41 protein-coding genes and 3 tRNA genes are annotated in these 45,773 nt (G+C 49.5%); 31 read left to right on the top strand and 13 right to left on the bottom strand.

Going from position 1 to position 45,773, the window contains the following annotated elements:
• Positions 1–34 precede the first annotated feature (34 nt).
• Both tpx and NW212_RS11325 read right to left on the bottom strand, forming a co-directional pair.
• The gene (gene tpx / locus NW212_RS11330) at positions 35–538 is read right to left on the bottom strand and encodes a thiol peroxidase (RefSeq protein ID WP_258338751.1); all 504 of its coding nucleotides are present in this window, start codon (positions 536–538) and stop codon (positions 35–37) included.
• Between the two features lie 101 nt (positions 539–639).
• Positions 640–2,379 (bottom strand): glutamine--tRNA ligase/YqeY domain fusion protein, encoded by a 1,740-nt coding sequence (locus tag NW212_RS11325; RefSeq protein WP_258338750.1) that lies wholly within the window; start codon positions 2,377–2,379, stop codon positions 640–642.
• Positions 2,380–3,190: 811 nt separating this feature from the next.
• Between NW212_RS11325 and NW212_RS11320 the strand changes: the two genes are divergently transcribed.
• The 4 genes from NW212_RS11320 to NW212_RS11305 all read left to right on the top strand — a co-directional run bounded on the left by NW212_RS11320 (position 3,191) and on the right by NW212_RS11305 (position 6,432).
• Positions 3,191–4,465, top strand: a complete 1,275-nt coding sequence (locus tag NW212_RS11320) for a replication-associated recombination protein A (protein WP_258338749.1) — start codon at positions 3,191–3,193, stop codon at positions 4,463–4,465.
• 198 nt (positions 4,466–4,663) lie between these two features.
• A complete protein-coding gene (locus NW212_RS11315; protein WP_258338748.1) occupies positions 4,664–5,623 on the top strand; it encodes a D-2-hydroxyacid dehydrogenase in 960 nt (319 codons plus the stop codon).
• Between the two features lie 13 nt (positions 5,624–5,636).
• Positions 5,637–6,104: a C-GCAxxG-C-C family protein gene (locus NW212_RS11310; RefSeq protein ID WP_258338747.1), complete on the top strand. Its 468-nt coding sequence runs from the start codon at positions 5,637–5,639 to the stop codon at positions 6,102–6,104.
• Between the two features lie 124 nt (positions 6,105–6,228).
• Positions 6,229–6,432, top strand: a complete 204-nt coding sequence (locus NW212_RS11305) for a winged helix-turn-helix domain-containing protein (RefSeq protein ID WP_258338746.1) — start codon at positions 6,229–6,231, stop codon at positions 6,430–6,432.
• Between the two features lie 82 nt (positions 6,433–6,514).
• Here NW212_RS11305 and NW212_RS11300 read toward each other — a convergent pair whose 3' ends face one another.
• The gene (locus NW212_RS11300) at positions 6,515–7,435 is read right to left on the bottom strand and encodes a cation diffusion facilitator family transporter (RefSeq protein WP_258338745.1); all 921 of its coding nucleotides are present in this window, start codon (positions 7,433–7,435) and stop codon (positions 6,515–6,517) included.
• 171 nt (positions 7,436–7,606) lie between these two features.
• Here NW212_RS11300 and NW212_RS11295 point away from each other — a divergent pair, with 171 nt between their 5' ends.
• From NW212_RS11295 to NW212_RS11285, 3 genes are all read left to right on the top strand, one after another.
• Positions 7,607–7,813, top strand: coding sequence for a hypothetical protein (locus tag NW212_RS11295; protein WP_258338744.1), 207 nt, complete (start codon positions 7,607–7,609; stop codon positions 7,811–7,813).
• 197 nt (positions 7,814–8,010) lie between these two features.
• Positions 8,011–8,475 (top strand): MaoC family dehydratase, encoded by a 465-nt coding sequence (locus tag NW212_RS11290; RefSeq protein ID WP_258338743.1) that lies wholly within the window; start codon positions 8,011–8,013, stop codon positions 8,473–8,475.
• Positions 8,475–9,185, top strand: coding sequence for a TIGR02757 family protein (locus NW212_RS11285; RefSeq protein WP_258338742.1), 711 nt, complete (start codon positions 8,475–8,477; stop codon positions 9,183–9,185). Before NW212_RS11290 ends, NW212_RS11285 begins: the two co-directional genes overlap by 1 nt.
• Here NW212_RS11285 and NW212_RS11280 read toward each other — a convergent pair.
• From NW212_RS11280 to NW212_RS11260, 5 genes are all read right to left on the bottom strand, one after another.
• Entirely contained in the window at positions 9,182–9,703 is a 522-nt protein-coding gene (locus NW212_RS11280; RefSeq protein WP_375337985.1) for a phosphatase PAP2 family protein, read from the bottom strand. The two genes, NW212_RS11285 and NW212_RS11280, sit on opposite strands and share 4 nt — an antisense overlap.
• Before the next feature lie 41 nt (positions 9,704–9,744).
• On the bottom strand, positions 9,745–10,113 hold the full coding sequence (locus tag NW212_RS11275) for a diacylglycerol kinase (protein WP_258338740.1): 369 nt from the start codon (positions 10,111–10,113) through the stop codon (positions 9,745–9,747).
• Between the two features lie 3 nt (positions 10,114–10,116).
• Positions 10,117–10,875 (bottom strand): exodeoxyribonuclease III, encoded by a 759-nt coding sequence (locus tag NW212_RS11270; protein ID WP_258338739.1) that lies wholly within the window; start codon positions 10,873–10,875, stop codon positions 10,117–10,119.
• 82 nt (positions 10,876–10,957) lie between these two features.
• Positions 10,958–11,659, bottom strand: coding sequence for a porin family protein (locus NW212_RS11265; protein ID WP_258338738.1), 702 nt, complete (start codon positions 11,657–11,659; stop codon positions 10,958–10,960).
• Between the two features lie 5 nt (positions 11,660–11,664).
• Positions 11,665–13,458, bottom strand: a complete 1,794-nt coding sequence (locus NW212_RS11260) for a LysM peptidoglycan-binding domain-containing protein (protein WP_258338737.1) — start codon at positions 13,456–13,458, stop codon at positions 11,665–11,667.
• A 392-nt stretch (positions 13,459–13,850) separates the two neighbouring features.
• On the opposite strand from NW212_RS11260, the gene uvrA reads away from it, so the two are divergent.
• Genes uvrA through NW212_RS11240 form a run of 4 tightly spaced genes read left to right on the top strand, consistent with a single transcriptional unit; the run spans position 13,851 to position 19,558 of the window.
• The gene (gene uvrA / locus NW212_RS11255) at positions 13,851–16,688 is read left to right on the top strand and encodes an excinuclease ABC subunit UvrA (RefSeq protein ID WP_258338736.1); all 2,838 of its coding nucleotides are present in this window, start codon (positions 13,851–13,853) and stop codon (positions 16,686–16,688) included.
• A gap of 14 nt (positions 16,689–16,702) precedes the next feature.
• Positions 16,703–17,194, top strand: a complete 492-nt coding sequence (ybaK, locus tag NW212_RS11250) for a Cys-tRNA(Pro) deacylase (RefSeq protein ID WP_258338735.1) — start codon at positions 16,703–16,705, stop codon at positions 17,192–17,194.
• A gap of 24 nt (positions 17,195–17,218) precedes the next feature.
• Complete coding sequence (locus NW212_RS11245; protein ID WP_258338734.1) at positions 17,219–17,992, top strand: TerB family tellurite resistance protein; 774 nt, start codon at positions 17,219–17,221, stop codon at positions 17,990–17,992.
• Between the two features lie 15 nt (positions 17,993–18,007).
• Entirely contained in the window at positions 18,008–19,558 is a 1,551-nt protein-coding gene (locus NW212_RS11240; RefSeq protein ID WP_258338733.1) for a carbon-nitrogen hydrolase family protein, read from the top strand.
• 88 nt (positions 19,559–19,646) lie between these two features.
• Here the strand turns inward: NW212_RS11240 and NW212_RS11235 are convergent, their stop codons facing one another.
• Complete coding sequence (locus tag NW212_RS11235) at positions 19,647–20,795, bottom strand: DUF362 domain-containing protein (RefSeq protein ID WP_258338732.1); 1,149 nt, start codon at positions 20,793–20,795, stop codon at positions 19,647–19,649.
• A 129-nt stretch (positions 20,796–20,924) separates the two neighbouring features.
• On the opposite strand from NW212_RS11235, the gene NW212_RS11230 reads away from it, so the two are divergent.
• From NW212_RS11230 to NW212_RS11210, 5 genes are all read left to right on the top strand, one after another.
• Positions 20,925–21,278 (top strand): hypothetical protein, encoded by a 354-nt coding sequence (locus tag NW212_RS11230; RefSeq protein WP_258338731.1) that lies wholly within the window; start codon positions 20,925–20,927, stop codon positions 21,276–21,278.
• 13 nt (positions 21,279–21,291) lie between these two features.
• Positions 21,292–22,416: a glutathionylspermidine synthase family protein gene (locus NW212_RS11225; RefSeq protein WP_258338730.1), complete on the top strand. Its 1,125-nt coding sequence runs from the start codon at positions 21,292–21,294 to the stop codon at positions 22,414–22,416.
• A 174-nt stretch (positions 22,417–22,590) separates the two neighbouring features.
• A tRNA-Cys gene (locus NW212_RS11220) sits at positions 22,591–22,662 on the top strand.
• Positions 22,663–22,691: 29 nt separating this feature from the next.
• A tRNA-Cys gene (locus NW212_RS11215) sits at positions 22,692–22,763 on the top strand.
• 6 nt (positions 22,764–22,769) lie between these two features.
• Positions 22,770–22,842: transfer RNA gene (locus NW212_RS11210), tRNA-Lys, on the top strand.
• Positions 22,843–22,916: 74 nt separating this feature from the next.
• On the opposite strand, the gene NW212_RS11205 is transcribed toward NW212_RS11210, so the two are convergent.
• Positions 22,917–23,432, bottom strand: coding sequence for a PH domain-containing protein (locus NW212_RS11205; protein WP_258338729.1), 516 nt, complete (start codon positions 23,430–23,432; stop codon positions 22,917–22,919).
• A gap of 212 nt (positions 23,433–23,644) precedes the next feature.
• Here NW212_RS11205 and NW212_RS11200 point away from each other — a divergent pair, with 212 nt between their 5' ends.
• Positions 23,645–24,490, top strand: coding sequence for a DUF3737 family protein (locus NW212_RS11200; RefSeq protein WP_258338728.1), 846 nt, complete (start codon positions 23,645–23,647; stop codon positions 24,488–24,490).
• A gap of 44 nt (positions 24,491–24,534) precedes the next feature.
• On the opposite strand, the gene NW212_RS11195 is transcribed toward NW212_RS11200, so the two are convergent.
• Complete coding sequence (locus tag NW212_RS11195; RefSeq protein WP_375337984.1) at positions 24,535–24,984, bottom strand: DUF4186 domain-containing protein; 450 nt, start codon at positions 24,982–24,984, stop codon at positions 24,535–24,537.
• 377 nt (positions 24,985–25,361) lie between these two features.
• Here NW212_RS11195 and ileS point away from each other — a divergent pair, with 377 nt between their 5' ends.
• The 5 genes from ileS to NW212_RS11170 all read left to right on the top strand — a co-directional run bounded on the left by ileS (position 25,362) and on the right by NW212_RS11170 (position 31,247).
• The gene (gene ileS, locus NW212_RS11190) at positions 25,362–28,850 is read left to right on the top strand and encodes an isoleucine--tRNA ligase (RefSeq protein WP_258338727.1); all 3,489 of its coding nucleotides are present in this window, start codon (positions 25,362–25,364) and stop codon (positions 28,848–28,850) included.
• A 65-nt stretch (positions 28,851–28,915) separates the two neighbouring features.
• Positions 28,916–29,296 (top strand): TraR/DksA C4-type zinc finger protein, encoded by a 381-nt coding sequence (locus tag NW212_RS11185; RefSeq protein WP_258338726.1) that lies wholly within the window; start codon positions 28,916–28,918, stop codon positions 29,294–29,296.
• Between the two features lie 103 nt (positions 29,297–29,399).
• Entirely contained in the window at positions 29,400–30,047 is a 648-nt protein-coding gene (locus NW212_RS11180; protein ID WP_258338725.1) for a lipoprotein signal peptidase, read from the top strand.
• Positions 30,048–30,054: 7 nt separating this feature from the next.
• Positions 30,055–30,894 carry a DUF4296 domain-containing protein gene (locus NW212_RS11175; protein ID WP_258338724.1) on the top strand — a complete coding sequence of 280 codons (840 nt, stop codon included), beginning with the start codon at positions 30,055–30,057 and terminating at the stop codon, positions 30,892–30,894.
• An 11-nt stretch (positions 30,895–30,905) separates the two neighbouring features.
• On the top strand, positions 30,906–31,247 hold the full coding sequence (locus NW212_RS11170) for a hypothetical protein (RefSeq protein WP_258338723.1): 342 nt from the start codon (positions 30,906–30,908) through the stop codon (positions 31,245–31,247).
• Here NW212_RS11170 and NW212_RS11165 read toward each other — a convergent pair.
• The gene (locus NW212_RS11165) at positions 31,242–31,997 is read right to left on the bottom strand and encodes an RNA methyltransferase (protein ID WP_258338722.1); all 756 of its coding nucleotides are present in this window, start codon (positions 31,995–31,997) and stop codon (positions 31,242–31,244) included. The genes NW212_RS11170 and NW212_RS11165 overlap by 6 nt on opposite strands.
• A 222-nt stretch (positions 31,998–32,219) precedes the next feature.
• On the opposite strand from NW212_RS11165, the gene NW212_RS11160 reads away from it, so the two are divergent.
• The 4 genes from NW212_RS11160 to NW212_RS11145 all read left to right on the top strand — a co-directional run bounded on the left by NW212_RS11160 (position 32,220) and on the right by NW212_RS11145 (position 37,616).
• Positions 32,220–34,529 carry a BamA/TamA family outer membrane protein gene (locus NW212_RS11160; RefSeq protein ID WP_258338721.1) on the top strand — a complete coding sequence of 770 codons (2,310 nt, stop codon included), beginning with the start codon at positions 32,220–32,222 and terminating at the stop codon, positions 34,527–34,529.
• An 11-nt stretch (positions 34,530–34,540) separates the two neighbouring features.
• Positions 34,541–34,792 (top strand): DUF6965 family protein, encoded by a 252-nt coding sequence (locus tag NW212_RS11155; protein WP_258338720.1) that lies wholly within the window; start codon positions 34,541–34,543, stop codon positions 34,790–34,792.
• A 94-nt stretch (positions 34,793–34,886) separates the two neighbouring features.
• Positions 34,887–36,527 (top strand): diphosphate--fructose-6-phosphate 1-phosphotransferase, encoded by a 1,641-nt coding sequence (locus NW212_RS11150; RefSeq protein ID WP_258338719.1) that lies wholly within the window; start codon positions 34,887–34,889, stop codon positions 36,525–36,527.
• 135 nt (positions 36,528–36,662) lie between these two features.
• Positions 36,663–37,616, top strand: a complete 954-nt coding sequence (locus NW212_RS11145; protein ID WP_258338718.1) for a glycoside hydrolase family 25 protein — start codon at positions 36,663–36,665, stop codon at positions 37,614–37,616.
• Positions 37,617–37,659: 43 nt separating this feature from the next.
• Here NW212_RS11145 and clpB read toward each other — a convergent pair whose 3' ends face one another.
• Entirely contained in the window at positions 37,660–40,248 is a 2,589-nt protein-coding gene (gene clpB / locus NW212_RS11140) for an ATP-dependent chaperone ClpB (protein WP_258338717.1), read from the bottom strand.
• Positions 40,249–41,524: 1,276 nt separating this feature from the next.
• Between clpB and NW212_RS11135 the strand changes: the two genes are divergently transcribed.
• The 5 genes from NW212_RS11135 to NW212_RS11115 all read left to right on the top strand — a co-directional run.
• Positions 41,525–41,728 (top strand): helix-turn-helix transcriptional regulator, encoded by a 204-nt coding sequence (locus NW212_RS11135; RefSeq protein ID WP_258338716.1) that lies wholly within the window; start codon positions 41,525–41,527, stop codon positions 41,726–41,728.
• Positions 41,725–42,501, top strand: a complete 777-nt coding sequence (locus NW212_RS11130; protein ID WP_258338715.1) for a DUF2971 domain-containing protein — start codon at positions 41,725–41,727, stop codon at positions 42,499–42,501. The genes NW212_RS11135 and NW212_RS11130 overlap by 4 nt, the downstream gene beginning before the upstream one ends.
• A gap of 5 nt (positions 42,502–42,506) precedes the next feature.
• Positions 42,507–44,096 carry a type I restriction-modification system subunit M gene (locus NW212_RS11125; RefSeq protein WP_258338714.1) on the top strand — a complete coding sequence of 530 codons (1,590 nt, stop codon included), beginning with the start codon at positions 42,507–42,509 and terminating at the stop codon, positions 44,094–44,096.
• Positions 44,083–45,129, top strand: a complete 1,047-nt coding sequence (locus NW212_RS11120) for a YhcG family protein (RefSeq protein WP_258338713.1) — start codon at positions 44,083–44,085, stop codon at positions 45,127–45,129. Before NW212_RS11125 ends, NW212_RS11120 begins: the two co-directional genes overlap by 14 nt.
• Position 45,130: 1 nt before the next feature.
• Positions 45,131–45,773: restriction endonuclease subunit S (locus NW212_RS11115; protein WP_258338712.1), on the top strand; the 643-nt coding region annotated here is incomplete at its 3' end.

The following is a 45,773-nucleotide window of genomic DNA, read 5'->3' as shown; positions in this document are numbered from 1 at the left end:
CGTTGGCTAATTTTATACTATTTCTTGAATATCCCTATTTGATGGCAGCTAATGCCGCTTCATAGTCCGGCTCTTCGGTGATTTCGGGAACCAGTTGCGTGTAGACAATCTGTCCTTCCGGGCTGATTACAACAACGGCGCGGGCCAGCAGTCCGCAGAGCGGTCCGTCAGTCATCAGCACGCCGTATTTTTCTCCGAAGTCGGAAGTGTAGCGGTAATCCGACAGAGGGATTACGTTTTCGATGCCCTCGGTGGTGCAGAAGCGTCCCTGTGCAAACGGCAGGTCTTTTGAGATAGCCAGCACGACAGTGTTCGGCATTTCAGCAGCCAGCTTGTTGAATTTCCGTACAGAGGTGGCGCATACGCCGGTGTCCATGCTGGGAAAAATGTTCAGCAGCGCATACTTTCCTTTTATATCTTCCAGGGTGAAGTTTCCCAAATCTCCTTTTACCAGAGAGAACGCGGGGGCGGCAGCCCCTTTTTCTACAAATTTACCCGCCAGTGTGACAGGGTTTCCTTTAAAAGCAGTCTTCGACATAGTTTTATGTATTAGTGATAAATTGATATATACGCAAAGATAAGAAAAAAGCGCACAAGGCGAAATGTTATTTTCAGCCTGTGCGCTTTTTTTAAGTTTCCTTATTTATTCAGCTTGCTCCACGTGTCTTTCAGTGAAACGGTCCGGTTGAAAATCAGGTGTTCCGGTGTGGAATCCTTGTCTGCCGTAAAGTATCCGATCCGCTGGAACTGGAGATAGTCAAGCGGCTTGACGTCGGCCAGGTATTTTTCTACATAGCATTCGGTCAGCACTTTGAGCGATTCCGGATTGATCATCTCCTTCATCGCCTCCAGCGGGGAGCAGTTCTTTGCCTCGCGGATAGCGGCCATTTCGTCGCGCGGATTCTCCACCTTCCAGAGCCTGTCGTAGAGTCTTACTTCCGCTTTCAGGCAATGCCTGCAGCTTACCCAATGGAGCGTGCCTTTCACCTTGCGGTTTGCTTCGGGCATGCCGCTCTTGGTGTTCGGGTCATATTCTGCATAGACTTCCGTGATGTTTCCGTTCTCGTCTTTCTTGCAGCCTGTACATTTTACGATATATGCATTTTTCAGTCTTACTTCCTGACCCGGGGTCATGCGGAAATACTTTTTGGGAGCAATTTCCATGAAGTCCTCGCGTTCGATCCACAGCTCGCGCGAAAACTCGATCGTGTGCGTCGGGGAGTCCGGGTCTTCCGGATTGTTGACAGCCTCCATCGCTTCCACCTTGTCTTCCGGGTAGTTGGTCAGAACCAGCTTTACGGGATTGATGACCGCCGAAACGCGTGTGGCTCGTGCGTTCAGGTCTTCACGCACGGCGCTTTCCAGCAGCGCGAAGTCGTTCAGCGCATCGTAGGTGGTATAGCCGATCTTGTTGACGAAATTCCGGATGGATTCCGGCGAATATCCTCTCCTGCGGAATCCGCAGATGGTAGGCATACGGGGGTCGTCCCATCCGTCCACAAGTCCTTCCTTGACCAGAATAAGCAGGTTGCGCTTGCTCATCAGCGTATAGTTCAGGTTCAGCTTGTTGAACTCGTACTGGTGGGGGCGGTTGTCGTCAAGGTCTTTTCCTTCTTTCACCCAATCGACAAACAAATCGTAAAGCGGCCGGTGAACCACGAATTCCAGCGTGCAGAGCGAGTGGGTTACTCCCTCGAAATAGTCGCTTTGTCCGTGCGCAAAGTCATACATCGGATATGCCTTCCATTTGTCGCCTGTGCGGTGATGCGGAGTTTTCACCACGCGGTAGATAATCGGGTCGCGGAAGTGCATGTTCGGATTGGCCATGTCAATCTTGGCGCGCAGAACCATCTTCCCTTCTTCGATTTCTCCGCTGTTCATCTTCTGGAACAGTTCGAGGCTTTCTTCTATGGGGCGGTTGCGGTATGGGCTTTCCGTTCCCGGCTGGGTAGGAGTGCCTTTCTGTGCCGCAATTTCTTCAGAAGTCTGTTCATCGACGTAAGCTTTGCCTTCCTTTATCAGACGGATGGCAAAGTCCCACAACTGCTGGAAATAGTCGGAGGCGTAATACTCGTGCCCCCATTGGAATCCGAGCCACTGGATGTCTTCCTTGATGGCTTCCACGTATTCCATGTCTTCTTTGGTGGGGTTTGTGTCATCGAAACGCAGGTTGCATACGCCTCCGTATTTCTGCGCGATGCCGAAGTCGAGGCAGATGGCCTTGGCGTGCCCGATGTGCAGGTATCCGTTCGGTTCAGGCGGAAAACGTGTCTGCACTTTTCCTCCGTTCTTTCCTTCCTGCAAGTCTTTTTCTACAATCTGTTCGATGAAATTCAGGCTCTTTTTCTCTGAATTTTCTGTTGCGTTTATTTCTGTCATAGCTGTTGTAGGTTGTCGTTTAATCATAATACAAAGGTAATATAAAAATGTGACATATCCGGAAAATCCGGAGAGCTTTTTGATTTGCGGAGTTTATGCGGGAGCGGCGGGGCCTTGTCCGGGATGCGGGGCCTTCTGCCTGGCACGAAGCCGGCGGGCGTTATCTGAAAAAGAGAGGACTGCGGGGAGATTTCTTCCGGGCGGCCGTTGGAAAAATGGATGAATTGCGTGAAAAGCTGTATCTCCAGTTTGGAGGTGTATGTTTTCAGTCTGGAGATGAACTTTCCGGAGGCTTCGGATGGCTTTTGTGCGGAAAGAATGCTTTTTCGGAGCAGCGGAAACCGTATTTCTGTCGGCCGTCCGGGTCGGAGTTTTGTGGATTCTGGCATGGATTTTATGAAAAATGTTAAAACGTCTGTCGGCTTGCGCTGAAAGAAAGTGCGGAAGAAACTTTGCCTGCATGCCGGATATTTTGCCCAACTTTTTTCGGCGCCTGCTGTCTGTTTTAATAAAAATTGATTATTTTTGCTGGACTAATCGGATGCGGTAGTTAAAAACTCCAATCAAAGAAAAACGAAAGAAAAATACAAAATGTGTTTTATGACATGTTTTTTTATTTGGTCAGGTGAAAAAAACACCGCATCTTTGTGACGTTATCCTGAAAACAATCTTTTTACCTTAAGAAAAAAAAACTAATACCTATTGAAAACTTTAAAAAAAGGCTCTTTGTGAAAAGCGCCTTTTTTTTATGTCTATACGCAAACTTCCGAAACTTTCCGTATCTTTGAACATTGTTTAAATGACACTTGTTATGGCGCAACCATTAGCAGAACGAATGCGTCCGAAGACGCTGGATGATTATATAGGCCAGAAACATCTGGTAGGTGAAGGGGCGGTTTTACGGAAAATGATTGATGCCGGCCGCATTTCTTCTTTCATATTGTGGGGTCCTCCGGGGGTGGGCAAAACCACTTTGGCGCAGATCATTGCCAACAGGCTGGAAGTTCCTTTTTTCACGTTGAGTGCGGTCACTTCGGGTGTGAAGGATGTGCGGGACGTGATTGAAAAGGCACGCAACGGGCGTTTCTTTTCGCAGCAGAGCCCGATTCTGTTCATCGACGAAATCCACCGTTTCAGCAAATCGCAGCAGGATTCGCTGCTGGGAGCGGTTGAAACGGGTGTGGTGACGCTGATAGGAGCCACCACGGAAAACCCTTCTTTCGAGGTGATCCGTCCGCTGCTTTCGCGCTGCCAGCTTTATGTGCTGAAACCATTGGAGAAAGACGACCTGCTGGAGCTGGTCGATCATGCGTTGAAGCGTGATGCAGTGCTCAAGGAAAAGCACGTGGAGGTGAAGGAGAGCGACGCGATGCTCCGCTATTCGGGCGGAGATGCCAGAAAGTTGCTGAACATTCTGGAGCTGGTGGTGGAAGCCGATGGAGGCGACCCGATTGTCATCACCGACGAGAAAGTGGTCAGCCGTCTGCAGCAGAACCCTTTGGCCTACGATAAGGACGGCGAAATGCATTATGACATCATCTCTGCCTTCATCAAGTCGATTCGTGGAAGTGATCCGGATGCGGCCCTTTACTGGCTGGCCCGGATGGTTGAAGGAGGCGAGGATCCGGCTTTCATTGCCCGCCGGCTGGTTATTTCCGCTTCGGAAGACATCGGTCTGGCCAATCCTAACGCCCTGCTGCTGGCCAATGCTGCTTTTGACGCCGTGATGAAGATCGGCTGGCCGGAAGGGAGGATTCCGCTGGCTGAAGCTACGGTCTACCTGGCCACGAGTCCGAAAAGCAATTCGGCCTATATGGGCATCGGCTCGGCTCTGGAACTGGTCAGGCAAACGGGCAACCTCCCGGTTCCCTTGCATCTGCGCAATGCTCCTACCAAGCTGATGAAACAGTTGGGCTATGGAAAAAGCTATAAATACGCCCACGACTATCAAGGGCATTTTGTAGAGCAGCAATTCTTGCCGGATGAAGTGAAGCAGGCCCGCCTTTGGCATGCGCAGGACAATCCGGCGGAAGCCAAGCTCAATGACCGTATGGTTGCTTTATGGGGCGAACGGTATAAGAAATGAACACTTGTTTTAATTGGAGTTTTATAAGTAGATGTTGAGAATTAGTTTATGCAAAACCTGTTTGTTCAGAAATGCAGATTAATGCGGATTCTCGCTGGTGATTGCGCTGATTGTCTGCTTTTAACCTGCGAAAATCTGTGTTTCTGACAATATCATTCAATTTTGCACACTTACTTAAATTAGATAAAGAATTAGTTTATGAAGATTGTAGTATTGGACGGATATACTTTGAATCCGGGCGACTTGTCATGGGACGCTTTGAAAGAGCTGGGTGATGTGACTATTTACGACCGTACAGCCCCCGGCGAATTGATGGAACGTGCGAAAGGGGCAGAGGTGCTTCTGACGAACAAAGTGGTTTTGGATGCGGAAACACTCCGTTCGTTGCCGGAACTGAAATACATCGGAGTCTTGGCTACCGGATACAACGTGGTGGATGTTGAGGCTGCCCGTGAAGCTGGAATTGTGGTGACCAACATTCCGGCATACAGCACCGATTCGGTTGCTCAGATGGCTTTTTCGCATATCCTTAATATCGTGCAGCGTGTGGATGTCTATGCGGATGAGGCCAGGGAAGGCAAATGGAGGAGCCGGAAAGATTTCTGTTATTGGAATGCTCCTTTGCATGAACTGGCCGGAAAGAAAATGGGAATCATAGGCTTCGGCCATACAGGAAGTGCAACGGCGCGCATCGCTGCGGCTTTCGGTATGGATGTGCATGTATATACCCGCAAGTCTGCCATGCAGCTGCCGCACGACGTGCATAAATGTCCTTCGCTTGATGAGGTGTTCCGCAAGTGCGACATCGTAAGCCTGCATTGTCCGCTTTCGGAAAAGACAAGGGAAATGGTCAATGCCGAGCGTCTGAAAATGATGAAGCCTACGGCGATACTGATCAATACCGGCAGGGGGGGCCTGATAAACGAGAAGGATTTGGCCGAAGCGCTGGCTGGCGGAACAATTGCAGCGGCTGGCCTTGATGTGCTCGTATCGGAGCCGCCTCACGCAGACAATCCGCTTCTCCGGCTGAAGAACTGTTTTATCACTCCTCATATAGCGTGGGCCACTTATGAAGCCCGCGTACGGCTGATGGACCTGGCGGTGAACAATTTGAAGGCATTTATTGGAGGAAAGCCTGAAAATAATGTTGCCATATAAATAGCGGATGACGATGACAAAGGAAGAACGTATACAGAAAGCGGTCGCCTTGTTTAAGGAGGGGTATAACTGTTCTCAGTCGGTTGTGGCTGCCTATGCCGACATGTACGGTTTTACCCGTGAGCAGGCACTGCATATGGCTGCCTCTTTTGGGGGAGGCATTGGGCGCATGCGTGAAACCTGCGGGGCGGCCTGCGGCATGTTTCTGCTGGCGGGGCTGGAGCGTTGCGCCGTTGAGGGAGCAGACAGGGCGGGCAAGGCCGCCAATTATGCGTTGGTTCAGGAACTGGCGGCGCAGTTCAAGTCCGAATGCGGCTCGATGCGTTGCGCCGATTTGCTCGGGCTCTCGAAAAAAGAGCCGGTTGTTCCGACTCCCGAAGCAAGAACTCCCGCATATTATGCTAAGCGGCCATGTCCGAAAATGATAGAAACAGCAGCCCGGATATGGGGCGATTTCCTTGAAAAGGAAGGAAAATTGTAACATAATCTGGCCAAATCGCACGTTTTTATTAAATTTTTTTTGTTTTCAGAAACAAAGACCGCTTTTTTTAGCTATTTTTGCCGGGACACAAAATAATTGTTGTAATATATAAAAGCAAAAAATTATGTTGAAAGAAAAAGCAGGTGTTATTGCCGGACAGATCTGGGAAGCACTGAATGGTACTGAAGGTAAAACTCAGAAACAGCTGAAGAAAGAAGCCAAACTGAAAGCGGACAAGGATTTGTTCCTGGGTTTGGGCTGGTTGCTGAGAGAAGACAAGATTGAAACAAGCGAAGTGGACGGTGAATTGGTTGTAAAGTTGAAATAAAGAAGCTTGCATAAAAAAGGAGGTGCGTTGGAAACGGATGACAGTCCGTTTTGCAGCGCACCTCCTTTTTGTGTCCGTCCTGTCAGTTCTCGAAGCAGCCGTTTTCTTTGTCACAGCACGGGCAGCCTTGAAACTCAAACTCAATGGTCGAATGGCTGATCCCTTTTACGGCCAGCGCGTGTTTGATCTGTTGTTTGATGTCGTTCATTTGTGACACGTCTTTGATGACGACATGCACGGTTGCCGCGTTTTCTGTTGTGCTTACAGCCCATACATGGAGGTGATGCCAGTTTTCAATCCCTGATATGCCTGTTATGGCATTTCCTATTTCGTCGAGGTTTACGGAGTCGGGCACAGCGTCAAGCGACAGATAGAGGCTTTCTTTCAACAGTTTCCACGTTGATGCGAGGATGATGCAGGCTATGGCAAGGCTTATCAGTGTGTCGATGATGACAAATCCCGTGAGAAGAATGACAATGCCTGAAATAACCACCCCCAATGAAACCAGCGTGTCCATCGCCATGTGCAGGAAAGCGCCTTTTACATTCAGGTCGTGTCCTTGGTTCCGCATGAGGAGCAGCGTTGTGATTCCGTTGATGAGGATGCCTGCCCCTGCTGTCCATGAGATGGCGGCTCCGGACACTTGTTCGGGGTTGCGGAGCTTGTAGATGCTTTCTATCAGGATACATCCCACGGCTATGAGCAGGATGATGGCGTTGGCCAGCGAAGCGAGCACGGTGCTTTTCTTGTATCCGTAGGTGAAATGTTTGTTGCCGTGGCGTTTCGCCATCTGGATGGCAAACAGCGAAAGCAGCAGGCTGAATACGTCGCTCAGGTTGTGTCCGGCATCCGAAAGCAGTCCCAGTGAGTTGTATCCGAAACCCACTCCTGCTTCGATGAGGACGAACAGAAGATTCAGTATGATGCACAGGATGAACACTGTGCTGAGTGAGGCGGGAGCATGGTGGTGATGCTCGTGCAGATGATGGTTTTCGTGTGACATATCGACGGTTCTTTTTTGTTTTCTGATGCAAAGGTAGGAATTTTGTCATCATCCTGTCCGCGTCGGACCGCAATAACAACCGGGTTGCATTTGTACGCTTTTAATTTCGTCGGATGGTTGCGGTTGTGCGGATTTTCCTTAATTTTGCAGCCTTGTTTTTAATTTGTCAATATGAAGAAGAAGCTTTGTCCGCAATGTAAGATCCCGTCGGTCTATGTCAAGAATGAAAAGGGTGAGCGCCGTTTGGTGTATGTAACTTCAGACGGGACGGTTGTTCCGAAAAATCCGGAAGAAACTCTTGATGGGTATGACCTTTCAGAAGTGTTCTGTCTGGGATGCTCGTGGCACGGATCGCCTTCCCGTATGGCGAGGTGGTAAGTCCTTGTTCCTGTCGGGGCTGCTCAATCTTTGTTTTTTCTGTTTTCTGCACTCTTTACTTTTATTTTATGAAGAGAAAATACGAAAAATATTCAAAGAATAAGGAAAAATAAGATATTTTATTTAGAAATTATCCGTTACAATAAGGATAGATTTGATTATCTTTGTCTTGAAATTGTGACTAAAAATAAGATTATATGGAGAAAGTGGTTGTAAATTCGTACGAAGAGTTTGAGCAATTGCTGGGTAAACAAATCGGAATTTCTGATTGGCTGGAGATACCCCAGGAGCGTATTAATCAGTTTGCTGACGCTACATTGGATCACCAGTGGATTCATGTGGATGTGGAACGCGCGGAGAAGGAAAGCCCTTACAAGAGCACGATTGTGCACGGGTATCTGACGCTTTCACTGCTTCCTTATCTGTGGAATCAGATTATCGAGGTGAATAACCTGAAGATGATGGTTAATTATGGAATGGACAAGATGAGGTTCGGGCAGGCTGTGCTTTCCGGACAGAGTGTGCGTTTGGTAGCCGAACTGCATTCGTTGGTTAACCTGCGCGGTGTGGCAAAAGCAGAAATCAAGTTCTCTATTGAAATCAAGGATCAGAAAAAGAAGGCGCTGGAAGGAATCGCCACTTTCCTCTATTATTTCAATTGATGGATAATGATACGGAGAAAAAACTGAAAGAATGGGCGCGGCAATATCATCAGGCCGCGTTCATTGTTTCTGATCCGGTGCAGTTTCCTCACCGGTATTCGCGGAAAGAGGATATTGAAATCAGCGGATTGCTTACGGCTGTGCTGAGTTTCGGCAATCGCAGGCAGATTCTGAGGGTATCCGAGCGGCTGGACGGGATGATGGGGCATAGTCCGTTGGAATATGTGCTGTCGGGAAGGTGGAGAGATGATTTCAGGGGTTCCGATCCGCGAAGCTTTTACCGGATGATTTCTTATGCTGGATTCCGTCTTTATTTTGAGAAGCTCTATGAAGTGTATGCGTCGGGAAGGACGCTGGAGGATGCTCTGTCGGATTTCACCGGAAATCCGATGCAGAAACTTTGTGCCTTTCTTGAAGTTTCCGACCGCAGTCCGCAGAAAAAGCTCAATATGTTTCTCCGCTGGATGATCCGGAGGAACTCGGACGTGGATTTCGGCATCTGGAAAACGCTGTCGCCTTCCGAGCTGGTCATTCCGCTTGATACGCACGTATGCCGTGTGGCTTTTCTGTTGGGGCTGACAGAAAAGCAGGTCTTTTCATTGAACAATGCGCGGAAGATAACGGAAGCCTTGTCGGAAATATTTCCCGGTGATCCGTGTTTGGGCGACTTTGCGCTTTTCGGGTATGGAGTGGACCACCCTGAGGGCTAGAACTTGAGTGAAGCGTAGATGCCGCAATGACCGTCACCTGCTACGGGACTGATGGTAAGGTCGTGCTTCTTGGCGAAGGGGCGTGTGAATATGTAGGAACTGCCTGCGCCGATTACAGCACCGGCGGCTACATCCCACCAGTCATGTTTCTTTCCGTACACGCGGCTCCATCCCACGTAGGTTGATACGACATAGGCTGGGATTCCCCATTTCCATCCGTACCGGCGCTGGATGAACGACGCGGCGGCGAATGATACAGACGTGTGCATGGAGGGAAATGAATGCATGTCGCTGCGGTCCGGGCGCTCTTTTTTGACGGCGTATTTCAGCGCATAAGTAACTCCTAGCGTTGTTATTCCGGCAAAGGCTCCCTGCTTCAGCCCTTCCCAGTCTTTATTGATCAGTATGGCGGTGAGGCCTGCCACCGGGAGCAGCACGGCTCCCACATCTCCCGATGTACGCACAGCCTTCCGGCTTCCGGTCACTTCAATTTTTTGTCCGAACATGGAAACTGCCATGCAAAGGGCAGCCACGAATAAAAGCAGATGTTTCATTTTCTTTAGAATAGTTTGGGGATAAAGATAATCAGTCCGATAACAGCCGAGGCGATAGCCAGAAGCAGTACTGCTCCGGCTGCCAGGTCTTTTGTGCGCTTGATCGCTTCGTTATAGTCGGGCGAAACCGCATCCGCCAGTGCTTCGATTGCGGAGTTGAAAGCTTCTGCCGCCAGAACCATGCCGATAGCCATTGCGATGGCAATCCATTCGGTTGCTGACAGTTTCACGATACAGCCGGTGATGATTACACATGCTGCTATGAAGCAGTGAATCCAGGCGTTGTGCTCGCAGGTTACGAGCAGCCGGATTCCGTTGAATGCGAATCTGAAGCTTCTCAGCCGTTTGCGCAGAGTGAAACCGTTGTTCTTCATGGCTCAGATATTGACAGTCACTTCTACGGGGCAGTGGTCAGAGCCAAAGATTTCGGTATGAATCTTGGCTCCTTCCAGCTTGTCGGCCAGTCGTGCAGAAGCCAGAAAGTAGTCGATGCGCCACCCTGCATTCTTTTCGCGTGCCTTGAACCGGTACGACCACCATGAATAGATGCCGGTCTGTTCGGGATAGAAATGACGGAATGTATCAATGAATCCGGCGTCGAGCAATGTCTGGAACTTTTCGCGCTCCTGGTCTGTAAATCCGGCGTTCATACGGTTTGTTTTCGGGTTTTTCAGGTCTATTTCCTTGTGCGCCACATTCAGGTCCCCGCATACAAGCACAGGCTTCTGTTCATCAAGTCGTTTCAGATAAGCCCTGAACTCATCTTCCCAGGTCATGCGGTAGTCCAGGCGTTTCAGTCCGTCCTGCGAGTTGGGAGTATATACGGTGACAAGGAAAAAGTCTTCCATTTCAAGTGTGATGACACGCCCTTCGCGGTCATGTTCGTCGATGCCCAGTCCATAAGTTACGCTTAACGGGCTTTTCCGGGTGAAAATTGCAGTGCCCGAATATCCCTTTTTCTCGGCATAGTTCCAGTATGAGGCATATCCTTCAAATTCCAGATCCAGTTGTCCTGCCTGCATTTTGGTTTCCTGCAGGCAGAAAAAGTCAGCGTCGAGCTGTTTGAACGCTTCACGGAATCCTTTGTCGCAGCAGGCGCGAAGTCCGTTTACATTCCAAGATATCAGTTTAATCATAATGAAAACTTGTTTTGCTGTAGAATAAATATGAATTGACAAATCCTCTCTTCTTGTGCGGGAGAGGGAAATCCGCTTGCGTTTATTTTTTCAGATCGAAAAGGTACGTAAGTCTTCCGCCGATGTAAGAATGTCCCGAACGTCCGAAATAATCTTTTTTAGAGTTGTTGTAGAAGTCGCTCAGGCCATAGTAATAGCGTGCTTCAAGGATGAAGTGACCGATTCCCGTGCGCACTTCAAGACCTCCGCCTCCGATAATTCCATAGTCGAACTTCTTGTCGGCCGGCTTGTCATACTGTTCGTTTGTTCCTTGCGGTCGGTTAGATGGATTCCACGAAGCGCTTTTGATTTCTTTTTCGCTGATGAGAAACCCTATCTGCGGACCCAGATTCAGGACAAAGCGCACGCCGTTTCCCTTGTCTTTTCCGAAGGCCAGGTGAGCGAGCAGGGGAATCTCCACGTAGTTCATGTTGCGGTGGTAGGTATCTCCCGTCCCGTCTTCAATCACCTCCTTCCATCCTCTTTGCGAAAAGTTCACTTCGGCCTGTATGCCGCAGATCATCTTGAAGTATTTTTCAGAGATGTAGCGTGCGGTAACGCCGAATTCCGGGCCGATGAGCTTGCTCTGCTTGATGCTTGGCTGGAAACTGACCGAGCTTACGTTGACGCCTCCATTGATTCCGATAGAAAAGTTGTGTCGTTCGTCTTGCAGCTGGGCTTTCGCCGGCAGAATCCAAGCACACCCTATTGCTGTGAGAAAGAGCAGGAGTATATGTCTTTTCATTGCAGTCATTCAAAATCCAGTTTAATCAGTTCGAAATCTTTGGTGATGTGTACGAAAAAGACTTTCCGGTTGATGAACCCTCCCCAGTTGTTTACACGTTCAAACTTGAACCCGGTCTGTATGGGGACAACCTTTACTTTGCTCAGGTTATTCTCCAGTCCGTCCCCTTCCTGCGCCAGTCCCTTCAGAAAGAAATAGCCGGTGTCAAATCCCAGCATTCCGAATTTTGGATAGCTGTTGGCCATGTCTTTGCTGTACCACCTGCGGTAGCTTTGGGTGAAGCGTACAGCTTCGGGGAAGAGGTTGTTGGTGTAGAAAGAAGAATAGAAGTATGTGTCCAGCTCGTAGAATGATGCCAGATGCTCCTGCGTGTATGTCTGCCATTCGGGATAGCCGAACAAGTGCATGTCAAAGCCGGGATGTTCGCGGCGGACAAGCGTAAGATGGGGAAGCAGGCGGGTGAGAGCCGAGCTGCGTCCCGACGTAGGGATAAAGATGTTTGTCCGGGTTGTGTCCATTGCCCCGATAACCTTGTCGGGATCGATTGCGCTGCCGAGCTGGATTTGCTTGAATGTCACCTGACTGTTCCGAAGTTCGTTTTTCAGCCCGGTGATGAAGTCGGCCTTTTCCTTGTCGCCGTTTGCCGGATCAAGGAAAATCACGTTGCACCGGCTGAACTGGCGTATGAAATGTTCGTATACTTCCGAATACAGGTATGACTGGGGCGTGTTGACCTGGTATATCTGCGGTGTGCTGAACACCTGGTCTACTTTGGGCTCGAACGGGATGACCAGCCGGATGTCGTTCTTCTTTGCAAACTCGGTGGCGACAGGGATGTTTTCGGGGGCTACGGGACCGAAGATGATGTCCATTGTCTTCATCACCGGCTTGTTTAGTATGGAAGTCATCACCTGCTTGCTTCCCTGCGTGTTGTAGGTGTACAGGTCGAAAGATATTCCCTGGCGTTTCAGGCTGTCTACGGCAAGCAGCAGCCCTTCGTAATACTCGGTCATTCGGGGATTGCTTTTGTCTGTCCCGTTCTCTTTGACGGTGAACGGAAGCAGGACAGCCGCTTTAACCACATTCATCTTTTGGGCGACCGGCTGGCTTTCTCTGAAAAGTTCCTCGTTGGTGGGTTCCGGTCCCGCCGCCTGCAGGTTTCCGTTCTTATTCTTTTCCGATTCGGGGTAGGGGATGAACAGGAATGTGCCTCTCCTCAGTTTCCCGTTTTTGAGGTCGGGATTGAGAGCGATCAGCGCGTCCTGGGTGATTCCGTATTTCTGGCAGATGCTGAAGATGGTTTCCTTGCGTTCCACCTTGTGCATCTCTTTCCATTCCTGCTCTTCCGCTTTCCGCTGAGGGGCGGTTTCCTTCGCCGTCGGGACCGATGCGCTTTCTTGTGCCGGAATGCATACAACCTGTCCTGTCCGGAAGTTGCTTGCGCTCAGTCCGGGATTTGCTTCGCAGATGGCTTGCGCCGTCACGTTGTATTTTACGGTAAGCTGGTAGAGAGTTTCTCCCGACTGGATGGTATGGAATACCACTTTTCCGGCATTTGAGCCGTTTCCCGACTGCGGAATCTTCAGTGTTTCCCCTGCGCGGATTTGTTTGTCGCTCCCGGGATTCAGGCGCACGATATCGTCCACGCTGATGTGATACGTGTTGGCAATCGAGTAAAGACTTTGTCCTTTGGCCACGGTGTGCAGGAAATATCCGTTTCCGGTTTGGGCTTTTATCGTTCCGCCGATACTTCCTGCTGTGAGAGAAAGCGAAAGGCACAGTATATGTATAAACTTCATTTTCAGTTGTAATGGTTTGTCATGGGGCAAAAGTACAAAAAAGTTCTTTATCTTGACAAGAAAACCTGATATATCCGGGGAAATAGCATTAAAAAAACGATAAAATCAATCGGGGGAGATGGCAGCGGACTTGTGCCGCATACGGCCCGGTTTCTATGGTCCAGCAGGTGAACCGTACGGTTCAGCCATATGGTCCGTATAGTCCAGCACTTGGACCGTACGGTTCACGCGCTGGACTGTAAAATATGTGCTGGCATTTGGCGGAAAATTCCGGAGAGGAGAAGAAAACGGACAAAAGCAAATGCGGAACGATAAAAAAACACCGGACTTTTTGATACGGGTGCTCTGAAATATCTCTATCTTTGCACGGATATAAAAGACAGACTGAGGATATGATTGAAGGAACGGAAACGATAGACGTGCAAGGGGCACGCGTACATAATCTGAAGAACATTGATGTGGCCATACCCCGTAACAGCCTGACGGTTATTACGGGATTGAGCGGAAGCGGCAAGTCGTCGCTGGCTTTCGATACGATTTTCGCGGAAGGGCAGCGGCGCTATATCGAAACGTTTTCTGCTTATGCGCGGAATTTTCTGGGAGGTATGGAACGTCCGGATGTGGACAAGATTACCGGGCTGAGTCCGGTGATTTCCATCGACCAGAAAACAACAAACAAGAACCCCCGCTCTACCGTAGGAACAACCACCGAAATCTATGACTATCTGCGTCTGTTGTTTGCCCGTGCCGGAACGGCTTATTCATACCTGTCGGGCGAAAAAATGGTGAAATATACCGAAGAGCAGATTCTTGATCTGATACACCGCGACTATAAGGGACGGAAAATCTTCATTCTGGCTCCGCTGGTCCGTACGCGCAAGGGACACTATAAGGAGCTTTTCGAGCAGGTGCGGAAGAAAGGGTATCTTTATGTGCGTGTGGACGGAGAGGTGAAAGAAATCGTTCACGGGATGAAGCTCGACCGCTACAAGAACCATGACATCGAAGTGGTGATAGACAAGATGGCGGTGAACGGACAGGATGAAACGCGCCTGAAGCAGAGCGTGGCAACTGCCATGCAGCAGGGGGACGGACTGCTGATGATTTTGGATGCGCAGACCGAAAGTGTGCGGCACTACAGCAAACGCCTGATGTGTCCGGTGACGGGGCTTTCGTATCGCGAGCCTGCTCCGCATAACTTTTCGTTCAATTCGCCTCAAGGTGCGTGCCCGCGCTGCAAGGGGCTGGGCTATGTGAATCTGATTGATGTGGACAAGGTGATACCCGACCGTTCGCTTTCGGTGTACGAAGGAGCCGTCGCGCCTTTGGGAAAGTACAAGAATACGATGATTTTCTGGCAGATCGAGGCTCTGCTGGAGCGTTATGAGGCTACGCTGAAGACTCCTGTGAGCGAGTTGCCTGAGGATGTCGTCAATGAAATACTGTATGGCTGTGATGAGCGTCTGAAAATCAAAAGTTCGCTTGTCCATACCACTTCCGACTATTTTGTCCTTTACGAAGGAATCGTGAAGTATATCCAGATGATGCAGGACAAGGATGCTTCGGCTACCGCGCAGAAATGGGCCGACCAGTTTGCCAAGACGGCTGTATGTCCGGAATGCCGCGGGGCGCGTCTGAATAAGGAAGCGCTTCATTTCCGCATCCATGACAAGAATATTTATGAGCTGGCTTCGATGGATGTCAGCGACCTTTATGAATGGGTTTGCCATGTCGGAGAATTTCTCGACAACAAGCAGCGGATCATCGCTTCCGAGATTCTGAAGGAGATACGCACGCGCTTGAAATTCTTGCTTGACGTGGGGCTGGACTACCTGTCGCTCAACCGCTCTTCCGTCAGCCTTTCGGGAGGAGAGAGCCAGCGCATCCGCCTTGCCACGCAGATCGGATCGCAGCTCGTGAATGTGCTGTATATCCTCGACGAACCGAGCATCGGTCTGCACCAGCGCGACAATATCCGTCTTATCAATTCGCTGAAGGAGCTTCGCGACTTGGGAAATACGGTTATTGTCGTAGAGCATGACAAGGACATGATGCTGGCGGCCGACTATGTGGTGGACATGGGCCCGAAAGCCGGACGTCTGGGAGGTGAAGTGGTGTTTGCCGGAACGCCCCGGGAGATGCTGGAGAAGGACACGCTGACTTCGCAATACTTGAACGGGAAGATGAAGATTGAGGTTCCCGCCCAGCGGCGGAAAGGCAACGGCAAGTCCGTTTGGCTGAGAGGGGCGAAAGGCAATAACCTGAAAGGTGTGGACGTGGAGTTTCCTCTGGGAAAGCTGGTCTGCGTGACCGGGGTGTCGGGCAGCGGAAAGTCTACGCTGGTCAACGATACGTTGCAGCCCATTTTGTCGCAGCATTTTTATCGCTCGTTGCAGGATCCCTTGCCGTATGATGCCGTCGAGGGGCTGGAATATGTTGACAAGGTGGTTAATGTCGACCAGTCGCCGCTGGGGCGTACCCCCCGTTCGAATCCGGCCACTTATACCGGTGTGTTTTCTGACATCCGCAACTTGTTTGTCGGTCTGCCCGAAGCTAAAATCCGCGGTTATAAGGCGGGACGTTTTTCTTTCAATGTGTCGGGAGGCCGGTGTGAGGCTTGTGGCGGAAACGGGTACAAGACGATTGAGATGAACTTTCTTCCCGACGTGTTTGTGCCTTGTGAAGTATGCCATGGCAAGCGCTATAACCGCGAAACGCTGGAAGTGCGTTACAAAGGAAAGTCAATCGCCGATGTGCTTGACATGACCATCAACCGCGCCGTTGAGTTCTTCGAAAACGTTCCTCAGATACTCAATAAGATAAAGGTGCTTCAGGAAGTCGGGCTGGGCTACATCAGGCTGGGGCAGCCTTCCACTACATTGTCGGGAGGGGAGAGCCAGCGCGTGAAACTGGCCACAGAGCTTTCAAAGCGTGATACGGGAAAAACGGTGTATATTCTTGACGAACCTACAACCGGACTGCACTTCGAGGATATCCGTGTGCTGATGAGCGTGCTTGACCGTCTGGTCGACAAGGGCAATACGGTGATTGTCATAGAGCATAACCTGGATGTCATCAAAATGGCAGACTATGTTATCGATATGGGTCCGGAAGGCGGAAAAGGCGGAGGACAGCTGCTTGTTTGCGGCACTCCGGAAGAAGTGGCCGCATCGGGGAAGGGATATACTTCCCAGTTCCTGAAGGAAGAGCTCGAATGGTCAAAGAAATAAAAAACAGAAGAACGATGTCAAAAGAAAAGATTGCAAAGACAAATGCTGCCCGGTTGCTGGACAGGGACAAAATAAAGTATGAGCTGGTGCCGTATGAAGTGGACGAAAATGATTTGAGCTGCATCCACGTGGCAGCCACGCTGGGGGAAAACATCGAACAGGTGTTCAAGACGTTGGTGCTTCATGGCGACAAGTCTGGCTATTTCGTTTGTGTAATTCCCGGAGAGCATGAAATTGATTTGAAGCTGGCGGCCAAAGTGTCCGGCAATAAGAAATGTGATCTGATTCCGGTGAAAGAGCTGCTGCCGCTTACGGGATACATTCGCGGAGGCTGTTCTCCCATCGGCATGAAGAAACATTTCCCTACTTATATTCATCATACGTGCAACGACTATCCTTATATATATGTAAGTGCAGGCATGCGCGGGCTGCAGGTGAAGCTGGCTCCGGCCGATTTGGTCAAGGTGAGCCAGGCTCAGGTATGCACGCTGTTTGGAGTGGAATGAAACGGATATCTAAATAAACAGGTTATGAAATACGGAAAATGGATTGGCGGTATCATGGGATTCATGACGATGGGACCGCTTGGGGCTTTGGCCGGATTTGCCATCGGCTCCTTGTTTGACAAGGCCGGAGATGCGCAGGCTGCGCAGGACGGTTATTCACAGGATAATGTATACATGGGGCAGCGGAACAGTTTTCTGTTTTCCATGCTTGTCATGTCTTCATACATTATCCGTGCGGACGGACGTATCATGCACAGCGAAATGGAATATGTGCGCCAGTTCCTCCGCATGAATTTCGGAGAAGCTGCCGTTGACGAAGGGGAGCGCATCCTGCTGAATCTGTTCGAGCAGCGCAAGCAGATGGAGCGTACAGACCCGTTGGCTTTTAAAAATACCATCCGTGACTGTGGAGCGCAGATCGCGGCTAATCTTACTTACGAACAAAGACTGCAACTGCTTGACTTTCTGGTTAAAGTCGCTCAGGCGGACGGCAATGTATGCGTGCAGGAAGTAGATGCCCTGAAGGAAGTGGCCATGTATATGAGGCTCAATATGCAGGATGTGGACTCGATGCTCAGCCTGGGCGGAAACTCGCTTGACGAAGCCTATAAAGTGCTGGAGGTATCCCCTTCGGCAACTGACGATGAAGTGCGTTCCGCCTACCGCAAGCTGGTGCTGAAGCATCATCCGGACAAGGTGGCTGCCTTGGGGGACGACATCCGTAAGGCTGCCGAAGAGAAGATGCAGGCTATCAACGAGGCAAAGGAACGTATTTTCAAGGCAAGGGGAATGAAGTAATTGTCAGATATACAAATGGAAAATAAAATTACGAAAATCAACAAAGTAGAGGTCCGCAACCTTCAGATGGACGACTATGCCCAGCTGGCCCAGTCGTTCACCCGTGTCTATGCGGACAAAGACGTGTTCTGGACACGTGAACAGATCCAGAAACTGATCGATATCTTTCCGGAAGGGCAGATTGTGACCGTTGTCGACGGTAAGATCGTTGGCTGTGCGCTGTCTATCATCGTCGACTACGACATGGTGAAAGGCGATCATACCTATGCGAAAGTGACAGGAAACGAAACCTTCAACACGCATAACCCGAAGGGGAATATCCTTTACGGCATCGAAGTGTTCATTCATCCCGAGTACCGCGGCCTGCGTCTGGCCCGCCGTATGTATGAATATCGCAAGGAGTTGTGCGAAACGCTGAATCTGAAGGCAATCATGTTCGGCGGGCGTATCCCCAATTATTACAAGTATGCCGACAAGATGCGTCCGAAAGAATACATCGAGAAAGTACGCTCGCGCGAGATTTATGATCCGGTGCTGACTTTCCAGCTTTCAAACGATTTTCATGTCCGCCGGGTGATGCGCAACTATTTGCCTAATGATGAAGAGTCAAAGCATTGCGCCACGCTGCTTCAGTGGGACAACATCTATTATCAGCCTCCCACTGATTCGTATGTGGACAAGAAGACGACGGTGCGTGTCGGACTGGTTCAATGGCAGATGCGTTCATACCAGACGCTTGACGATGTGTTCGAGCAGGTTGAATTCTTCATTGATGCGGTTTCGGGCTATAAGAGCGATTTCGTGCTTTTCCCCGAATATTTCAACGCTCCGCTGATGGCCAAGTTCAACAACCTGGGCGAAGCGCAGTCTATACGCGGACTGGCTCAGTACACGGAGGAAGTGCGCGACCGTTTTGTCACGCTGGCCATCAAGCACAATATCAATATCATTACCGGAAGCATGCCGTATGTGAAGGAGGATAACGGGCTTTATAATGTTGGTTTCCTTTGCCGCCGCGACGGAACATACGAGATGTACGAGAAGATTCACGTCACTCCCGACGAAGTGAAGAGCTGGGGCCTGAGCGGAGGCAAGCGTGTGCAGACTTTTGATACGGACTGCGCGAAGATTGGCGTGCTTATCTGTTATGATGTGGAGTTCCCCGAACTTTCTCGTCTGATGGCCGACCAGGGCATGCAGATTCTGTTTGTTCCTTTCCTTACCGATACACAGAACGGATATTCGCGTGTGCGTGTCTGCGCTCAGGCCCGCGCCATCGAGAACGAATGCTTTGTCGTGATTGCCGGCAGCGTGGGCAATTTGCCGCGCGTGCACAACATGGACATCCAATATGCCCAGTCGGGTGTGTTTACACCGTGTGACTTTGCTTTCCCTACCGACGGAAAGCGTGCCGAAGCGACTCCGAACACGGAAATGATTCTTGTGTCGGATGTTGACCTTGATTTGCTGAGCGAGCTGCATACCTACGGAAGCGTGCGTAATTTGCGCGACCGCCGCAGCGACCTTTATGAGCTTAAAATGAAAAAAGCGGCAACGGAGGACTGACATTGCCGGACTGCTTCGAACGAAGATAAAAGGCGCAGAGCATAAGCGGCGTTTGATGATGCCGGCGATGCTCTGCGCCTTTGCTGTTTTATTTTACGTTTATCAGCTCGTATTTCCTGTTTCCGAGTCCGATTTTTTCTGCATGAGCCAGGCAGGTCTGGTATTCGGTGTTCGGATTGGTGTTGCAGAAATGGTCGTGCCGGTCATGGAAATGCGGAGCCGCCATTTCATCCGTGAGCTGGCTTCCGGGCAGGGGTGTCTGTTTGAGGCAGGCATCCACGCATGCCTGGTCAAGAGCCAGCGGGTCGAATGAGGCGAACATACCTACGTCCGGTATGATAGGCGTGTCGTTTCCCGAGTGACAGTCGCATGTCGGTGAAACATCGCATACCAGTGATATGTGGAAATTCGGCCGGCCGTCGACCACGGCTTTGGTGTATTCGGCCATCCGGCAGTTCAGTTCCTTGATGGCGGCGTTTTGCGCAAAGTCGATGGCATCGAAATTGCAGGCGCCGATGCATCGTCCGCATCCTACACAGTTCTCTGCATTCACGGACATTTTCTTTCTCTCTTCATCGAAAACAAGTCCGTTGTTTGCACATTCGCGCATACATCTCTTGCATCCCCGGCAAAGTTCGTCGTTTATGATGGGTTTGCCGTTGCAGTGCTGGTCTTTTTTCCCGGCTCTTGATCCGCATCCCATTCCTATATTCTTTATTGCTCCGCCGAATCCGGTCATTTCGTGTCCTTTGAAGTGCGTCAGCGAAATGAAGATGTCTGCATCCATAATGGCACGGCCGATCTTGGCTTCTTTCACATATTCTCCGCCGGCTACGGGAACTGCGATGTCGTCTGTTCCTTTCAGTCCGTCGCCGATAATCACAGGGCATCCTGCAGCAAGCGGAGTGAATCCGTTCTCCCATGCGCAATACAAGTGCTCGATGGCGTTTTTCCGGCTTCCCGGATAAAGGGTGTTGCAGTCGGTGAGGAACGGTTTGCCGCCTTGTTGTTTCACCATGTCTACAACGGCGCGTGCGTAGTTGGGCCGGAGAAAGCTCAAATTGCCCAGCTCGCCGAAGTGCATCTTGATGGCAGCGAATTTTCCGTCCATGTCTATCCGGTCGAATCCTGCTGCCTTTATCAGTCTTTTCAGCTTGTCGGCCGGGCCTTCGTCCGGTTTGCAGCGGAAGCTTGTGAAAAAGACCTTCGACAAATTAGATGTGCTGTTTTCTGTCATAGTCTTCTGTGGTTTAGAGTTAGTTACTGTTCGTTATTGCAAAAATACGGAAATTTATGATGTTATGGTTGCCGGTGTGTGTCTTCTTTCGCTTTTTTGTGCTATATTTGGCGGCAAAGAACAAAGTATATGGACAAGCGACATTTTTTGATAGCGGCGATGTGCCTCATGGCACTGGCAGGCTGCACGCAGAAGACCGAACTTCCTGAGAATCCGGAGGATAAGGAAGAATACCGTGATTCGCAGGGCAACAGCTGGATTTATAATGCAATGCTTATGCGCTGGGCGCTGATGCCTTCGGCGATGAACGGACTGACGAGCACACATTATTATTATCCCCAGTCCGGATCGTGGACTGATGCCAGCGGTACGAGAGTGAACCCTCCTTCGAATGTCAAGGTGGCCCCTTCGTCATCGGCCAAGTCAAAGTCGAGCGGACGTGTGTTTGGAACGAGCCGCCGTTCTTCGGGTATTCATGCATAAGGGGAGGGAGTGAATGGAACGTGTTTTTGTAGCACCCCGACCGGGATACCGGGAAAAGATCGAAGCGCTGGGCTTTGACTTTCATGGTGACTATTGGCGCGAGGAAGCCTGTTATCGCCTGTCCTCAAACGAAGTGGAGATGCTGGAAACGGCTACGGCGGAAGCCTATCGTATGTATTGCGATGCGGTGGAGTATATCTTGAACGACCAGCCTGAGTTTATGGAGCGCATCTTGCAGCTCCCGCCGGAAATCTGTGAGCGGATCCGCCGTTCGTGGGATGAAGACGAGCTGAGCCTGTACGGCCGGTTTGACTTCCTTGTCGACAAGTCGGGCGTTCCCCGGATCCTTGAATTCAATGCCGACACGCCGACATCCTTGCTTGAAGCATCCGTTATCCAGTGGCAATGGAAGGAAGATTTGTTTCCTGCAAGCGATCAGTACAATGGCATACACGAGGGCCTGGTGCAGTCGTGGAAAGACATGTTTCCTGCGGGAAGCGAGATTCATTTTGCAGGCGCGCTGGATGACCATGAAGATACAGGCACGCTGCAATATCTGGCGAGCACGGCCATGGAAGCCGGATTCTCTACACGGGTGCTTGACATGAATTCGCTTGACTTGCGCGACGGGTGTTTCTATGATCCGAGCGGCGAGCGGGTGAAACGCTGCTTCAAGCTCTATCCGTGGGAGTGGATGGTTGATGAGAGTGCCGACGGCTGCCTGGCCGATGTGCAGTGGGTGGAGCCGGTATGGAAGCTGCTGATGTCGAACAAAGCCATACTGAAAGTGCTTTCCGATTTGTTTCCGGATTCGCCTTACGTCCTTCCTTGCTATCTTTCGCGTCCTGAAAGCGGTCTGTTCTGCAAGAAGCCCGTGTATTCGCGCGAAGGGCATAATGTGAGTGTGCTTGAAATCAGAAATTGGGAAGAGCGGGTACGTCTGGCCGAAACGGAAGGCGACTACAATAAGGGAGCGTATGTTTATCAGGAGTATGTGGAGCCGACGGCTTATTCCGGCCGTTATCCGGTCATCGGATCGTGGGTTGTGGGCGGAGAGCCTGCCGGAATCGGGATTCGCGAGAACCGTACGGAAATAACCGGCAATCTTTCGGAGTTTGTTCCCCATATCATCGGATAAGAACGTTTCGGGCTGCATCGCGCATCGGAAAATGCGGTATGAGAGGGCCTGTTTCCGTAAGAATGATGCTGAAAAGCGGAGAAATGAACGAAAAACTTTCATGAAGTATTGCGGAATTAAAAAATAGTTGTACCTTTGCAACGCGTTTGAGAAAAACGATATGCGAGAATATCCGGTTCCTTGGATGAGTGGCTTAGTCAGCGGTCTGCAAAACCGTGCACGGCGGTTCGAATCCGCCAGGAACCTCTCTCAAATGGCGAAGTGAAACATAGTCCGGTTCCTTGGATGAGTGGCTTAGTCAGCGGTCTGCAAAACCGTGCACGGCGGTTCGAATCCGCCAGGAACCTCTCAATGCACTCTTAGCTCAGTTGGTAGAGCAACTGACTCTTAATCAGTGGGTCCAGGGTTCGAATCCCTGAGGGTGTACATAAGAAAGGAGGCCGGTGCGCCTCCTTTCTTGTTTGTGTCCGCATTCGTTGGCGCAGGATGCCGGCGGACGTTCATCGCTTTGCCAGCCTCCTTTTTATCTCTTCTGCAACACGGTCTGCATTGTTGCAGCTCAGGAGGTATTTCTTTCCTTTTCCGGTGCGGATGAAAAAGGCCTGGGAGTAGTCGCCTACATACGATGTGTAGTAGCCGATGTCGCGGTTGTAATAGCGTCCCACATAGCCGTATATCCCGCCGATGCCGAATATGCGGATATTGCCCGTGCTGCGCGGGTCGTATCTCTGCACTTCCTCGATGTCTGCCAGCTTGATGCGCAGCTTCCCTTTTCCTCTTGCAAGTGTGAGGGCCGAGTCGTCGAGCGTGATTTCTTTCGGCGCATACAGCATGATGGAGCACAGCGACAGGAGCACGATGAGGATGACGAAGCCGCAGAGCGCCTGTGCGGTAGGATTCGTGGCGTGCATGAAATCGCGGATGGGAATCAGCAGGCCGAAAATGACGATGATCGGGATGACAATCCAGGTGATGAGTCTGACGGTCTGGCTCAGTGAAACTTTTTCTTTAATCATGGTGAGAATGGTTTTGCTTGTGAAAACTTCCGCAAGTTACTCAAAATATTCCGGCTGTGCAAGAGCAGAGAGATGTTGTGCGGCCGTTCCGTAATCGAGGTAACATCTTCTGTAATTTGTTTACATTTGAATTGGAAGAAACGTTGTAATTTTGTCACGTAGATAAAAATAGACGTATTATCTCTTTTTTTAATTATCAATAGGGAATGACTATGCAACTCATTAAAGACAAAGAATTCGGAGGCGAACGCCCGCTGTTCGCTTCGCACAATCTGCATCTGGATAATGTAACCATACTTGCCGGTGAATCGGCCATCAAGGAATGCAGCAATATCGTGGCAACCAACTGCCGTTTTGAAGGGAACTATCCGTTTTGGCATGTATACGGATTTACTATCGACAATTGCTATTTTGCCGTAGGAGGACGTTCGGCTTTGTGGTATTCCGACCATTTGACTATGAAGGATACGGTGGTTGACGCACCCAAAATGTTTCGCGAGATGAACGACATCAACATAGAGAATGTCGTGATGAATGATGCCGACGAAGTGTTTTGGCGTTGCAGCCGTATCCGCGTGAAAAATCTGAAGCTTCATGACGGCACTTATCCGTTTATGTTCAGCAGCGACATTTATGTAGACGGCCTGGAAAGCGACAGCAAGTATGTTTTCCAGTATGTGAAGAATGTGGAAATTCATAACGCAAAGATCACCACGAAGGACGCGTTCTGGGAAGTGGAAAACGTAACCATCTATGATTCGGAACTCGACGGCGAGTACCTGGGCTGGCATTCAAGGAATCTCCGGCTGGTGAACTGCCATATCTCGGGCGAGCAGCCTTTGTGCTATGCGCACGATCTGATTCTGGAGAACTGTACCTTCGACCCTGCATGCGACCGCGCTTTCGAATATTCGACGCTGAACGCTGATATCCGCGGTGCTATTACAAACATTAAAAACCCGACTTCGGGGCGCATTGTGGCAGACTCTATCGGTTCGGTCACGCTCGACGAGAATATCAAGGCTCCGGCCAACTGCGTGATAGAAACAAGAAAGTAAGCAGGCCGGCCGGGAAAAGAGCCGGCAGAGCGGAAGCGGTACCTTCATTTCCGCCTGCCGGCTTTTCCGTCGAGCTGCCTGCGTATCCATTCCATGAGCACTTCCACTGCATACCGCTGTTCGTCGGGGGTGAGTTCTCTGCCCGCCGGAATGTGATGCCATTTGGCGAAGCAGCCTCTGCAGCAGCACCCCGTGGCGTGTTGGGCGATGAATACGGGATGCCCTCGCATCGGCGTCTGCTTTCCGTCGTTCGGTATGAAGGCCGGGGCGAGCCGTTTTCTTACAAAGTCCTCGGCATGGCGGCGGATGGTGTCCATTCCCTTTCTGCTGATGTACTCTTTGTCTGCCGGCTTCAGCATGAACCTGCTTCTGAAGTCGGACTGGGACAGACGCTCGAACAGGTCTGACAGGTCGTATCCGGTATGAAGTTCGGGCGGTGTGCCGCTTTCCGTGCCTGCGGTTTCATCGAATAATTCAGGAAAAAGGCTGTTCATGATTCTCTTTTTTATGTTGGCGGAGTCAAAGATACAAACTTCCTGGTTTTCAGGGAACAATCAGACCGTAAAAAATGACCCGTCATCTTGATTAAAAGACCGCGGTCTTTCACTTAAAATGAGCCGTTATCTTCATCAAGATAAGCCGTCATCTTTTTCGGGGGTGGAGTCTGCCGAAGGAGCGGGCCGGGGCGGGTGTGACGGCGGACGTTCTTCCGCCGTTTTTCCGTTTGCGTCCGGCGGCTTTCCTTTGTCCGCAAAAACGGAAGATTTCATTTACAATCTCTTTCATATAACTTTTTTTTCATATAAATTTGCAGCCTAAATTGGGAAAGATATATCCTGATATTGTTTTGGATACGAATAAAACTGATTATATGAGCAAGAAATTTACTGAATATTCCCAGCTCAGCCTTTCGGACGTGAACAAGGAAGTGCTGAAGAAATGGGATGAAAACGATGTGTTCTCGAAAAGTATGACGGAACGCGAAGGGTGTCCTTCGTTCGTGTTTTATGAAGGGCCTCCTTCGGCAAACGGTATGCCGGGCATCCATCACGTGATGGCGCGCACGATCAAGGATACGTTCTGCCGCTACAAGACCATGAAAGGGTTTCAGGTGAAGCGCAAGGCAGGATGGGATACGCACGGGCTTCCGGTGGAACTGGGCGTTGAAAAGGCGCTCGGCATTACGAAAGAGGACATCGGCAAGACGATTTCTGTGGCCGACTATAACAGGCATTGCCGTACGGATGTGATGAAGTTTACGAAGGAATGGACCGACCTGACTCATAAGATGGGCTACTGGGTGGATCTCGACAATCCGTACATCACGTATGACAACCGCTACATCGAAACCCTCTGGTGGCTGTTGCAGCAGCTTTACAAGAAAGGGCTGCTGTATAAAGGATATACCATCCAGCCTTATTCGCCGGCAGCGGGAACGGGGCTCAGCTCGCACGAACTGAACCAGCCGGGCTGTTACCGCGACGTGAAGGACCTGACCGTGGTGGCTCAGTTCAGAATGAAGAACCCGAAGCCGGAAATGGCGGAGTGGGGGACGCCTTACTTTATCGCGTGGACAACCACGCCGTGGACATTGCCTTCGAATACGGCTCTGTGCGTAGGTCCGAAAATCGACTACGTGGCCGTGCAGACCTACAACGGCTATACCGGCGAAAAGATGACCGTGGTGCTGGCCAAGGATCTGCTCTATACGCATTTCAACAAGAAGGCCGAAGGCATGGCTCTCGAGGACTACAAGCCGGGCGACAAGCTGATTCCGTTTAAGGTGGTAGGCGAATACAAGGGGCCGGATCTGGTTGGAATGGAATACGAACAGCTGCTTCCGTGGGTGAAGCCGGTGGAGCTTGACGAAAACGGCAACTGGCACGACGCAGCCTCAAAAGCGTTCCGCGTGATCCCCGGCGATTACGTCACAACCGAAGACGGTACGGGTATCGTTCACATCGCTCCGACATTCGGTGCGGACGACGCTTTCGTTGCGAAGGCGGCAGGCATCCCTTCGCTGTTCATGATCAACAAGAAGGGCGAAACCCGTCCGATGGTCGATCTGACCGGCAAGTTCTATTTGCTGGACGAACTTGACGGGAAGTTTGTGGACGAATGTGTGAATGTTGACAAATATAAGGAATATCAGGGCCGCTGGGTGAAGAATGCGTATGACCCCCAATTTACGGTTGACGGGAAATATGACGAGAAGGCGGCTCAGGCAGCAGAGTCACTCGACTTCTTTATCTGTATGCAGATGAAGCAGGACAGCCAGGCGTTCAAGATAGAGAAGCATGTGCACAATTATCCGCATTGCTGGCGCACGGACAAGCCGGTGCTCTACTATCCGCTCGACAGCTGGTTTATCCGTTCGACTGCCTGCAAGGAGCGGATGATCGAACTGAACAAAACCATCAACTGGAAGCCGGAATCTACCGGAACAGGACGCTTCGGAAAGTGGCTTGAAAACCTGAACGACTGGAACCTGAGCCGTTCGCGCTACTGGGGAACTCCTCTTCCCGTCTGGCGCAGCGAGGATGGCGAGGAAATATGTATCGGTTCGGTCGAGGAACTGTATAATGAAATAGAAAAGTCGGTGGCGGCAGGTTTCATGAAGGAGAACCCTTACAAGAAGCTTGGATTTGTCCCCGGAGATTATGCCAAGGAAAACTATGACAGGATTGACCTGCATCGTCCGTATGTGGATGAAATCATTCTTGTTTCGGCGAGCGGCAAGCCGATGAAGCGCGAGGCTGACCTGATTGACGTGTGGTTTGATTCGGGCTCCATGCCGTATGCGCAGCTTCACTATCCGTTCGAGAATAAGGAGCTGGTTGACTCGCGCAGCTATTATCCTGCCGACTTCATTGCGGAAGGCGTGGACCAGACGCGCGGATGGTTCTTTACGCTGCATGCGATCGCTTCGATGGTATTCGACAGCGTGGCGTTCAAGAATGTGGTATCCAACGGACTGGTGCTCGACAAGAACGGCAACAAAATGTCAAAGCGTCTGGGCAATGCGGTCGATCCGTTCAGTACCATCGAGAAGTTCGGTTCCGACCCTCTGCGCTGGTATATGATTACCAACTCGGCTCCGTGGGACAACCTGAAGTTTGACGCCGACGGAGTGGATGAAGTGCGCCGCAAGTTCTTCGGTACATTATATAATACGTATTCGTTCTTTGCGCTCTATGCCAATGTCGACGGATTTACATATGCAGAAAAAGACGTGCCCGTGGCTGAACGCCCGGAAATCGACCGCTGGATCTTGTCGCTGCTGAATTCGCTCATCAAGCAGGTCGACGACTGCCTGAACGATTACGAGCCTACCAAAGCCGGCCGTCTGATTACGGATTTCGTGAACGACAATCTGAGCAACTGGTACGTGCGCCTGAACCGCAAGCGTTTCTGGGGCAGCGCCATGTCGGCCGACAAGCTGTCTGCTTACCAGACGCTGTATGTCTGTCTTGAAACGGTTGCCAAGCTGATGGCTCCTATCGCTCCGTTCTATGCCGACCGCCTGTATATGGATCTGGTCGGTGTAACCGGACGCGACAATGTTGTGTCTGTTCATCTGGCCAAGTTCCCGGTTGCCGACGAAAGCTTGATCGACCGTGAGCTTGAAGCGCGCATGCAGATGGCGCAGGACGTTACTTCAATGGTGCTGGCGTTGCGCCGCAAGGTAAACATCAAGGTGCGCCAGCCGCTGCAGTGCATCATGGTTCCGGTGGTGGATGAAGAGCAGAAACGCCATATCGAAGCAGTGAAGGAACTGATCCTGAATGAAGTGAACGTGAAGGAACTGAAGTTTGTGGACGGAGCGGAAGGAGTGCTTGTGAAGAAGGTGAAGTGCGACTTCAAGAAGCTTGGCCCGAAGTTCGGAAAGCAGATGAAGGCTGTAGCCGCAGCAGTGGCAGGCATGTCGCAGGAAGCGATAGCCGAGTTTGAACGCAACGGAAGCTATACGTTTGATATCGACGGAACTCAGGCCGTGGTGGCTGTTTCGGATGTGGAAATCTACAGCGAAGACATTCCCGGCTGGCTGGTGGCCAACGAAGGACGGCTGACCGTCGCGCTGGAAGTGACCGTGACCGAAGGCCTGCGCCGTGAAGGTATCGCGCGTGAGCTTGTCAACCGCATTCAGAATATCCGCAAGAGCAGCGGCTTTGAAATTACCGACAAGATAAAAGTCGTGTTGTCGAAAAATTCGCTGACGGATGATGCGGTAAATGAATATAATACTTATATTTGCAACCAAGTGCTGGCTGCTTCGCTGACTTTGGCGGACGAGGTGTCTGAGGCCACAGAACTGGAACTGGACGACTGCACTTTGCGCGTAAATGTAACCAAACTGTAATATGAACCCATCCTTCCGGCGCAGTCCGGAAGGATACTATTATTAACTTAAAAACTTAGAACACTATGGCTGAAAAAACGAGGTATTCTGACGCTGAACTTGAGGAGTTCCGTGCCATTATCATGGAAAAACTTCAGCTCGCTGAACGCGACTATGAGAAACTGAAAAGCAGTATTATGAATACAGACGGCAATGACACTGACGATACTTCCCCCACTTATAAGGTACTGGAAGAAGGTGCCAATACGTTGTCGAAAGAAGAAACAACCCGTTTGGCTGCGCGCCAGCTGAAGTTTATACAGAATCTGCAGGCGGCACTGGTGCGTATCGAAAACAAAACCTACGGCATTTGCCGCGAAACGGGAAAGCTGATTCCTGCTGAACGACTTCGCGCTGTTCCTCATGCCACCTTGAGCATCGAGGCAAAACAGAACGGAAAGAAATAATGTTAAACTGAACAGGAGGATTGGGAATCGGAAATGTATCGGACAATGAAAGCCATTTCCGATTCTCAATTTCCGTTATTGCTTGGACTGATAGAAATAGAAAATGAAGAAATTCCTGACTCAAGGACGATTGGCCGCTCTTATTGTGGCGGCGGTGCTGGTTATAGACCAGCTGATCAAGATTGCCGTGAAAACGAATATGTTCTTGCACGAGCACATTCGTATAACCGACTGGTTTTACATCTACTTCACGGAAAACAACGGAATGGCTTTCGGACTTGAGATATTTGCCAAAATCTTTCTGACTCTTTTCCGCATTGTCGCTGTCATTCTCATCACATGGTATCTGGCCCGTATCGTCAGACAGTCGGAGAAAGTGAAGAACGGTTACATCGTTTGTCTTTCGCTGATACTTGCCGGCGCGGTGGGAAACATCATTGACTGTGTTTTCTATGGCGAAGTTTTCAGTGCCAGCACACATACGCAGATAGCGTCGTGGGTTCCGGTGGGGCAGGGCTATGCCGACTGGCTGCACGGAAAAGTGGTTGACATGTTTTATTTCCCCATCATTGACACCTATTGGCCCGACTGGATGCCGTTTGTAGGAGGGGAGCATTTCATATTTTTCAGTCCGATATTTAACTTTGCCGACGCTTCCATCAGTTGCGGCATTATCGCCTTGCTGCTTTTCTACAGCCGCTATCTGAATGATATGACTAAAAGTTCGCCGGAAAAGAAACAGGTAAAATAAGAGTGCTATGGTTGGACGGTTTTTCAGAATGTTCTGTGGAGGGGCAATGGCCTTTTGTCTGGCGGGATGCGGAAATAAAATACCCGGCGACATCATTCAGCCTGCGGCAATGGAGGATCTGCTGTATGATTACCAGATAGCGAAGACAATGAGCTCTGAATTGCCCTATACTGACAATTATAAGAAGAACGCTTATTTTGCTTATGTGTTTGAAAAGCATCATGTGACTGAGGCTGAATTTGACTCGTCGATGGTCTGGTACTCACGCAACGGCAAGGAACTTTCTGTCATCTACGACAATCTGAAGAAGAGGCTGGAAGAAGACGGCGAGCAGATGAAGCTCATGACTTCGCGCCAGAACGGTGAAATCGCGGTTTCCATGTCGGGAGATACGGTGGACATCTGGCAAGACCGTCCTTTATACTGGCTTACGTCATCTCCTTATACCAACAAGGTGCTGTTTGACCTGAAGGCTGACACTTCGTTCAAGCCGAAAGATATGCTTGCTCTTGAAGCGAAGTTCTCTTTTTTCCCGCGTAACGGGCAGCGAGGAGAAGCTGTGATGGGACTGAAAGTGAGTTTCGACAACGACAGTGTGCAGGGGCTGACTCGTGTCGTGAGCGGAAATGGTGTGCAGCGTCTGTATCTGCGCCCGGATTCAGCCTTTGAATTTAAAAATGTGAGCGGTTTCATCTATTATGTCAGCAAGGAAGATGAAAGGGGCGACCTGCTGCTGACTGACATCAGGCTGGTTCGGACACACCAGGCCAATGTCCTGGAAAAGAGCCGGCGTTTCGTGGCCGACTCTGTGCAGAGAGAAGCTCTCAGACCTTTGACACGGCGGTGACAGATGGCTTTATGAAACGTTTTGCTGTTCATCGTCTGTGGGTGTGGGACAGAAGCGAGGTGTGCGGCCTGTCTTTGGTGGAGGTGGACGAAGTGTCCCACATTGTGAGTGCGGTCCGGCCGCTGGCGTGTGAAACGGAACGTACAGAATGGATTGGCGGCTTTGTTATAGTGGCGCCTCAATGCACTTCTCCTTTGTCCGGCGAAAGTTTCGATGCTTACCGGAAACGTCTTTTGTCGGAATGGGATTCGGCTGAGTGCCGGTCTTCCCACTCCTTGTATGCGTATCATTTTTCTCCGTTCAATGTCGTGGATATGGACTTTCCGGCTGTATCCCGGATGACCGTTTTATAACATCCTGCGGCGGAATTCGGAACATACGATTGCTGTGGCAACGGCTACATTGAGCGATTCGCTGGTAGCGTTCCCTTGCGGATAGTTCGGAATAAGAAGCCGCCGGTTTGTCAGTCGCGAAATTTCGGCGCTGATGCCCTTGCCTTCGTTTCCCATGATGATCAGTCCGTGACCGTCCAATGGGGCTTCGTAGATGTTTTCTCCGTCAAGAAAAGTGCCGAACAGCGGAGTTCCTTCCGGCAGAGAGCCGGCCAGTGCTTTCAGGTCGCAGTAGTGGAGCTTGACCCGTGCCAGTGCGCCCATGGTGGCTTGCACTGTCTTTGGGTTATAGACGTCTGCTGTTCCGGGTGAGCAGAATATATGGCCGATGCCGAACCAGTCTGCAATGCGTATGATGGTGCCCAGATTTCCCGGGTCCTGCACGTCGTCCAAAGCCAGGCAAAGCGAATGTTCGATGACGGAAGCGTCGGTTTCTGCTTGCGGGATTTCAAAAACGGCCAGCACATCCTGTGGGGTTTTGAGAAGGCTGGCTTTTGCAAGTTCTTCCCGGGTGACCTCAATCGTTTCTTGTGCGCGGAGGTCGGGATTCTTCTTGAACCATTCCGGGGTACCCGCTATCAGCCGGCACCGAAAGTGTCCCAGCAGATCGCCTACCAGCTTATGTCCTTCTGCCAGAAATGCGTTTTCTTCCTTTCTGTATTTTTTAAGTTCCAGCGAACGGATAAATTTGATCTTATTTTTGCTCAGCATTGTTTTCTGATAAAGTAAATTTGCGGCAAAGCTAAGAAGATATTTTTGAATATTGTATATGTTTGGTGAAAACAGACGGGTTTTGTTTTGATTTCGGATAAATTAACGGAACATTCGTCCTTTGTGCTTGAGATGCTTTGCTGTTTTTATTTTCATGTCAAATTACCGATGGCATTGGTTTTTTTTCTACTTTTGCGTGTAAATCCGTAAAACCGTATCTGTATGAAGCTTGCCTTGCGCCATTGTTCAATCTTTTTGATGCTTTTGCTGGGTCTGAGCGCATGCTCTGTCAGCAAATTCATCCCTGAGGGGCATTATCTGCTGGATGCGGTGAAGATCGAATCAGACAACAAGGAGGTCAAGCCGTCGGAGATGCGTGCTTATGTACGGCAGACTTCCAACGCCAAATGGTTCAGCCTGGTCAAGATTCCTATGTACATCTATAGCGCTGCGGGGAGAGATTCCACCAAATGGATCAACAGGCTTTTATACCGGATGGGTGATGCGCCGCGCATATATGATCCGGAACTGACTGAAGAAACGCGCGAGCAGATGGAGCAGGCCGTGCGCAACATGGGGTATATGGGCGCACAGGTTGGCGCTGTTGAAGTGCGTAAGGGGAACAGGCTGAAAGTACATTATGTCATACGTGCAGGGGAACCGTATACGGTGGGAAGCGTTGCCTATGATATTGACGACTACCGCATCGCTGAGTACCTCAGAGCGGATTCTGTTCATCGGATGCTTGCTCCGGGCATGCGCTTTGACGTGAACGTGCTCGATCAGGAGCGGCAGCGTATTACCCAATATTTGCAGAACCGCGGATATTTCAGATTCAACAAAGACTTTATTACCTATCAGGCTGACACTACGCTTTATTCGAAACAGGTAGGGCTGACGCTGAAGCTTGCTCCCTACCGGAGAAAGAAAGAAGACACTCCGGCACCTCACAAGCAGTATCATATCCGTGATGTCAATTTTATCTTTGACTCCGATTTCTCGGATTTGAGCACGACGGGACTTGCCGGACTTGATTCTGTCCGGTCGGGCGGAGTGAACTTTTATTATAAGGACAAGCTGTATCTTCGTCCGCGTGTCATTACGGATTATAACCGCCTGCAGACAGGTGACCTGTATCGGCTGAGGAATGTGCAGTCTACTTACAATGCATTGGGGAGGTTGAACATTCTGAAATATTCGAACATCCGGTTTGAAGAAGACGCAAAGTCTGATTCCGCCTGTCTGGATGCGTTTGTCACTCTGAGCAGGAACAAGAACAAATCGGTTGCTTTTGAAATCGAAGGAACCAACTCCGCCGGTGATCTTGGAGCGGCCGCTTCGGTTTCTTATATGCACCGGAATCTTTTTAAAGGGTCGGAAACCTTCTCCATCAAGATCCGTGGAGCGTATGAGGCAATAACGGGACTGGAAGGCTATGCCAACAGCAACTATATGGAGTATGCCGTTGAGGCGGGACTGAACTTCCCCGAATTTATGTTTCCTTTTCTTTCGTCAGACTTCAAGCGGAGAATCCGTGCGACGTCTGAAGTTACGGTGAAATACAACTGGCAGATCCGCCCTGAGTTTGAGCGTACGGTTGCTTCAGCGGCATGGAGCTACAAATGGTCGAAGCGGAGGGCAAGCCATCGTTTTGACGTGTTCGACCTCAATTATATCTATATGCCCTACCGTTCGGAAACCTTTAGAAGCTATCTTGATGAGATGGACCAGCGGAATCCGCTGCTGCGTTACAGCTATGAGGATCTTTTCATTGTGCGGATGGGGTATACTTATACCTATAACAGTTCGGGAGCCGCTTCGATGAAAACGGCGCAGCGCAATTCGTATTCTATCCGTTTCAACATAGAAGAGTCGGGAAACCTGCTTTATGCTTTTTCCAAAATAGTGAACCGTCATCCGAAAAACGGGGAGGCTTTCCAGATGGGGAACATTGACTTTGCCCAATACGTGAAGATGGACATCGATTACGCGAAGAATTTTATGATTGACTATCGGAATTCGCTGGTGTTCCATGTGGGGGTGGGAGTGGCTGTTCCTTATGGCAATTCGAAGAGTCTTCCGTTTGAAAAACTGTATTTTTCCGGGGGAGCCAACAGCGTGCGCGGATGGAGCGTGCGTTCGCTGGGGCCTGGCGGGTATAGAGGAGATGCGAACAGCCTTGATTATGTAAATCATACGGGGGATATTAAGCTTGACTTGAATCTGGAATATCGCACCCATTTGTTTTGGAAGCTGAACGGCGCAGCGTTCATCGATGCCGGAAATGTTTGGACCATCCGGAGCAGAGATATGCAGCCCGAAGGACAGTTCAAGTTCGACCGCTTTTACAAGCAGTTGGCTGTGGCATACGGTTTAGGCATCCGCTTTGACCTGGATTTTCTGATTCTCCGTTTTGACGGCGGCATGAAGGCGGTCAATCCGATGTATACCGGAAAAGACCGTTATCCGATTGTTTCTCCCGATTTCAAGCGGGACTTTACGTTCCATTTTGCGGTTGGTTATCCATTCTAATGTATAGTGACATGAAGAAAATAGATGAGGTTTATACAAAAAAGGAAGTGGAGGACTTGAAGGCATGGTTTGACAATGCCACCCTTCCAAAGTCGTTGCAGTTAGATAAGGCGACATTTATTCCCAATTTGAAAGATACGCTCGACCGTCTGTTCCAGCAGGCGTTCATTACGCATGAAAACGCTAAGCTGCTGGGAGGGATGCATCTGATAGAAAGAATCAAAGCGAAGCTTGAGGGAGAAAATACAGCCGGTGAGGCCTAAAATGGCCGGGTTTCTTTCATATATCCAAAAAAAATACGAAATTTGCAGGGATGAATTTTAGTTCTATACACCTTTATAAATAATAGATACAATTATGACAAAAAGCGCATTACAAATTGCAAGAGCTGCTTATCAGCCTAAATTGCCGAAAGCATTGAGAGGTGCTGTTAAGGTTCAGGAAGGCGAACCTACTCATTCTGTAGCTGATGAGGAAGAAATCAAGAAACTGTTTCCGAACACTTACGGCATGCCGTTGATCAGATTTGTTGAAGGGGAAAACAAAGAATATGCTCCGATGAATGTGGGCGTTATTCTCTCCGGCGGACAGGCTCCCGGCGGACACAATGTGATTTCCGGACTGTTTGACGGAATCAAACGGCTGAATCCGGCAAACAAGCTGTACGGTTTCCTGATGGGACCTGGCGGTTTGGTTGATCACAAATATATGGAGCTGACTGCTGATATCATTGATGAATACCGCAATACGGGCGGATTTGATATTATCGGTTCAGGACGTACCAAACTGGAAAAGGAAGATCAGTTTGAAAAAGGCTATGAAATATTGAAGGAGCTGGGCATCAAGGCACTTGTCATTATCGGCGGCGATGACTCAAATACCAACGCTTGTGTTCTGGCTGAATATTATGCGGCCAAGAACTACGGCATCCAGGTTATCGGATGTCCGAAGACTATTGACGGTGACCTGAAAAATGAAATGATTGAAACTTCTTTCGGCTTTGATACGGCCTGCAAAACTTATGCAGAGGTTATCGGAAACATTGAGCGCGACTGTAACTCTGCACGTAAATACTGGCACTTCATCAAGCTGATGGGACGCTCTGCTTCTCATATCGCACTGGAATGTGCGTTGCAGACCCAGCCGAACATCTGTCTGATTTCTGAAGAAGTTGAGGCCAAGAACATGTCGCTGGACGATATCGTTACTTATATCGCTGATGCTGTTGCTGCCCGTGCCGCAGCAGGAAACAATTTCGGTACTGTGCTGATTCCGGAAGGTCTGATTGAATTCATCCCGGCCATGAAGAAGCTGATTGCCGAACTGAATGATTTCCTGGCTGTCCATGCAGATGAATATGCCGCAATCGAACCGAACAAGCAGCGTGAATACATTATCAGCAAATTGTCTGCAGACAATGCCGCTGTTTACGCTTCGCTTCCGGAAGGAGTGGCTCGCCAGCTGACGCTTGACCGCGACCCGCACGGAAACGTTCAGGTTTCGCTGATTGAAACAGAAAAACTGTTGTCTGAAATGGTAGGCAAGAAGCTTGCTGCATGGAAGGCCGAAGGCAAATATGTTGGCAAGTTCTCGGCACAGCACCACTTCTTCGGCTATGAAGGACGTTGCGCCGCTCCGTCTAACTTTGACGCCGACTACTGCTATGCTCTGGGTTACACTGCATCTGAGCTGATTGCAAACGGCAAGACAGGCTATATGTCGTCAGTACGCAATCTGACCGCTCCTGCAGAAGAATGGATTGCCGGCGGTGTGCCTATCACGATGATGATGAACATGGAACGCCGTCACGGTGAAATGAAGCCGGTTATTCAGAAAGCGCTGGTAAGACTGGACGGTGCTCCGTTCAAGGCTTTCGCTGCTGCACGCGATACGTGGGCAAAAGAAACGGCTTACGTTTACCCGGGTCCGATCCAGTACTTCGGTCCTACTGAAGTATGTGACGAGCCGACCAAGACATTGCAGTTGGAACAGGCTTGATGATTTTTGCTGTTTTTGATAATATGGTTGATTACGTCGGGTTGTGCTTTGCGGCCCGACGTAATTATTGTTTGCGGCGGAGGCAGTTTCGTATATTTCCGAAACGGTTCTTTCGGCATTTAAACTTGACGAACTATGATTAAACAACCGCCCATAACGGTGGTCAGCCGGCCTCAAGGAAAGGCTTCGCGAAAGAGGAACGTGAAGAAGTCGTCTTCTTCCGGACGTCTGTCTTCTCCGAAGGGGAAAGCCCGTCCCCGCAGGAAGAAGAAAAAAGAGCGCAGCTGGAGTCTGCCTCGGTGGACTTACTACCTTGCAATGGGTGGGGTTGCCGCTTTGATTCTTATCGGTTTCTATTACTTTTTCATTGAGCCTTATTCATACCGCTGGAAGCCTTGCTATGGCATGAAGGCCTACGGCGTTTGTCTTCCTTACGGTTTCAGCATACACGGCTTTGACATTTCCCATCACCAGGGGCAAATCGATTGGGGTGAATTGCAGAAACTTCAGAAGGCCCCTTTTCCTGTCCGTTTTGTCTTTATGAAAGCTTCTGAGGGAGGCGACTTCAGCGATACGGCTTTTGTGCGTAATTTTGACGAAGCACGCAGGCACGGCTTTGTTCGCGGAGCCTATCATTTTTACAATCCCAAGACAGATGCCTTGCGCCAGGCTGACTTCTTTATCCGTTCGGTCAAGCTTGAACCGGGCGATTTGCCTCCGGTGCTTGATATCGAGGTGAGGGGAGAAGACGAGAGAAAGCTTCGGACCGATCTTTCCATCTGGCTCCGCCGCATTGAGCAGTACTATAAGGTGAAGCCGATTCTCTATACTTCCTATAAGTTCAAGACCCGTTATCTCAGCGATTCGCTGTTCAATTCTTATCCTTACTGGATTGCTCATTATTATGTGGATTCGGTAGAATATGACGGTCCGTGGCGTTTCTGGCAGCATACGGATATGGGAAAGCTTCCGGGAATCCGTGAAAAAGTAGACCTGAACGTGTTTAACGGCTCCATGGAGGAGCTGCTTCAGCTGACCATCCCTTACCCTGATACAATACAAAAGCCACAGAGCATCTCAGAGAAATGATTTCACTCTGCGGGACACTCCGTGGCTTTATGATAAAAGAGAATCAGTTCCGGAACCTCAATCCGTCATCACTCCGTTCAACCACAATCGGTTGCGAACGGTCGACTTCCTGTGCCAGCAACTTCTTCGACAAGTCGTTCAGCAAGTAACGCTGGATGGCACGCTTTACCGGACGCGCTCCGAATTCCGGATCAAATCCGGCTGTAGCCAGAAACTCTACGGCTTCGTCGGCTATCTGCAGGGTTACGCCGTTGTCGGCAAGCATCTTTTGTATGCCGTTGATCTGGAGGCGTACAATCTGTTTTATCTGCTCCTTGTCCAGCGGCTGGAACATGATAATCTCATCAATACGGTTCAGAAACTCCGGCCGGATCGTTTTCTTCAGCATTTCCATCACCTCTTTCTTGGTTTCCTCCACAACCTCATCGTGGTTCTTGTCGTTGATCTTCTCAAACTGACTCTGGATGTATGAGCTTCCCAAGTTGGAAGTCATGATAATGATGGTGTTCTTGAAGTTCACCGTCCGTCCCTTGTTGTCGGTCAGACGTCCGTCGTCCAGCACCTGAAGCAGGATGTTGAACACATCCGGATGAGCCTTTTCGATTTCATCGAACAGTACGACCGAGTAGGGTTTGCGCCGTACGGCTTCTGTCAGCTGGCCGCCTTCATCGTATCCTACGTATCCCGGAGGCGCACCGATCAGACGGGAAACGGTATGTTTTTCCTGATACTCGCTCATGTCGATACGCGTCATCAGCGATTCGTCATCAAACAGGTACTCGGCCAGGGCCTTTGCCAGTTCCGTCTTACCCACACCCGTGGTTCCGAGGAAGATAAACGAACCGATCGGACGTTTCGGGTCTTGAAGTCCCGCACGGCTGCGGCGCACTGCGTCTGCCACGGCTTCGATGGCCTCGTCCTGTCCGATGACACGCTTGTGAAGCTCGTCTTCCAGATGCAGCAGCTTATCGCGCTCGCTCTGTAGCATCTTGCTCACCGGTATGCCCGTCCAGCGCGATACCACATCGGCTATGTCTTCGGCTGTTACCTCTTCCTTGATCATCGCATTGTCGCCCTGCTTCTTTTTCAGGTCTTCCTGTATGCTCTTGATTTCGTTTTCCAGCGCCTGCAGTTTTCCGTAACGGATTTCGGCCACTTTCCCGTAGTCGCCTTCACGTTCCGCGCGGTCGGCTTCAAACTTCAGTTGCTCTATTTCCTTCTTGTTCTGCTGAATTCTGTTCACCAGTTCCTTTTCGCTCTGCCATTTGGCTTTGTACGAAGTTTCCTGCTCTTTCAGTTCGGCAATCTCCTTGTTCAGCTGAGCAAGTTTGGCTTCATCCTTTTCCCGCTTGATGGCTTCGCGTTCAATTTCCAGCTGTTTCAGCCTGCGCTCGATTTCGTCCAGTTCCTCCGGAAGCGAGTCGCGTTCCATACGGAGCTTTGCTGCCGCTTCGTCCATCAGGTCGATGGCCTTGTCCGGCAGAAAACGGTCGGTGATGTAACGGTTGCTCAGTTCGACGGCGGCGATGATGGCTTCGTCCTTGATTCGCACCTGATGGTGGTTCTCGTAGCGTTCCTTCAGTCCGCGCAGGATAGAGATGGAGCTTGCCGTGTCCGGTTCGTCTACCATAACCGTCTGGAAACGGCGTTCGAGCGCCTTGTCTTTCTCGAAATACTTCTGGTATTCGTCGAGGGTAGTGGCTCCGATGCTTCTCAGTTCGCCGCGGGCCAAAGCCGGTTTCAGAATGTTGGCCGCATCCATTGCGCCTTCTCCCTTGCCTGCTCCGACCAAAGTATGGATTTCGTCGATAAACAGGATGATGTTTCCTTCCGACTTCTTCACTTCGTTGATGACCGATTTCAGACGTTCTTCAAATTCGCCCTTATACTTGGCTCCCGCAATCAGCGCGCCCATATCCAGCGAGTAAAGCTGCTTGTTTTTCAGGTTCTCGGGCACATCCCCCCGCAGGATACGCTGGGCAAGTCCTTCCACAATGGCTGTTTTACCCGTACCCGGCTCTCCGATCAGAATCGGGTTGTTTTTGGTTCGCCGGCTCAGGATCTGGAGCACACGGCGGATTTCTTCGTCACGTCCGATAACCGGATCGAGCTTTCCGTTGCGCGCTGCCTCAATCAGGTTGACGGCGTATTTGTTGAGCGACTGATACGTATCTTCGCTCGACTGTGAGGTTACGTTCTGTCCCTGGCGGAGTTCCTGAATGGCTGCGCGAAGCTCCTTATCGGTAAGCCCCGCATCTTTCAGTATGGTAGCAACCGTGCTTTTCACATTCAGCAATGCAAGCAGCAGTGCTTCCAGCGACACATATTCGTCGCCCATCTGCTTGGAGTAGTCGACTGCCTTTTGCAGCACTTCGTTGGCGTCGCGGCTCAGGTAGGGTTCTCCTCCCGACACCTTCGGCAAGGAAGCTATCTGCCTGTCGAGCACGGTTTCAATCTGCTGGCCGTTGATGCCGAGCTTCTGGAAAATGAAGTTCGTTACATTTTCTCCCACTTTCAGCACCCCTGCCATCAAATGCTCAGGCTCGATGGCCTGCTGTCCGCGGCTCTGAACCAGATTGACCGCTTCCTGCACAGCCTCCTGCGATTTGATTGTAAAGTTGTTAAAGTTCATAAGTAATCTCCTTTCTTTTTTTGTTATCTTGTTTTGTACAGATTCTTCATCAAATAATTTGCCATGGGGATAAAACGCCCTTTGTGTGACTAAATGGCATGACGGTTGGGATATATCCTGTAAAAATGTCAGAAAAAGGGCCGCTTTCATTTTGTCAGAGTGTCAATCGGGATGCGTGAGGCTTGTCTTTCTCGGGTGAGGTTTAGGGTACGGCATTGAAAATCGGACGGAAAAGGACCTTGTGTAATCCGAAAAGTTTGTTCTTATGCCAAGATGCTTTTGTTTTGTTTCTGGTTCCGCCAATCTGTGGCAAAATGTTTAGCTGATCAGTCAGAATCGTTCCGCTGTGACACTTTGCGGATGTCCGGATTTGAAACGTTTCGGGAAGCGGAAAAGCCGTTTGAGGCGTTCCAAAACCTTGTTTTCGGCCTTCGTGGAAAGATGACGGGACATTTTGCTGAAGCTAACGGGGTGTTTTCCATGAAATGACGGGACATTTTGGGCAAGATGACCGCTTGTTTTGGCGGGATTTTCGTTTCCGCTCCCCCGTTTCAGGGTGCTCTGAGCGGGGTTGCCGTTTGCATCCGTTAAGGAACGGCTTCTGAAAGAGGAGATTTGTTCGGATGTGCGGTTAGCGGTAGAGGCGGTTTTGTATGAATTTGTCAGGCATTTGTGCTGTTGTGCTTTCGGAATGTCAATCAGGGAATTTGTGGAGGGGAATTATCTGCGCTCAACAAAAAGCTTCCGATTCGTTTGATTTATTCGTAATTATTGCTTACTTTTGGGGCAGTAAGCAGGCGGAAGCGTCTGCGGCTTGCTATTTTGTGGGAAAAATATTTGTGAGAAGCGTCATGCTTCATTCTTGTTCTTGAAAACCTGAGAAATTTTCACGATGTACGAGGATGGACGTTGGCGGTTCCCATGCTGTATAGCGTGGGTCTGCTGTCTATTTGCCAATGTGCATCGGGTTTTCTCAGGATCTTCAAGAACGTGGAGATAGCACGCAGTTCCACGCTTGAACCAAATAGCATCATATATCTTTTTGATTATCAAATTATATATTCAATAATCTTTATAATTTGATACCGCAAAGTTCCCACAAAAAGTAATTGGTTTACCAAATAGACCTGGCACAAAACTGCCAATAAAGAAAGCATATGTAACTACAATTGATGTTTTGCTCACTTTTTTGTGGTGAATTGCAACATTTAACCTTCCTGGTCAATTATATTCTCTAAATATGCCTATTTTTGTAACCACGTAATGGAGATATAATATGGAGCGCAAATTACTGAATCGTATCAAAGTCGTTCTCGCAGAGAAAAACAAGAGCAATAAATGGCTCTCGGAACAATTGGATAAGGATCCTGCCATAATTTCTAAATGGGTTACAAACACAACGCAGCCCAATGTGGAGATGCTGATCCAAATAGCAAAAGTTCTGAATGTGTCTGTGGATGACTTGCTGAGAACCGAATGAATAAATTTATGGGAGAAGCAAAACTGTACAAGTACTTGGATTTTAACGGTGGGGTGATGATGTTGCATTATGGCAATCTTCAATTCACTAACGCTACGCAATTAAATGACCCGTTTGATTGCCATCCCTCGTTAATTGATTTCTCCAATGTTCCAAAAGAAGTATGTGGAGGATGGACTCCGGAAATAATTGAAGAATTGAGAAGGGATCCATTTCGTAGAACCAGAGAAGAGGTATGGATATGCAGTCTTTCTAAGATATATGATTCAATTTTGATGTGGAGCTATTATAGCAAGCATAAAGGCATCTGCATCGGTCTGGATATGGAAAAAGTCAGAAAGTGTCTTTCTCGTATGTATGGCAATGTCATGATCGGCTGCTCGGAAGTGGAGGTACAATATAAAGACATTGTAGAGAAGCCCGATTATTTTAGGGATGTAAAAGACTTTTTTCATTATCAAATATCCACCAAAGCAAAAGCTTGGGAGCATGAACAAGAAGTGCGTTTATTTATATTAGAGCCATGGCCGGCATATATGAAGTTGCTGCCGTGGCAAAATGATGATAAAGGCTCGATTGACTGGAAAGAAATGAGGGCATTCCCAGAAATTGGAGGAGAGTGTTTCGAATCCGTTTATCTGGGGATCAATATGGATGTCGAAGAAAAATCAAAAATAATCCGTGTTGCCCGAAAGCTGAATCCCGACATTAAGATTTTCCAAATGGAGATTGATGCAAATGCTTTTAGGTTAAACACCAAACTAATAGAGTAAATACGATGGCCAAGAAACAAACAAAAATAACAAAGGAGGAGTCCTTAGAAACCATACTTTTCAATTGTCGCAACAGTTTGAGAGGGCGTGCTGCTATGACCGACAAGCGCGATTTGTTGCTGACTCTTGTGTTTTTGAAATTCATCGGGGAACGCTTCAAGCAGCAAAAGGATAAAATCAGGCATGAGATTATAGAGGTTCAAGGCATTCACGACGATGCTTTTGTTGAAATGCAGCTGTCCCGTCCCAATCAGTATATGCAGGACGGAGTGTTTTTCCTGACCGACGAAACATTTTGGGACAAGCTGATTCTTACGGCACCTACCGGAATGGCCATTGCTTTCGATACAGCCATAAAGATGCTGGACGACAATGAGCCCAAACTGAAGAACGCCCTTCCACAGCAGATTTTCACGAAAATGGCCCTTGAACCGGGTGTCTTGAAAAGTGTGGTGGACGAGATTAACAAGATAGATCCCAAAAAGTTCACCGATCACGACCTCATAGGGCGTGTATATGAATATTTCTTGCAGGCTTTCTCAATCAATGCCGACAAGGAGGAAGGTGAGTTCTACACGCCGCATTCTATCGTGGAGCTTATTGCCTCACTCATCGAGCCGTTCGACGGTACGGTCTATGACCCGTGCTGCGGGTCAGGCGGTATGTTCGTGCAGGCAACCAAGTTTATTGAAGCACATGGCGGCAACACCAAAGCGGTCAACGTGTATGGACAGGAATCCGAACCGGCAACCTATCGTCTGGCAAAGATGAATCTGGCTATCCGTGGTATATCCTATCATTTGGGAGACAAAGCTGTATCCACTTTCTCCGACGACCAGCATAAAGACCTCAAATTCGACTATATCATGGCAAATCCGCCATTCAATTTGAAGAAATATGCCGAATATGGAGAATTTGAAACGGATCCCCGCTGGAAAGGTTATGGTGTCCCTCCGACTAGCAATGCCAACTACGCATGGATTCTCCATATCCTGAACAAACTGGATGTCAATCACGGAATTGCAGGATTCCTACTTGCCAATGGAGCATTGGACGACAGCGACACGCTTGAAATACGCAAACAGTTGATTGAAAACGACAAAATCGAGGCCATCATCGTCCTGCCACGCAACATGTTCTATTCTACTGATATATCCGTTACACTATGGATCTTGAACAATAACAAGAAAGGAGGTCCGTGGCACGGCAGACAACTGCGTAACCGCACGGGTGAAATCCTGTTCATCGATCTCCGTACTTGGAGTGAAAACATCTATGAAAAGAAATATGTTCGGCTATCGGAAAATCAGATAGAGCGGGTTTGCCAAATCTATTTTGGTTGGCAGACCGGGAATTTCGCCGAGTATGCCGAACCGGAATTATATTATGCTGCACACCGTGGCGAGATTCAGAAAAAAGGATATTCGCTTGTACCCTCCAGATATATCGAGTTTATCGACCGCGATACGGAAATTGATTATAAATCGGCCCTCACCGAGATGAGTCGTAAGTTTGACGAGCTGAAGAAAAGATGGGATGCAAATGAAACCGAACTCGTAAACGCCTTCAAAATTTTGGGATATGGAAAAGAATAAGCAACAGACTGACATAATAACCGAGAATTTCGTTTCCGACATCAGAACCATCATAGAACAAGGACGGAAACAAGCCTATGCCGCGACTGGTCAAATAGCCATCATGACTTATTGGAACATTGGACGGCGTATCGTGGAAGAGGAGCAGCATGGAGCAAGCAGGGCTGCATACGGACAAAAACTTATCCCGGCTCTTGCTGACAGACTTGCTGCTGAATACGGAACCGGCTATGGTAAGCGTAACTTGGCATATTACCGAAAATTCTATCTGGAATTCAAGGATGTAGAGATTTTGCACACGCTTGTGCAAAATCTTACCTGGTCACATGTCCGCAGGCTCCTTTCCGTCAGCAATACGCAGGCAAGGGAATGGTATCTGAAAACAGCCGCCGAGGATATGTGGAGCGTGGACGACCTTGACAGGAATATCTCCACCCAATATTATGAGCGACGTCTGGCAGCCCAAAAGGAGAGTTCGACTCTGCCCGTACCATATACCGGTCAGGCAGATCCGTTGGAATATATAAAGAATCCGATGGTAGCTGAATTTATGGGATTCCACCGTGACACCAACTATTCCGAATCAGAATTGGAACAGGCATTGATTGACAATCTCGAAAAATTCATCATGGAGCTTGGCCGTGGATTTGCTTTTGTGGAAAGGCAGCAGCACATTGTGACTGATACGGCTGATTTCTACATCGACCTTGTATTCTATAACTACAAGATGAAGCGGTTCGTCATCTTTGAACTGAAGACCCATAAGTTGACCCATCAGGACATCGGACAGTTGGATATGTACATCCGTATGTACGATGATTTGGTTAAGGGAGAAGATGATAATCCGACCATCGGCGTGTTACTTTGTACAGATACGGACAACACCATAGCAAAATATTCAGTGTTACACGATAGCGATCAGATTTTTGCCGCTAAGTATATGACATATATGCCTACCGAAGAGGAACTACGCCGGGAGATTGAGCAGCAGAAACGCTTCTTTATGGAACAGCATGAAAAAAAGGAGGTGTGAGATGGAAAACAGCGGTGTAAAATGGGTACGGCTTGGGGATTATATCGAGCAGTGCGATGAGAGGAACACGAAAGAAATATATTCTGTAGACGATGTGCGAGGTATCAGCATCGAGAAAAGAATTATAGATACCAAGGCTAACATGGACGGGGTATCTGTTACGAACTACAAGTTATATCGGACAAATTATTTTTGTTATGTTCCCGTTACTTCTCGAAATGGGAATAAAATAACTCTTGCCCTTAATACATATAATGCAACATATATTGTATCAAGTGCTTATGAAGTTTTTAGAGTTAAAGATGAAGTAGAGCTTCTTCCATTGTATCTTTTTTGGTTTTTCTTGCGTCCTGAATTTGATCGTTATGCAAGATATAATTCATGGGGAAGTGCTCGTGAAGTCTTTTCATGGGAAAACATGTGCAATATTTTGATTCCTCTTCCGTCTGTTGCCGAACAGCAGAAAGTGGTGAACGTATGGCGAGCATTCCGGGAGACCAAAGAGCAAAACGAGGCCAAGGCAGCCCCGCTTATGCAACTCTGCCAAAGCTATATCCAGGAACTGAAACACAAATATCCGATGCAAGAAATCGGACCATATATTCAGGAATGTGATGAGCGTAATACCGATTTAAATATTAAAA

The organism is Bacteroides sp. ET225, from assembly GCF_024733745.1.
Lineage (GTDB): Bacteria > Bacteroidota > Bacteroidia > Bacteroidales > Bacteroidaceae > Phocaeicola > Phocaeicola excrementipullorum.
The sequence above is the reverse complement of the archived record's forward strand: the minus strand, read 5'-3'. Positions and strand labels throughout refer to the sequence as shown.

Coding starts and splice junctions, on each gene's coding strand:
- NW212_RS11155 (WP_258338720.1), top strand. CDS start 34,541: ATGAAGAAAATAGATGAGGTTTATACAAAAAAGGAAGTGGAGGACTTG.
- NW212_RS11195 (WP_375337984.1), bottom strand. CDS start 24,984: ATGAACAGCCTTTTTCCTGAATTATTCGATGAAACCGCAGGCACGGAA.
- NW212_RS11285 (WP_258338742.1), top strand. CDS start 8,475: ATGGATAATGATACGGAGAAAAAACTGAAAGAATGGGCGCGGCAATAT.
- ybaK (WP_258338735.1), top strand. CDS start 16,703: ATGTCAAAAGAAAAGATTGCAAAGACAAATGCTGCCCGGTTGCTGGAC.
- NW212_RS11175 (WP_258338724.1), top strand. CDS start 30,055: ATGGTTGGACGGTTTTTCAGAATGTTCTGTGGAGGGGCAATGGCCTTT.
- NW212_RS11205 (WP_258338729.1), bottom strand. CDS start 23,432: ATGATTAAAGAAAAAGTTTCACTGAGCCAGACCGTCAGACTCATCACC.
- NW212_RS11315 (WP_258338748.1), top strand. CDS start 4,664: ATGAAGATTGTAGTATTGGACGGATATACTTTGAATCCGGGCGACTTG.
- NW212_RS11245 (WP_258338734.1), top strand. CDS start 17,219: ATGAAATACGGAAAATGGATTGGCGGTATCATGGGATTCATGACGATG.
- NW212_RS11280 (WP_375337985.1), bottom strand. CDS start 9,703: ATGGCAGTTTCCATGTTCGGACAAAAAATTGAAGTGACCGGAAGCCGG.
- NW212_RS11310 (WP_258338747.1), top strand. CDS start 5,637: ATGACAAAGGAAGAACGTATACAGAAAGCGGTCGCCTTGTTTAAGGAG.
- NW212_RS11260 (WP_258338737.1), bottom strand. CDS start 13,458: ATGAAGTTTATACATATACTGTGCCTTTCGCTTTCTCTCACAGCAGGA.
- NW212_RS11290 (WP_258338743.1), top strand. CDS start 8,011: ATGGAGAAAGTGGTTGTAAATTCGTACGAAGAGTTTGAGCAATTGCTG.
- NW212_RS11145 (WP_258338718.1), top strand. CDS start 36,663: ATGATTAAACAACCGCCCATAACGGTGGTCAGCCGGCCTCAAGGAAAG.
- NW212_RS11235 (WP_258338732.1), bottom strand. CDS start 20,795: ATGACAGAAAACAGCACATCTAATTTGTCGAAGGTCTTTTTCACAAGC.
- NW212_RS11185 (WP_258338726.1), top strand. CDS start 28,916: ATGGCTGAAAAAACGAGGTATTCTGACGCTGAACTTGAGGAGTTCCGT.
- NW212_RS11120 (WP_258338713.1), top strand. CDS start 44,083: ATGGAAAAGAATAAGCAACAGACTGACATAATAACCGAGAATTTCGTT.
- NW212_RS11300 (WP_258338745.1), bottom strand. CDS start 7,435: ATGTCACACGAAAACCATCATCTGCACGAGCATCACCACCATGCTCCC.
- NW212_RS11130 (WP_258338715.1), top strand. CDS start 41,725: ATGAATAAATTTATGGGAGAAGCAAAACTGTACAAGTACTTGGATTTT.
- NW212_RS11180 (WP_258338725.1), top strand. CDS start 29,400: ATGAAGAAATTCCTGACTCAAGGACGATTGGCCGCTCTTATTGTGGCG.
- NW212_RS11320 (WP_258338749.1), top strand. CDS start 3,191: ATGGCGCAACCATTAGCAGAACGAATGCGTCCGAAGACGCTGGATGAT.
- NW212_RS11125 (WP_258338714.1), top strand. CDS start 42,507: ATGGCCAAGAAACAAACAAAAATAACAAAGGAGGAGTCCTTAGAAACC.
- NW212_RS11240 (WP_258338733.1), top strand. CDS start 18,008: ATGGAAAATAAAATTACGAAAATCAACAAAGTAGAGGTCCGCAACCTT.
- NW212_RS11150 (WP_258338719.1), top strand. CDS start 34,887: ATGACAAAAAGCGCATTACAAATTGCAAGAGCTGCTTATCAGCCTAAA.
- NW212_RS11295 (WP_258338744.1), top strand. CDS start 7,607: ATGAAGAAGAAGCTTTGTCCGCAATGTAAGATCCCGTCGGTCTATGTC.
- NW212_RS11135 (WP_258338716.1), top strand. CDS start 41,525: ATGGAGCGCAAATTACTGAATCGTATCAAAGTCGTTCTCGCAGAGAAA.
- NW212_RS11200 (WP_258338728.1), top strand. CDS start 23,645: ATGCAACTCATTAAAGACAAAGAATTCGGAGGCGAACGCCCGCTGTTC.
- uvrA (WP_258338736.1), top strand. CDS start 13,851: ATGATTGAAGGAACGGAAACGATAGACGTGCAAGGGGCACGCGTACAT.
- tpx (WP_258338751.1), bottom strand. CDS start 538: ATGTCGAAGACTGCTTTTAAAGGAAACCCTGTCACACTGGCGGGTAAA.
- NW212_RS11225 (WP_258338730.1), top strand. CDS start 21,292: ATGGAACGTGTTTTTGTAGCACCCCGACCGGGATACCGGGAAAAGATC.
- NW212_RS11160 (WP_258338721.1), top strand. CDS start 32,220: ATGAAGCTTGCCTTGCGCCATTGTTCAATCTTTTTGATGCTTTTGCTG.
- clpB (WP_258338717.1), bottom strand. CDS start 40,248: ATGAACTTTAACAACTTTACAATCAAATCGCAGGAGGCTGTGCAGGAA.
- NW212_RS11230 (WP_258338731.1), top strand. CDS start 20,925: ATGGACAAGCGACATTTTTTGATAGCGGCGATGTGCCTCATGGCACTG.
- NW212_RS11325 (WP_258338750.1), bottom strand. CDS start 2,379: ATGACAGAAATAAACGCAACAGAAAATTCAGAGAAAAAGAGCCTGAAT.
- NW212_RS11165 (WP_258338722.1), bottom strand. CDS start 31,997: ATGCTGAGCAAAAATAAGATCAAATTTATCCGTTCGCTGGAACTTAAA.
- NW212_RS11265 (WP_258338738.1), bottom strand. CDS start 11,659: ATGAAAAGACATATACTCCTGCTCTTTCTCACAGCAATAGGGTGTGCT.
- NW212_RS11305 (WP_258338746.1), top strand. CDS start 6,229: ATGTTGAAAGAAAAAGCAGGTGTTATTGCCGGACAGATCTGGGAAGCA.
- NW212_RS11170 (WP_258338723.1), top strand. CDS start 30,906: ATGAAACGTTTTGCTGTTCATCGTCTGTGGGTGTGGGACAGAAGCGAG.
- NW212_RS11270 (WP_258338739.1), bottom strand. CDS start 10,875: ATGATTAAACTGATATCTTGGAATGTAAACGGACTTCGCGCCTGCTGC.
- ileS (WP_258338727.1), top strand. CDS start 25,362: ATGAGCAAGAAATTTACTGAATATTCCCAGCTCAGCCTTTCGGACGTG.
- NW212_RS11275 (WP_258338740.1), bottom strand. CDS start 10,113: ATGAAGAACAACGGTTTCACTCTGCGCAAACGGCTGAGAAGCTTCAGA.